Origin of the sequence: Pseudosporangium ferrugineum (genome assembly GCF_003002065.1) — a bacterium.
GTDB lineage: Bacteria > Actinomycetota > Actinomycetes > Mycobacteriales > Micromonosporaceae > Actinoplanes > Actinoplanes ferrugineus_A.
Genome location: NZ_PVZG01000007.1, coordinates 55791 through 111673, shown reverse-complemented (window position 1 = coordinate 111673; position 55883 = coordinate 55791). Strand labels below are relative to the sequence as shown.

Below are 55883 nucleotides of genomic sequence, written 5' to 3'. Positions count from 1 at the left end.
TGCGTGCCCAGGCGCAGGAGCTCACCGAGCTGCTCGACCTCGGCTTCCACCACGGCGAGGTGCTGGGCCGGCTGGGCACCACCGTGTCGCTCGGGGTGCTGATCTCCGGCCCGGCCGGGTCGGGCAAGTCGGCGCTGGTCCGCGCGGTCGCCGCGAGCGTCGGCGCCACCGTGCTGCCGGTGTGGGCGCCGGAGCTGGCGGCGCTGACCAACGACGCCGCCGCGACCCGGCTGCGCGGGCTGGCCCGGGACGTGCGCGCCGGTGCCCCGGCCGTGCTGCTGGTCGCCGACGTCGAGGCGCTGGCGCCGCGCGACGAGCCCGGCCCGCTGGCCACGGTGTTCCGGCAGGTGCTGGGCGAGCTGGTGCGGGCCGGCGCGGCGGTGGTCTGCACGACGAGCCGGCCGGAGTCCGTCGACCCGTCGCTGCGCTCCCCGGACCTGCTGGCGGTGCAGCTGGCGGTGCCGCTGCCGGACGCCGCCATGCGCCGCGACCAGCTGCGCGTGCTCACCCGCGGGATGCCGCTCGCCGAGGACGTGCGCCTGGACGACGTGGCCGGGCGTACCCCCGGCTTCGTCGCCGCCGACCTCGGCGCCCTGGCCCGCGAGGCCGGAGTACGGGCCGCGCTGCGGCAGAAGGAGGCGGAATCGCCGACGGTGACCATGGCCGACTTCGAGGCCGCGCTCGACGTGGTCCGCCCCACCTCGATGGCCGAGTCGACGCTGGAGGTCGCCCAGGTGACCCTGGACGAGGTCGGCGACATGGTCGAGGTGAAGCAGGTCCTCACCGAGTCGGTGCTGTGGCCGCTGACCTATCCGGACACGTTCGCCCGGCTCGGCGTGCAACCACCCCGCGGCGTGCTGCTCTACGGCCCGCCCGGGTGCGGCAAGACCTACCTGGTCAAGGCCATCGCGGGTACGGGTAAGGCCAACGTCCTGTCGGTCAAGGGCGCCGAGCTGCTGAGCAAGTGGGTCGGCGACAGCGAGCGCGCGGTCCGGGAGCTGTTCCGCCGTGCCCGGGAGGCCGCCCCGACGCTGGTGTTCCTCGACGAGGTGGACGCGCTCGCACCCACCCGCGGCCAGTCCACCGACGGCGGCACCACCGACCGCGTGGTCGCCGCCCTGCTGACCGAGCTGGACGGCGTGGAGGCGCTGCGCAACGTCGTGGTGATCGGGGCGACGAACCGGCCCGACCTGATCGACCCGGCCCTGCTGCGCTCCGGGCGCCTGGAACGCCTGGTCTTCGTGCCGCCGCCGGACGCCGACGCCCGCGCCGCGATCCTGCGCGCCTCGTCGAAGTCGGTGCCGCTGGACGACGCGGTGGACCTCGACGCGCTGGGTGCGGAGCTCGAGGGCTTCTCCGCCGCGGACTGCGCGGCGCTCATCCGGGAGGCGGCCCTGGCCGCGATGCGCGAGTCCCTGGACGCGTCGACGGTGACCGCCGGGCACGTGGCCACGGCCCGCAAGCGGGTGCGCGCGTCGCTGGATCCGGTGCAGGTGGCGTGGCTGGAGGCGTACGCGGCAACCCACGCTCCTGGCTGACGTGGCCGGGGCTCGGCGTCGCCGGGGCTCGGCGTGGCCGGGCTTTGGCGGGGCCGGGCTCAGCGTCGCCGGGTTCGGGCCCGGGTGGAGCGCAGGCGGCGCAGGCGGCCGATCAGCACCGGGTCGTGGGCGAGCGCGGCCGGGTTGTCGAGCAGCCCGTTGAGGAGCTGGTAGTAGCGCGTCGAGGAGAGCCCGAACGCGTCGCGGATGGCCTGCTCCTTGGAGCCGGCGTGCTTCCACCACTTCTGCTCGAAGGCGAGGATCTGCTGCTCGCGTTCGGTGAGGACGGGCTGCTCCGCCGTCTCGGCGTCCTCGCGGGGTGCCGGGATCTGCTGCTGCTCGTTGAGGGGTTGCATCGATACCTCGCCGGTGGTGGAAGTGCCCACGCGTAGGGGACCGCCACCATAGTGGCAGCCGGCGATCCCCGCCGCGCGTCTTCCGCCGAAGTTACCTCAGGTGATGTCTCGACTGCGGAGGGTCCACATTGCCAGCCCCACGACCAGGACCAGAACGGCGCCGAAGACGCCGCCGGCCATGGGCCAGGTGATGGTCAGCGTGTCCGGCACGCAGCCGTCCGGTGAGACGTTGCAGGCGTTCCAGTCCTCGAGCTTGACGGACTTGTCCACCCAGGCGGCAGCCCAGGTCGGGATCAGGTACGCCTCCAGGAACTTGACGCCGGCCAGCGACAGCACCGTACCCAGGCCGAACTGGAACAGCACGACGACGCCGATCGCCACACCCATCGCCACCGCCGTGTGCCGGCCGAGCGAGGCCAGGCCGAAGCCGACGGCCCCCGCGAACAGCACCAGCCCCAGACCCCGCAGCTCCATGAGCATCACGGACTGCCACGCGCCCGAGGTCATGCCCTCCATCGTGCCGCGGAGGTTGCCGATCACCGCGAAGATGCCGGTCCAGATCAGCGAGATCACCACCGTCACCACCGAGAGCGTGACCAGCAGCGCGCCGAGCTTGGTGCTCAGCACCTTGATCCGCTGAGGCCGCCACAGCAGCAGGTTCATCATGCCGCCGCTGGTCCACTCGGCGCCCACGAACGACGCGCCGATGACGAACGCCATCACCGCCAGGATCGCCGCCAGCGCCGTCTCCATCGCGCCGAACTGCTCACGGAAGTCGAAGGTGGACGGCATGTACCACTCGGCCTGGAAATCGTCCCGGGTCGGCGTCCACATGTTCGCGCAGTCCGAGCCGGGCTGCGCCGCGCACGCCTTCTTCTCCGCCTCCGACTGCACCACGGCCTGCTGGAACTCGCGGTCGGCCTTCGCCTGAGCGGCGGCCACGACCTCGGGCGTGTTCTTCTGGTTGCTGAAGAACATGCCGCCGGCGATCAGCGCCAGCACCACGACCACGCCGAGCAGGAAGAAGCGGCTGAAGCGGCGCTTCGTGAGCCGCCGGGTCTCTGCCGTATACAGGCTCACTGTCCCCACCCGCCGTGCGCCGGGCCCGCCTGGGCCATGACCGTCTGATCGACCTGCCGGTGCTCGCCCGCGACCGGCGCGGTGCCGGTCAGCTCCAGGAACACGCTCTCCAGGTCCACCGACACCGGAGCCAGCTCCGAGACGAAGACGTTGCGGAGGGCGAGCGTACGGGTGATGGCGCTGGGCTGGGCGATCCCGCTGACCATCAGGTGATCCTGCTCGAGGGAGACCTGCGCGCCCAGCTCGCGAAGGGCCGCCGCGGATGCGGGGAGGTCGACGGCCGACTCCAGGCGTACGCGTACCGAAGAAGTGGCGTGCTGGGCCAGAACCTCCGCCACGCTGCCGGCGGCGACCCGCCGCCCGGCGGCGATGATCGTGACCGAGTCGCAGATGAGCTGGATCTCGCCGAGGATGTGGCTGGAGAGCACCACGGTCATGCCGGACTCCGCGAGGTTGCGCATCAGCGTGCGCATCTCCCGGATGCCGCCCGGGTCGAGGCCGTTGGCGGGCTCGTCGAGGATCAGCAGCCGGGGGTTCTTCAGCAGGGCCGAGGCCACCGCCAGCCGCTGCTTCATGCCCAGTGAGTACGTCTTCACCCGGTCCTTGGCCCGGTCCCGCAGGCCGACCAGCTCCAGCACCTCGAAGACCCGGGCCCGCTCGACGCCGCCCGCGTCGGCGAGCAGCAGGAGGGTGTCCTGGGCGGAGAAGTTGCCGAAGAACTGCGGGCTCTCGACGATCGCGCCGACCGAACCGGCCACCTCGGGCAGGGCCGCCGGCACCTCACGCCCCAGGATCGCCATGCGGCCGGCGTTGGGGCGGATCAGGCCGAGCAGCGTACGCAGGGTGGTCGTCTTGCCCGATCCGTTGGGGCCGAGGAACCCGTGCACCTGACCCGCCTCGACGACCATGTCGAAGCCGTCGAGGGCCTTGCGCACCCCCTTCCGGCTGCGATAGGTCTTCTGCAGACCCTGGATCTCAAGGACGGCGCTCACGCCGCACCTCCTGGCCTAGTGATGAATGAACAATTTTCAACCGGGCTCGAGCCCGATGCCGCCGGGCCGTCGACCAGCGGCGGGCGCTGCCGGCCTCGCCACGTTGAAAGAGGTTCAATGACGTGCGTCACCCTATGCACACCGCGCCACCCCGCGTGACTCATACCTCGGGACAACTCCCTTGGCATCCGCGGTTCACCACGTAAGGTGTTCGTAACACAACTGAATACCTCATCCAGAGGGGCTGAGGGATACGGCCCGACGACGCCCCGGCAACCACCGCGCTTGACTCGATGACGAGGCCAGCGCGCGGCAGGTGCTAATTCCGTCCCGGATTCGCGGTGACCCCGCGCCCGGGGAAGATGAGAAGGAGCCTCGTATGACGTCGACGGTCGACGCCCCCCGCCAGTCCACCAGCCCCGCCCGCGCGCTCGTCTGCCGTGGCTGCGGCACCGAGTTCCCCCTCGCCGCGCAGCACGCGTGTTACGAGTGTTTCGGTCCGCTCGAGGTCGCGTACGACGCGGCCGCCCTCGCCGCCGTCACCCGCGAGCAGATCGAGGCCGGGCCGCAGAACATCTGGCGCTACGCCGCCCTGCTGCCCGCCGGCCAGGACCCGGACACCCGCGTCACCCTCGACCCCGGCCTGACCCCGCTGGTCAGCGCCCCCGCCCTGGCCGCCGAGATCGGCCTGCGGGCGCCCCTGTGGGTCAAGGACGACTCCGCCAACCCGACCCACTCCTTCAAGGACCGGGTCGTCTCCGTCGCCCTCACCGCCGCCCGCGAGCTCGGCTTCACCCGCTTCGCCTGCGCCTCCACCGGCAACCTGGCCAACTCGGTGGCCGCGCACGCCGCCCGCGCCGGGGTGCCGAGCATCGTGTTCATCCCCAGCGACCTCGAGCCGGGCAAAATCATCACCTCCGCGGTGTACGGCGGCGGCCTGGTCGCCATCGAGGGCTCGTACGACGACGTCAACCGCCTCTGCGGCGAACTGGTCGAGACCGACGAGTTCGAGGACACCGCGTTCGTGAACGTCAACGTCCGCCCGTTCTACGCCGAGGGCTCCAAGACGCTCGGCTACGAGGTGGCCGAGCAGCTCGGCTGGCGCATCCCGGCCCAGGTCGTCATCCCGATGGCCTCCGGCGAGCTGCTCACCAAGGTCGACAAGGCGTTCAGCGAGCTCGTCGAGATCGGCCTGGTCGAGGCGCCCGAGGAAGGCTGGACGGTGTACGGCGCCCAGTCGGCCGGCTGCAACCCCATCGCGGTGGCCCTGCACAACGGCACCGACCAGATCACCCCGGTGAAGCCCACCGGCATCGCCAAGTCCCTGAACATCGGCGACCCGGCGGCGGGCGCGTACGCGATCGAGGCCGTCCAGCGCACCGGCGGCTGGATGGACTACGCCGACGACGACGAGATCCGCGAGGGCATCCGCCTGCTCGCGAAGACCACCGGCATCTTCGCCGAGACGGCCGGCGGCACCACCGTCGCCGTCCTGAAGAAGCTCGTCGCCGGCGGCAAGCTCGACCCCACCAAGGAGACGGTCGTCTACAACACGGGCGAGGGCCTCAAGACCATCGACGCGGTCGCCGGCCTGGTCGGCCCGACGCACCACATCAAGCCCTCCCTCCGCGGCGCCCGCGAGGCCGGCCTCCTCGGATAACAACGCTGGGTAATCGATCCTCTGCCGACCGTCGAGAATTCCTACCCGCGAGGACTTGCGCCGGGATCTCGGGATCGGCAGGATGCTCTACGCGGGAGGACGCGACGCCGTACGAGGCCCCACCTTCGAGCTTGGTGACAATCTCTCCGGGGCCCAACGACCCAGTGCCGGAGGCGCTGTGCGCGCGTCCTCTCGACCAACTTCCGGGCCTGGCCCGGGCCGGTATCCCGGTCCGGGCCAGGCCCGCCTCTCGGTCCGCGCCGGGGCGGTCCCCGTAGGCCCGCGCCGCGGGGTTCGGCTTGGCCGGCGGCTCCGGCGGGATCCTCGGCGGACCGCGGTTCGGTCTGTGTGGCTCGGCGGCTCAGGGGTTGCGGTTGCGGCTGAGCTTGCGGGCCCAGGGGCGCAGGGGCGCGTCGGCGTAGCCGCCCCGTTCGAGGCCGGCGTGCCGCTCGAAGACGTTGCGGCTGCCGTAGGAGCCGGTCATGAGGTAGGAGTACCCGCAGGCGGCCCAGTAGGCGGGCCAGAACAGCGGGCCGAGGACGGCGTACTGGCCCGCGTGCCGGCTCTCGTGCGCCAGCAACTCGGCACGCCCCTCGTGCAGCAGCCAGTCCGCGCTCCGCCGGGTGATGATGACCGACCCGACCGTGAAGCACGTCGCCGGCGGCACCTTCCGCCGGTAACCCTCCGCGACCAGGATGCCGTGCCGCCCGCGACGGACCTTCGCCCCGGTGAGGACGGCGACCGCGAGCCCGGCCAGCGTGGTCCCGTTGACCGCCGTCAGCACCGACCGGGCCAACGGCCACCGCCGCAACGCCGGCCTCCCCCTCGGCCCGGCGGTGGGGTCCGGGGCGGGGTCGGGTGGGGGTGGGGTGGTCATGCGCGGCGGCGCATCTGGAGTTCCTGGAGTCCCGGCAGGACCGGGTGGGGGACCCGTACGCCGGTGTCCTCGAAGCCCAGCCGTTCGTAGGCGCGGACGGCCCGGTCGTTGCCCACCACGACCTCGAGCATCAGCTCCCGCCTCCCCACCGACAGCGACCATTCGGCGACCGCGTCGACCAGCGACGGGAGCACTCCCTGGCCGCGGTGGGACGGCGTGATGTAGACGGCGAAGACGACCGTGGCGGCCGGGTCCTCGGGCAGGACCGTGCCGCCCGCGTGGCCGATGAGGCGGCTGCCCGGGTCGGCGACGAACTGCGCCAGCTGGCCGCCCGCCGAGGCCTGCACGATCCGGCGCCGGAAGTCGGCGTGCGGGCGCGCCGCCGCTTGGGCCAGGGTCTCCAGGAACGCGAGCGGGCTGTCGGCCAGCATCTCGAGCCGCAGGGCCCGCATCCTCGCCGCGTCCTCGGGGGTCACCCGGTGCACGGTGCAGGGCGGCGCCAGGGTGCTGGTCATGCTGCCTGCCTACCCGCTGACGCCGGGGTAGGCAACCCGGATGCCGCTTTTGCGACGCACCCCGCCCCGCCCCGCGCATGCGGCGAGGCCGGCTCGGTGGGGATGGGCGCGGACGGACGGGGGAACTGGTCGTGCGGACGGTCGTGGTGTGGGCGCGCGAGCAGATCGTCCGGGTGGTTGCGCGGGAGGGCCGCGGTGAGGGCGCGCGAGCGGGTCACCCCGGGGGTTGCGCGGGAGAGGCCGTGGTGAGGGCGCGCGGGTAGGTCGCGTCCGGGCGGCTCGGAGCGGATGGGCGTGCAGCGGCTGGGTGGAGTTGCGCGGGAGAGGCCGCGGGGACCTCGGCCGGCAGGGTGGGCCGTCGCCGCACCCTGCCGGGGGTGGGTCAGGAGCCGAGCTCGAGCATCCGGTCGACGACCCGCTTGGTGGCGTTGCCGTCGTCCAGGTCGCAGAAGCGGGTCTGGAAGGCGCGGCGCGGCGCGGCGTACGCGTTCGGGTCGACGGCCAGTTCGGCCAGGGACTTGATGACGTCGTCCGAGGTCATCAGGAGCGGGCCCGGGGCTTCCTGTTCGAAGTCGAAGTAGAAGCCGCGGAGCTTGTCGCGGTAGTGCTCCAGGTCGTACGTGAAGAGCAGGATCGGGCGGCCGGTGTTGGCGAAGTCGAACATCACCGACGAGTAGTCGGTGATCAGGACGTCGGTGACCGAGAGGAGGTCCGCCATGTCCGGGTACGTCGACACGTCGCGGACGAAGCCCGAGCCGTCGTCCGGGATGGGGTCGACGACGTTGGGGTGGCGGCGTACCAGCAGGACGTGGTCGTCGCCGAGCATGCGGCGGGCGGCGGTCAGGTCGAGCTGCATCGACATCTTGTAGCGGCCCTGGCCGTAGAACTCGTCGTCGCGCCACGTGGGGGCGTACAGGACGACCCGCTTGCCGGTGGGCAGGTCGAGCCGGCGGCGGATCGCGGAGATCGTCACCGGGTCGGTCCGGAAGAGGATGTCGTTGCGGGGGTAGCCGGATTCCAGCATCTCGCCCTCGTAGCGGAACGCCCGCTGGAGGATCGGCGTGCTGAAGCGGTTGGGCGACACCAGGAACGTCCAGTTGGGCGTCTCCTGCTCGACCCGCTGCAGGTAGTTGCGGTCGGCGTGGCGGATGTCGGTGACGTCGAAGCCGATCCGCTTGAGCGGGGTGCCGTGCCACGTCTGCACCACGACCTGGCCGGGGCGGCGCTGGAACCAGTCCGGCAGGTGCGAGTTGGTGACGATGTAGCGGCACGTGGCCAGGGCGTCGTACCACTCGGTGCCGCCGAGCCGGGCGGTGGTCAGGGTCTCCGGCGTGTACGCCTGCCCGTCGCGGACGGTCAGGTACTGCGCCTCGAGCGGCAGGCCGCGGCGGATCAGCTCCTCGTGCATCGCCTTGGGGCTGTCCGAATACTGCCGGCCGCCGAAGCTCTCGAAGAGCACGGCCTCGCGCAGCGGGGTGCGGCGCAGGGCGGCGGTGCGCTTCTCGCGCAGCTGGGTGCGGGCGTACGCGCCGCGCTCGTCGACCTGGAGCACCGAGCCGGCCCGGAGCGCGACGAAATCGCCCTCGGCGAGTTCGAGGGTGAACTCCCGGTGCTGGTCGGGGGAGAGCGCCGGGCAGATCGCGCGGACGTTGTTGGCCACGACCAGGTTGGTGACCGAGTACGCCCCGCCCGCGCGGTGGCTGACCAGGAGGTCCCACAGGCCGGGGCGCAGCTCGATGAAGCCGCCCCACGAGTCGACCTTGCTGGGGTTGAGCAGCGCCGTCCAGCGGTCCCCGTCGGCGGTCACCGCGAGCTCCCGCTCCTCGGCCGCGCCGCGCATCCGCAGGCGGATCTCCGGTACGCCGTCGGCCGGCTCGAAGTCGCCGGTGAGCACCAGCGTGCCGTCGGGACGCCATTCGGCCGAGTCGGCCACCGGGCCGCGCGCGCGGGAGCACAGCCAGAGGAAGCCCGCGGCCGTACGGCGCACGAAGACGTGCCGGTCGTACATGCCCGAGCGGGCCGTGGGCAGGTCGTCGCTGAGCAGGTGCACCGACTGCTGCCCGCCGCTGAAGAACGCCATCTGGATGCGCCAGCGGTCCATCGCACCGCCGGGCGGCGGCATGACCGGCGGGCCGGCGTGCTCGAACAGCGGCTTGAGGGACACCACCGCGCGGAACGGGGTGCTGCCCTGGCGGGTCTCGCCGAACTCGACGGCCGCGTACGCCTCGGCCACGTCCGGGACCCGGCACAGGCGCAGCCGGCCGGCGTTGGGCCGGGGGCCGGACACCACGCCGTCGATGACGAGCTTGTCGTCCTCGAAGGCGATGGCGGTCGTCCTGGCGGTCACCTTGTCGATGCGGAAGAGGATGTACGTCCCGTCCGCCATCGGGGTGAGCTGCGTGGTGGCGTCGAGGTATTGCGGCGTGAGGCGCAGGCGGGTGGGGTGCGGGCCCACCTTCAGGCGGCCCTTGCGCAGCTTGGTGCCGGCGATGATGCCGACGGCGATCTGCCAGCGGCCCTCTTCCCAGGCGCCGCCGTTCTGCAGCGTCGCCGGGTCGATCGTGACCTCGAAGCCGGACCAGTCGTAGGACTTGTCGCCGTGGCTGGAGGTCGCGGTCGCCTCGGGCTCGCGGCGCGGGGTGGCCGGCAGGGTGATGGTGCGGCCCGTGGTGCGCTCGCGGAGGCGGACGATGCGGGCGGACGTCCAGCGGGAGTTGGCGGCGGTGCCGTCGATGTACGCGTACCCGCGGATCACGATCTTGCCGTCGTGCCAGCTCAGCTCGGTGATCTGGCTGCGCACCGCGGGCTTGCCCATGTTGTAGAACTCGCGCGGGACGCCCACCGCGGGGTCGTCGAGGAACGGCAGCTCGGCGTAGCGCTTGTTGCCCTCGTGCTTGGTGGCGATCGGCATGCCGGGGCGGCTGGCGAGCAGCACCTCGATGACCTCGGCGAGCTTGTTCTCGCGGACGAGGTGCCAGAGGACCGCGTATTTCGCCGGCAGGCTCTCGATGGTGCCGGGGCGTACGCGGGCGAGGAACAGGTTGACCTCGCGCATGAACGAGGCCTGGAACTCGGGGTCGGCGTCGGGCAGCGCGGCGAGCACGATGGCGAAGTCGTCGACCAGCACGTTGGCGTCGTACGCCTGCTTGACCTCGCCCTGGTGGTGCTCGCCGAGGAACCGGCTGACCCGGTCGACGGCGCGCAGCCGGTCGGCCGTCGTCTTCCAGTCGGTCTTGCGCTGGGTGATCGACTTCTCGCCGCTCTCGCGCTTGCGCCAGTAGTAGACCGGCACGTTCACCACGTCGACCGATTTGGCCATCGCGTGGGCGGTCAGCGCGACCGGGACGTCCTCGAACACGACGCCCTCGGGGAAGGCCAGCCCGTGCTCGTCCCAGAACCGGCGGCGGTAGATCTTGTTCCACACCGTACGGTCCTTGAGCAGGGTGAGCCGCTCGCTGACGTGGGTGCGCAGCACGGTCTTGGTGAAGATCGGCGCGTGCATCGGCGAGGCGGCGGCGCCCTTGGAGGTCAGCGACCGCACCGCGCCGCAGGCGAAGTCGGAACCCGTCTGCTCCAGGGTGGTCATGATCATTTCGTACGCGTACGGCGGGACGACGTCGTCGCCGTCGGCGAAGGTCAGGAAGGTGCCGCGGGCGACCGCGATGCCGGCGTTGCGGGCCTGACCCGGTCCGCCCTCGCTCTGGTGGAGGACCTGGAAGCGCTGATCCCGCCGGGCCCACCCGTCGGCGATCGCCGCGGTGCCGTCGACCGAGCCGTCGTCCACGACCACGATCTGGAGGTTGCTGTACGTCTGCCGGGCGAGCGACTCGAGGCACTCGTCGAGGTACGCCTCGATGTCGTGCGCCGGCACGACGACGCTGAGCAGAGGCTTGCTTCCGGTGCCGGGCGAGTGCGGTGAGTCGCCCCCGGTTTCGGTGACGCTGGGTGATCTCTGCGCCGGAATCCGCCTGGTGTCCGGCTCCCGTAGGTGGGCGCTCTCGGTCGCGCCGACGATACGGTTGTCCACTCCGCTCACTCCTCAATCCGGACATTGCCGGACCGCGCCGGATCGCCCGTTGTCACGCGGCACGCGAGCCGCCCCCGCACGTTACAGGCAGCGTCAATCGGAGTATGGCTCCCGGCCAACCTGCAGCAATGCGCAATTTAGCATTGATCTGTCCGGATCCAACAGTGCGAAAAGTGCAAACCGGGCGCGGCTGCCGAACATCGACCGGGTGTATTACGCGGGCACCCTCCCAACGGCCCATGGGCGGCCCCGGGTGATCGCTGTCACTGGCCGGATCGGGCCCCGGCGAGGTGGCGGGGATCGTTCACGCATCGTGATCAAGAAGGTGTTGCGCGGACCCCGTGGAGATGACCGTTGTCCTTGCACTCGCCCCATCAGAGTGCTAAACAAGTCATTGGCACTCGCGACACGTGAGTGCCAGACAGCTCTACAGGTCGGGGCGGTGGGGTCGCGGCCACGGTGCCGCCATCGGCGCCGGGGCACGGGACCGGTCGTCGCGGGCTATCCGGCTCGACCTGAGGACGTCACATCGCCAGGTGGTGACGTCCGCAGTGTTCCGCACCGTGCGGAGGGCGGGGCCGAGGAGGCCCGGCACCGCGAATGTCCAGGAGGACACAGCCGTATGGCCAAGATCATCGCATTCGACGAGGAAGCTCGTCGCGGCCTCGAGCGGGGCATGAACCAGCTCGCCGACGCCGTCAAGGTGACGCTCGGCCCCAAGGGCCGCAATGTCGTGCTCGAGAAGAAGTGGGGCGCGCCCACCATCACCAACGATGGTGTGTCGATCGCCAAGGAGATCGAGCTCGAGGACCCCTACGAGAAGATCGGCGCCGAGCTGGTCAAGGAGGTCGCGAAGAAGACCGACGACGTCGCCGGTGACGGCACGACGACGGCGACCGTCCTGGCCCAGGCGCTGGTCCGCGAGGGTCTGCGCAACGTCGCGGCCGGCGCGAACCCGATGGCCCTGAAGCGGGGCATCGAGGCCGCCGTGGCGAGCGTCTCCGAGGGCCTCTCGCAGCTCGCCAAGGACGTGGAGACCAAGGAGCAGATCGCCTCCACCGCCTCCATCTCGGCGGGTGACTCCACGGTCGGCGAGATCATCGCCGAGGCCATGGACAAGGTCGGCAAGGAAGGCGTCATCACCGTCGAGGAGAGCAACACCTTCGGCCTCGAGCTCGAGCTCACCGAAGGTATGCGCTTCGACAAGGGCTACATCTCGGCGTACTTCATGACCGACGCCGAGCGGATGGAGGCCGTCTTCGACGACCCGTACATCCTCATCGCGAACAGCAAGATCTCCGCGGTCAAGGACCTGCTGCCCGTCCTCGAGAAGGTCATGCAGGGCGGCAAGCCGCTGATCATCATCGCCGAGGACGTCGAGGGCGAGGCCCTGGCGACCCTGGTCGTCAACAAGGTCCGTGGCACCTTCAAGTCCGTCGCCGTCAAGGCCCCGGGCTTCGGTGACCGCCGCAAGGCCATGCTGGACGACATCGCCATCCTCACCGGCGGCACGGTCATCAGCGAGGAGGTCGGCCTCAAGCTCGACGCCGCCGACCTGAGCCTGCTGGGCCAGGCCCGCAAGGTCGTCATCACCAAGGACGAGACCACCATCGTCGACGGTGCCGGCAACGCCGAGCAGATCCAGGGCCGGGTCAACCAGATCCGCGCCGAGATCGAGAAGTCGGACTCCGACTACGACCGCGAGAAGCTGCAGGAGCGCCTGGCCAAGCTGGCCGGCGGTGTCGCGGTCATCAAGGTCGGCGCGGCCACCGAGGTCGAGCTCAAGGAGCGCAAGCACCGCATCGAGGACGCCGTGCGCAACGCGAAGGCGGCCGTCGAGGAGGGCATCGTGCCCGGCGGTGGCGTGGCGCTCGTGCAGGCCGGCAAGACCGCGTTCGACAAGCTCGACCTGGCGGGCGACGAGGCCACCGGCGCGAACATCGTCAAGGTCGCGCTCGACGCCCCGCTGCGTCAGATCGCCGTGAACGCCGGCCTCGAGGGCGGCGTCGTGGTCGAGAAGGTGCGCAACCTGGACGCCGGCCACGGCCTGAACGCCGCCAACGGCGAGTACGTGGACCTGCTGGCCGCGGGCATCATCGACCCGGCCAAGGTCACCCGCTCGGCGCTGCAGAACGCCGCGTCGATCGCCGCGCTGTTCCTCACGACCGAGGCGGTCGTGGCGGACAAGCCCGAGAAGACCCCGGCCCCGGCCGGCGCCCCGGGCGGCGGAGACATGGACTTCTGAGTCCAGCAACTGCACAGCGAGAACGGGCCGTCCCTCGGGGCGGCCCGTTTTCCTTGTCCTCAGAGCCTTTTGCGGTGCGGCAGGAAGACCCGTTCGACGCGGGCGCCGACCGCGTTCGCGTAGAACACCAGCGGGCCGACCCAGCCGATCTGCACCCGGTCGAAGCCGTTCGCGCGCTGGTCGGCGAGGCAGCGGCGGAGCAACAGGTTGCCGATGCCCCGCCCGCGCGCCGCCGCCGCGGTGCCCATCGGGCCGAACCAGCTCGGGCGCGAGCTTCCGTACGCGGCGAAGCCCAGCACGCCGCCGTCCCGGTCGAACGCCGCGTGGCAGCCCGCCCGCTCCCGCCCGACCGAGTGGGTGATCTCGCCGGCCCAGCTCGCGCCGAAGGTCTCCAGCGCGAAGGCGGCCAGGTGCGGCACGTCCTCCGCGGTCGCCCGGCGTACGGTGACGCCCTCGGCGGGCGGCGGCACCTCCGGCCCGGCGGCGAGGTCGACGGTCATGTTCCAGGCGGGCTGCTCCTGCTCGTAGCCCAGCGCCGTCGCGGCGCAGAGCGCGGGCGTGTAGCGCACGTCGATGCCGGGCCACGCGTAGTAGGGCGCGTTGCCGCCGAGGACGACCTCCCGCGCGCCCCGCTCGGCCAGGGCCGCCTCGACGCGGGCCAGCAGGGCCCGGCCGGCCCCGCGGCGGCGTACGGCCGGGTCGACGGCGAGCAGGTCGACGTGGCCGGCCGCCGGATCGCGATGCGACATCGACCCGAGCACCACCCCGGCGAGCCGCGGCGGGCGCAGGGCCAGGAACCCCACGACGCGGCGGGGAGCGGGCGACCAGCCTTCCGTGCCGGTGGTCTCGCGGAGCCGGAGGACGATCTCCTCGGCCTCGGCGGCGTCCTCCGGCAGGTCCAGCGCGGCCCGGCAGAGGCGCACGACCGCGGGCACGTCGTCGTCGGTCAGTTCGGAGATCCGGAACTCGCTGTCCACAGCCGCCGAACCTACCGAACCGCCGCCTCCCGCCCGGGCAGCGTCACGTCGGTGAGATCGCGCAGGCCGCGCACCGGGGAGAACAGCCAGACCAGGGGCGCGCAGACGGTCACCGCGCCGAGTGCCAGCAGCGTCGGCCGGGCGCCGAGCGGGCCGGCCAGCGCTCCCGCCGTGAGGCCGCCGACCGGGATCGCGCCCCAGGAGACGAACCGGACCGTGGCCATCACCCGGCTCAGCAGCTCGGGCGGGCTCGCGATCTGACGGTACGTCCGGGTCGTCACGCTCAGCACCACGACTCCCGCCGCGAAGGCCAGATTCCCGAGCACGAAGCAGGCGTACGCGGTGAGCCCGGCCCCCCACGGCACCAGCAACGCCCCGGCGGTCGCGACGAAGCCGCTGACGATCAGGCCGCGTGCCGTGCCGACCGCGTCGGTGAAACGGGTGGTCAGCGCCGCGCCGATGAGCGTGCCGGCGCCGTCCGCCGCGAGCAGCACGCCCACCAGCCCCGGCGCCGCGTGCAGCTCGCGGACGAGGTAGAGCGGGTAGAGGGCGAGCTGGGCGCCGCAGACGAAGTTCACCGCGGTGGCCGCCCACATGCCCGGTCCCATCGCCGGATGCCGGACGACGTAGCCGAAGCCCTCGCGGATCATCGCGCCCATCGGCGGCCACCGGTCGGGCCGGACGGCACGCCGGGCCGGCAGCGTTCTCAGCAGGACGGCCGACGCGACGTAGCTGACCGCGTCGACCAGCAGCGTCGGTACGGCACCGAGCACCTGCACGATGACGCCGCCGACGGACGGGCCGCCGAGTTCCGTGGCCGCGTGCGTACCCGAGGTCAGGCTGTTGCGGGACTGCAACTGGTCGCGGCCGGCGATCTCGGGCAGGAAGGTCGCGTTGGCCACGTCGAACAGGACGTTGGCGAAGCTGATCACCAGGGCGGTGGCCACGAGGTGCGCGACGGTGAGCTGTCCCGCCCACCAGGCGAGCGGGACGGAGCCGACCGCTGCCGCCCGGGCCAGGTCCGCGCCGATCTGGGTGCCCCGCAGCGGCAGGCGCTGGACGATCACCCCGGCGGGCAGGCCGATGACGAGCCAGGCGGCGTAACGGGCGGCGGCGATCAGGCCCATCTCGAAGGGGGTGGCGTCGAGGACCGCGAGCGCCGTCAGCGGCAGTGCCACGCCCCCGATGGCCGACCCCAGCCCGCTGGTCGTGCCGGCCGCCCACCACCGCCAGAAGACGCTCACGGTCCCCGCCCCCGCCCGTCGAGTAAGTTCCAATTTGGAACTGACTATAGTGGGTGGCGTGCGACGAGTCGAACCGGTGGATGCCGACTGCGGCATCGCGCAGGCGCTCGGCGTGCTCACCGACTGGTGGACCTTCCTGGTCGTGCGCGACATCGCCGGGGGCGTGACCCGCTTCGACGCCCTGCAGCGCGAGCTCGGCGTCAGCCGCCGCGCGTTGACCGAGCGCCTCGCCGCCCTCACGGACCACGGCGTGCTGCGCCGGGAGGCGTATTCGCAGCGTCCGCCGCGGTACGACTACCTGCTCACCCCGAAGGGCGAGGGCCTGCTGCCGGTGCTGATCGCGCTGCAGGACTGGGGCACCCGGCACGTCATGGGCGACGGCTCCCTGACCGCCACCTCCGCCCCCACGTCGGCCGAGGCGCGCCGTGCCCACGCGCTGACCGGCCACCGCATCCCGCGGTTCACGGTGGAGGCGCCCACGGTGCTGTACTTCTTCCCCGGCGCCTTCGCCCCCGGAACCCAGGGCCATCCGCCCGGCTGGGGCGACATCCCCGGGGCGGCCGGCTGCACCCTCGAGTCGACCACCTACGCGGCGCACGCCGAGGCCTTCGCCGCCCTCGGAGTCCGGATCACCGGGGTCAGCACCCAGCGCCCCGACCAGCTCGAGGCCTTCGCCGCGTACGCGAAACTGCCCTTTCCCCTGTTGTCGGACCAGGACGGCAAGCTGGCGGCGAGCCTGCGGCTGCCCACCTTCCGGGCCGGCGGCACCGACCGCTTCAAGCGGCTGAGCCTGCTGGTGGACGCGGACGCCACGATCCGGGCGGTGCAGTTCCCGGTGACCGATCCCGCGGGTTCGGTCACCGAGATGCTGGCTCTCGTCAAGGGGTCGGGCTGAGAAACATTCCTCTCCTTGGGTGACCGCCGACGGCGCTACGGTGGGATCGTGCGCTCTCCCACCGTGTCCCGGTATTCGGCCGGGCGGCTCTCACCGGTCCGCCGCGTCGCCGACCTCAAGCGGCTGCGTGACGAGCAGTTCGACGTGCTCGTCATCGGCGGCGGGGTCACCGGCGCCGGCGCCGCCCTGGACGCCGCCTCGCGCGGGCTGAACGTCGCCCTCGTGGAGGCGCGCGACTTCGCCGCCGGAACGTCCAGCCGGTCCAGCAAACTCATCCACGGCGGCCTGCGTTACCTGGAGCAGCTCGAACTGCACCTGGTGCACGAGGCCCTCACCGAGCGGGGGCTGCTGACCAGCCGGCTCGCGCCGCACCTGGTGCGCCCGGTGCCCATCCTCGTGCCGCTGGAGACCGCCGCCCCGCCCGCGCGGGTGTGGCACCGCCTCTACTACGGCCTCGGCGTCGCGGCGTACGACGCGTTCGCCGGGGTGTTCGGGCAGGGCCGGGGCATGCCGCTGCACCGGCACCTGTCCCGCGACGGCGCCCGGCACCTCTTCCCCAGCCTGCGCGCCGACAAGATCACCGGGGCGATCCGCTACTACGACGGGCAGGTCGACGACGCCCGGCTCGTGGTCAACCTGGCCCGCACGGCCGCCAGCCTCGGCGCCGCCGTCGTGACCAGCGCCCGCGTCACCGGCTTCGTGCGCGAGGCCCGCCAGGTGGTCGGCGTCAAGGTCCGCGACCTCGAGAGCCCCGGCGCGCCCGAGTTCGAGGTGCGGGCCCGCACGGTCGTCGCCGCCACCGGCGTGTGGAGCGACGACATGTCCCGGATGCTCAGCGACGTCGGTGTCCGGCCCGGCCTGCGCGTACGCGCCTCCAAGGGGGTCCACCTCGTGGTGCCGCGCTCGGCCATCACCGGCGACGCCGGCCTGATCCTGCGGACGCCCACCTCGGTGCTGTTCGTCATCCCGTGGGGCGGCCACTGGATCATCGGCACCACGGACACCGACTGGGAGCTCGACCGCTCGCACCCGGCCGCCTCCGCACGCGACATCAGCTACCTGCTCGACCAGGTCAACACGGTGCTGGAGCGCCCGCTGACCACCGACGACATCGAGGGCGTCTACGCGGGACTGCGCCCCCTGCTCTCCGGCGAGGCCGACTCGACGTCGAAGCTGTCCCGCGAGCACGCCGTCGTCGAGCCGATGCTGGGGCTGCTGCTCGTGGCCGGCGGCAAGTACACGACCTACCGGGTCATGGCGGCCGACGTCATCGACCGGGCCGTGCGCCGGCTCGGCCTCGACCGGCCGTCGCGCACCGACCAGCTCCCGCTGCTGGGCGCGGACGGGTTCGCGGCGGCGTGGCGCGACCGGCAGGACACGGCCCGGCGTCACGGGGTCACCGCGGGCGTCATCGAGCATCTGCTGGAGCGCTACGGCACCCTGACCGTGCACCTGCTCGCCATGATGACGGCCGAACCCGAGCTGGCCACGCCGCTCGCCGGGGCGCCGGAATACCTGGCGGCCGAGATCGCGTACGCGGCGACCGCCGAAGGTGCCCTGCACCTCGACGACGTGCTCACCCGGCGTACCCGGATCTCGATCGAGACCGCGCACCGGGGCGCCGAGACCGCGCGGCACGCGGCCGCCGTGATGGGGGCCGCGCTCGGCTGGGACGAGGCCGTGCGGGCCCGCGAGGTCGAGCACTACCTCGCGCGGGTCGAGGCGGAGCGGCAATCGCAGAAGATGCCGGACGACCTCACCGCGGACGCGGCCCGGCTCGGCGTCGCCGACGTGCGCGGGTACGCCGCCGACCGCGGGACGGACCTGCTCGAAGCCGACCTTTGATCCTCGTCGACGAGCCGCTCTGGCCGGCCCGCGGCCGGCTCTGGTCCCACCTGGTCAGCGACGTGTCGTACGACGAGCTGCACGTCTTCGCGGAGATGCTGGGCGCGCCCCGGCGCGGGTTCGACCGCGACCACTACGACATCCCGGATTCCCGGTTCGCGATGGCGCTGTGGCTCGGCGCGACCCTGCTGCCGTCCCGCGACATCTCCGCCCGCCTGCGCGCGGCGGGTCTGCGCCGCCCCAAGCACCTCAGCCGGCCAGGGCCCTGAGCTCCCTCTCCAGGTTGGCTCGGGCCGGTGCCTCCCACGCGTCGCGCAGCGGGGCGTGCCGGTAGATCGACGGCAACTCCAGCAGCGAGACCAGGACCTGGGCCCGGGCCGCCCGGAACGTGTCCTCGGGCACGTGGGCGTACTCGCGCCGGATCGCCTCGGTGTAGGCGGTGTACCGGTCCGGCCCGGCCGCCAGGATCGCGAGGTCGGCGTCGCACAGCAGCTCGCCGTCCGGGTCGGTGTCCTCGGTGGCGTGCCCGGCGGTCAGCCCCACCAGGCGAGCCACCTCCGCCGCCACCTCGGGCGGGGTGCCGAGCGTGGTGAGCAGCCCTTTGGCGAACTCGGCGCTGTCCCGCTCGTTCGCCTCACCGAGCGCGCGGGGGTCGTACACCGCGTCGTGCATCCAGGCGGCGAGGCGTACGCGGTCGGCGTGCGGGGCGAGGCCGGCGTACTCGTCCACGACGTCCAGCACGGCGGTGAGATGGCTCACGTCGTGGTACTGCCGCTGCGGCTCCGACCAGCGACCGAGCAGGTAACCGCCGGCGGCCTCGAGATCCGGGTCCGCGGCGGTCGCGCCGGCACCGCGGGCCGCGGCGACCCATCGGTCAAGAAGAGATGTCACGGCCGCCATCCTGGCACGTCCGCGGTTAGGGTCCTGAGGCATGACCGACCGCAGCATCCCCGCGGACGAAGCCGGCAGGACCGGCGGGGCCGATGCCGCGGAACCGGACGAGGGGGCGCAGCGCGGGCTGCCCGCCGTGCTGGCCGAGCTGCGCGGCCGCTCCCGCTCCGGGATCCGGGCCGGTTGGTCGCGGGTGCGCGCCGGCTCCGGCCTCGCGCTCCAGGCGGGCGTCGGCGCGGCGCTCGCCTGGTACGTCGCGCACGACCTGATCGGGCGGCAGAGCCCGTTCTTCGCCCCGATCGCGGCCGTGATCACCCTCGCGTCGTCGGTCGGGCAGCGGGCCCGGCGCACCGCCGAACTGGTCCTCGGCGTGGCCATCGGCATCGGCATCGGCGACGCGATCATCCTGCTCATCGGCTCCGGCCCGTGGCAGATCGGGCTGATCGTGGTGTTCGCCATCCTGGTCGCCGCGGCGGTCGGCGGCGGCACCCCGCTCGTCGTGCAGTCCGCCTCGTCCGCGGTGCTGGTCGCCACGCTGACCTCGGTGACCGGGTTGCCGTACACCCGCTTCTTCGACGCTCTGGTCGGCGGCGCGGTCGGGCTGGTGGTGATGACGGTGCTGCTGCCGCTCAACCCGCTCACCGTCGTCCGGCGGGCGGCCGATCCCGCGCTCGACGCCATGGCCGAGGGGCTGCGGGCGGTGGCGGCGGGCATGGCGGAGAACGACGCCGAAGGCGTACGGGAGGCGCTCGCCCAGCTCCGTGCCACCGAGGGCAACTTCGCGGCCTTCGCCGCCGCGGCGGCCGCGGCCAGCGAGAACGTCGCCTTCGCGCCGGCCCGGTGGCGCTCCCGCGGCGCCCTCGGCCAGTACGTCGAGGGCGCGCCGCACCTCACGTACGCCCTCCGCAACGTCCGCGTCCTGGCCCGCCGGGCGATCACGGCCATGGGTGACGAGGAGCACATACCGTCCTGCCTGCCCGCGTCCGTCGGGCTGCTCGGCGACGCCGTCGAGCTGTTGCGGCAGGAGTGGGCCCGCGGCGCCGAGCCGGAGGCCACCCGGGAACGCGCGCTGCGGGCCGCCGCGGAGTCGGGGCAGGCGTACGACGAGGGGGTCGGCTTCTCCGGCGGGGTGGTGGTGGCGCAGGTGCGTACCACGGTCACGGATCTGCTGCGGGCGACCGGCATCGAGTACGCGGAGGCGCCGCGGCTCGTGCGGCGGGCGGTCGGCTGGCACGGGCGGGGACGTACGGCGCGCCGCAGGTCTTGATCCTTTCCCCGGCTGCGGGGCCGCCGGGGCGCGCCGGGGTGGCTACGCTGGCGGCATGGCCGACGAAGCTCCGGGCGGACCGCCCGCCCCGGCACCGCCCCCGGCATCCGGGCCGCCCGCCTCCGGCCCCGCCGACCCGGGCGGGCCCTCGCCCGCCCCCGGCCCCGCCGCCTTCTCCGAGCCCGCGCCCGCCGGCTTCTCCGAGCCCGCGCCCGCCGGCTTCTCCGGCCCGCCGCCCGCCGGCCTCTCCGGTCCCGCGTCCGCCGGCTTCTCCGGCCCGGCGTCCGCCGGCTTCTCCGGCCCGGCGCCCGTAGGCCCGGCGCCCGCAGGCCCGCAGGTAGGTCCGGTGCCGGCCGGGGCGATGCCGTTCGACCGGGCGTATCCGATGCCGGACGCCGGCCAGGTGCCGCCGATGCCGGGGCGCCGGTCCGGGTGGCGGCGGTGGCTGCCGCTGGTCGGCATCATCGGCTTCATCGCCGTCTGCGCCGTCGCCATGCTGATCATTCTCGGCTTCAGCAACGGGCCGGTCGGCCTCGTCGTCGGCCTGACCGCGGCGATCCTGCCGGTGCCCGTACTCGTCAGCTGCTTCCTGTGGCTCGACCGGTACGAACCGGAACCGATCCGCTACCTGGTGTTCTGCTTCGCCTGGGGGTCCGCCGTCGCGACCCTGGTCGCCATCGGGGTCAACGGGTTGGCGGCGTGGGGTTTCGACAAGCTCGGCCTGCCCGAGGCCCTGGTCGCCGTGCTCGTGGCGCCGTTCATCGAGGAGTCGATGAAGGCCCTCGGCCCGATTCTGCTCTTCTGGCGCCGCCGCCGGGAATGGTCCGGCATCACCGACGGCATCGTCTACTGTGGCCTGTCCGCACTCGGCTTCGCCATGGTGGAGAACGTCCTCTACCTGGGCGGCCACGGCTACGCGGCGGGCGCCGATCAGTACGGCCCGGCCACCGGCATCCAGAACCTGTTCCTCATCTTCATCGTGCGGATCCTGTTCACCGGCTTCGCGCACCCGCTCTTCACCGCCATGACGGGGATCGGCCTCGGCGTCGCGGCGCGTTCGGCGGACCGCCGGGTGCGCTGGCTCGCCCCGATCGCCGGCCTGCTGCTCGCGATGATCCTGCACGGCACCTTCAACCTGCTGCCGACGCTGTCCGTGGCCACCGGCGAGACCCTGATCATGCTGTACGGGTACCTCGGCTTCATGGTCCCGTTCTTCTTCGCGGCGCTGGGCTTCGCGATCGCCCTGCGCGGCTACGAGGGGCGGCTCAGCGAGCGGATCCTGCCGCACTACGTGCGCGCCGGCTGGCTGTCCCCGCCGGAGGTGGCCACCCTGGGCAGCCTCGGCCGGCGGCACTCGGCCCGGCAGTGGGCGAAGCGGGTCGCGGGCGAGGCGGGCGTACGGGCGATGCGCGGCTTCCAGATGGCGTCCACCCAGCTGGCCCTGCTGCGCGACGGGATGCAGCGCGGCCTGCACGGTAAGCCGGAGGACCTCGTGCGGGCGCAGGAGGAGGAGCGCAAGCTGCTCACCGACATCTCGGGCTACCGCTCGGTCTTCGTCGGCCGCGACCCGCAGACGCCGCAGGCGTTCTGGGACGGCACGAGCTACCAGATCGCGTTCCCGGACGGGGTGACGCGCACGGTCAGCCCGCCGGACGAGCCGGTCGTTCCGGTCCCGGTGCGCGTCGCACCGCCGGTCCCCACGTACGCGTCCTACTATCCGCCGCCGCCCGGCTTCTACCCGCCGCCGCGTTACTAGAGGTAGAGGCCGGTCCCGTCGGACTCGACCCGGCTCGCCGCGACCGCGTGCACGTCCCGCTCGCGGAGCAGCACGTACTCCCTGCCGTGCAGTTCCACCTCGGCCCGGTCCTCGGGGTCGAACAGGACCCGGTCGCCGACGACGATGGATCGGACGTTCGGCCCCACGCCGACCGCCTTGGCCCAGGACAGGCGGCGGCCCATCGACGCGGTGGCGGGAATCACGATGCCGGCGCTCGAACGGCGTTCCCCTTCGCCGCCGTCGAGCCGGACGAGGACCCGGTCGTGCAGCATGCGAATCGGCAGCCCGGCCTCGGTCTGGGTGTCGGTGCTCACGCTAGGACGGTACGCCCGCGCCTGACGTGCACGTGTGCCGGTCTCGACTACGGTGTAACCCGCGTGTCGACGGCGAGGGGGTTGGGCGGTTGAGCCGCTTGCAGCGAGTCCGGGCGAATCTTCGCCGGGCGTACGAGTCGGGTCGCGAATCCGTGCGGTCGGCCCGGGCCGAGACGGAACGCCCGGCCGACGACGCCGAGGTCGAGTACGAGCTGCCGGAGCCCGTGCCGTCGTTCGAGCACCACTCGACGACCAGCCGGGACGACGCGGAGGTGCCGCACTCGCTGCGGATCGCCGCCGCCTGGTCGTGGCGCCTGATCGTGGTCGGGGTGGTCGGCTGGGTGCTGGTGCGCTTCATCGGCACGGTCAGCATCGTGGTGATCCCGCTGGCGATCGCCCTGCTGCTCTCGGCCCTGCTGGCCCCCGCGGTCGGCTGGCTGCTGAAGCTGCGGCTGCCGCCGTCGCTGGCCACCTTCCTGGTGCTGATCTGCGGGATCGCCGCCGTGGCCGGCACGCTCACGCTGGTGGTCAACCAGTTCGTCGACGGCCTGCCGCAGCTGACCGACAAGGCCAGCGCGGGCATCCGCCAGATCCAGGAGTGGGCCCGGACCGGTCCGCTGCACCTCTCCGACGACCAGGTCAACCAGGCCATCGACTCGGCGCAGGACTGGATCAACCTGAACACCTCCCAGCTCACCGCGACCGGCTTCGCGACCGCCGCCACCCTGTTCGAGGTCCTCACCGGCGCGCTGCTGGTGCTCTTCGCGACCTTCTTCTTCCTCCGCGACGGCCGCAAGATCTGGCGCTTCCTGGTACGCCTGTTCCCGGTCAATGCCCGCTGGAGCCTGTCCGACGCGGGCGACGCCTCGTGGGCGACGCTCGGCTCGTACGTGCGGGCGACGGTGCTGGTGGCCTTCATCGACGCCACCGGCATCGGCCTCGCCCTGGTGATCCTTGACGTGCCGTTCGCGTTCCCGCTGGCGGCCCTGGTGTTCCTGGGCGCGTTCATCCCGATCGTCGGCGCGAGCGTCTCCGGCGCGGTGGCGGTGCTGGTCGCGCTCGTCGACCAGGGCTGGATCGTGGCGCTGATCGTGCTGGGCGCCGTGATCCTGGTCCAGCAGGTCGAGGGCCACGTCCTCCAGCCGCTCATCATGGGCCGCGCGGTGGCGATCCATCCGCTGGTCGTGATCATCGGCATCGCCTGCGGGGTGGTGCTGGCCGGCATCATCGGCGCCCTGGTGGCGGTTCCGCTGATCGCCGTCCTGAACACGGGCGTCCGCCGCCTCGCCCGCCGCCGCCCGGAGGTCCCGCCGGACGCGGTCGTCGTCACCGCGGCCGGTCTGCGCCCGGAATAACGCCCTACTGCTTGGCGAGCCGCTGCAGCGCCCCCAGCGCCACCTCGGGACGGGTCGTGTACCAGAACGGGGGCAGGGACTTGCGGAGGAAGGCGCCGTATCCCCGGGCCGTCTCGAGGCGGGAGTCGAGGACCGCCACCACGCCCCTGTCGCCGGTGGACCGGATCAGCCGTCCCACGCCCTGTGCCAGGCGGATCGCGGCGATGGGCACGCTCACCGAGGCGAACCCCGAGCCGCCGGTGGCGTCGACCGCGGCCGCCCGGGCCGCGGCGAGCGGCTCGTCGGGGCGGGGGAAGGGCAGGCGGTCGATCACCACGAGCTGGCAGGCGTCGCCGGGGACGTCGACGCCCTGCCAGAGCGACATGACGCCGAAGAGGCAGCTTTCCCGCTGCTCCTTGAACTTGCGCACCAGGATCGGCAGCGTCTCCTCGCCCTGGAGCAGGATCGGCAGATCGGTCCGGGCCCGGAGCAGCTCCGCGGCCTGGGTGGCCGCGCGGCGGGACGAGAACAGGCCGAGGGTACGGCCGCCCAGCGCCTCCACCATCCTCAGGAGCTCCTCGCCCGCGGCGTCCGGCAGACCGGAGGCGGCGGGCCGGGGGAGGTGCGCGGCGACGTACAGGATGCCCTGCTTGGGGTAGTCGAACGGGGAGCCGACATCGAGGGAGGTCCAGCCCTCGCCGGAGACCGGGGGCGCGTCGGCGGTGAGCCCGGACCCGGACCGCGCCGTCGGAACGGAGCCGGCCGCGGTGGCGGGCAGGCCCAGCGACCGCGCCACCGTGTCGAACCGGCCGCCCAGGGTCAGCGTCGCGGACGTCGCCACCACCGTGCGGTCGTCGTACAGGTTGGTGGCGAGGGTGCCGGCGACCGAGAGCGGGGCGACCACCACCGCCCGGCGGCCGTTGCCGAGGTCGCTCTTCTCGATCCAGGCCACGTCGAAGTCCGACTCCTCGAGGAGCCGCTGGGTGGTCGTGGACAGCTCGTCGAGGGTCGCCTTGGCCTGTTGCTTGCGGACCGGGTCGGGGTCGTCCGCCTTGATGTCGCCGATCGCGTCGAGGCCGGCGCGGGTCGACGCGTCCACCAGCAGCAGCGCCTGGTGCAGGTGCGGCGGCAGGCCGGTGGTCAGCCGGCCCGCCGGGAGGTCCGCCAGGCCGACCGTGAGCGAGTCGGCCGCCTCCGCCAGCGCCTCCGCCACGGCGGCGGGCAGCAGGGGGCGGGCCCGCTTCGAGGCGCGCTCGACCGCCTCCGGGGTGAGCTCCGCCTGGGCGGCCGAGGAGACCCGGTCGGCCAGCTCGTGGGCCTCGTCGACGATCAGGAGCTTGTGCGGCGGCACGATGTTGCGCTCGGCCAGCATGTCCACCGCGAGCAGGCTGTGGTTGGTCACCACGATGTCCGCCTCGCGGGCCCGGACCCGGGACGCCTCGGCGAAGCACTCCGCGCCGTACGGGCAGCGGGCGGCGCCCACGCAGTCGCGGGCGGGCATGGAGACCTGCCGCCACGCCGTCTCGTCGACGCCGGGGTCGAGCTCGTCACGGTCGCCGGTCTGCGTCTTCTCCGCCCACGCCTGGACGCGGAGGATCTGCTTGCCCAGCCGTCCCGCCTCGCCGAGCCACTGGGTGGCGCGGGCCGGCGCGTCGTCGAAGAGGGTGTCGGTCGGCGCCTCCTCGTCGGCGTGCTCGAGCTTGGCCACGCAGAGGTAGTGGTGCCGCCCCTTGAGGACGGCGAAGGTCGGGCGGCGGCCCAGGACCGGCTCGACCGCGTCGGCGAGGCGGGGGAGGTCGTGCTCCACGAGCTGGTTCTGCAGCGCCAGCGTGGCGGTGGAGACGACGACCGGGCCGTCGACCAGCAGGGCCGGCGTCAGGTAGGCGAGGCTCTTGCCGGTGCCCGTGCCCGCCTGGACGAGCAGGTGCTCGCGCTCCTTGATGGCCCGCTCGATCGCCGTCGCCATCTGCTCCTGACCCGGGCGGGAGGACCCTCCGGGCACCGCGCCGACCGCGGCGGCGAGCAGGTCCTTGGCGGCGGCGGTCTTGCGGCGGGACTTGGCGGGGGCAGTCACGACGAAGACCGTACCCGCCACCACCGACGAAACGGTCGCACCGCTAGGGTCTTGTCATGCCGAGCGAGATGGTCCGGGTCGTCTACACCAAGTACGACGGATCCGCCCACCGCGACTACCCCGCCCGCCGGCTCAACGAGGACGACCTGGGCGTCTGGGTGGGCGTGACCCGCGGCACGGCGTCCGTCTACCACGGCCAGCCCTCCGTCGAGCAGATCCCGTTCGTGCTGCTCATCCCGCACCACGCGTGGTGGACGGGGATGTTCAACCCGCCGCCGCGCACGAGCGAGGTCTACTGCGACATCACCACCCCGGCGCGCTGGGAGGGTGACACGGTCCACATCGTCGACCTGGATCTCGACGTGTCGCGCCGGCGCGATTCGGGCCTGATCGAGCTCCGCGACGAGGACGAGTTCGAGGAGCACCGGGTCCGGTTCGGCTATCCCGGCGACGTCGTGCGCGAGGCGCGTGCGGCGGCGGGGCGGCTCGTGGTCGCCCTCGGTGACGGTTCGGAGCCGTTCGCCTCGGCGTACCGGAAATGGTTGTCAACGGTCGGTGACTGAGCCGAGCTTGGCCGGGTTGAGCTGGTTGTAGAGGGCCGTGATCCGGCCGTCCGCGACGGCCACCGAGAGCACGCTCAGCAGCTCCCGCCCGTCCGCGTAGCGGCCGGTGACGAGGACCCCGGCGTCGCCGTTGACCAGCACCGGCTCGGTGACGACGCCGTCGGTCTCGCGTGCCAGCCGGGCCAGCACCCCGGCCCAGAAGCGTGCCACCTTCGCCGCGCCGACGATCGCGTTGCGGCCCGCGTTGACCACGCCGCCGCCGTCACCGACCGTGACGACGTCCGGGGCGAGCACGGCCGCCAGCGCGTGCAGGTCGCCGCTGGTGGCCGCGGCGAGAAAGGCTTCCAGGACCTTGCGCTGTTCCGTACGGCCGGCGGTGTTGCGCGCCTGCCCGTCCGCGATCGCCTTCCGGCCCCGGGACGCGTGCTGCCGGGCCGCCGTCACGCTGGTGTGCAGCACGTCCGCCACCTCCTCGAACGGCACCGCGAAGGCGTCGTGCAGCACCACGGCGACGCGCTGCTCGGGGGTGAGCTTCTCGAGCACCACGAGCAGGGCGAGGCTCACCTCCTGCCGCTGCGCCACCCGCTCGGCGGGATCGTCGAAGGACACCACCGGCTCGGGGAGCCACTGACCGGGGTACGCCTCCCGGCGTACCCGGGCGGACTTGAGCACGTCCAGGCAGATCCGCCCGGTGATCGTGGTCAGCCACCCGCGCAGGTCCCGGATCTCCTCGGTGTCGCGGGACCGGTGGTAGCGCAGCCACGCCTCCTGCACGGCGTCCTCGGCCTCGGCGCGGCTGCCGAGCATGCGGTACGCGACCGACAGCAGGTGCGGGCGCTCGACCTCGAACTCGTCGGGAGACGGCATGGAGGAATTCTGCGCGACATTGCCCGGTCCCCGGTGTCACATGTGACACAGTGGTGAACACTATCGGGGTATTTGGCCTGATTTGTGGCGGCTGGATAGGCGTCCGGCGAAACGGGGGTAGGCGGTGGCGGACGACATGGCGACGCTCCTGGGCGGGCTGGCCGGGCTTGCCGGAGTCACCGGTGTGACGACCCTCGGGATCGCGGCGAGTCGGCGGCCGCGCCCGTACCTGCCGGCCGGGCACGCGCTCGCCGGCGAGGAGGCCACCGACCCGCTGCCCGACGTGCTGCGGCGCGGGCTGGCCGGCCTCACCGTCCCGGTCCGGCCGGGGCCGCACGGCGAGTTGTATCTGGGCCCGGGGGCACCGCGGCCCGGGCGTACGCTGCGCCGGCTGGTGCTCAACCCGCTGCTCGGGCGGGCGCAGGCGCGGGGCGGCCGGCTCTGCCGCGACCAGCGCGTGCCGTTCCGGCTCGTCGTCGAGTTCACCGGGCCGGTACGCGACGCCGACGCGCTGCTGCGGGCGTACCGGATGCTCGACCAGCAGTTGCGCGACCACGCGCCGCTGCTGAGCCGGTGCGTCGGCGGCGAGCTGCAGCCCGGGGCCGTCACCGTGTCCATCGCGGGCATCGTCGACGTCCGCGACCTGCTGTCCGCCCAGGGCGAGCGGTACGCCTTCGCCGACGGCTCCTTCGACGACATCGGCAACGCGGCCGCCCCGCCGGACCTGGTGCCGATGATCAGTGAACAGTGGAACCGGCGCTTCGGCTGGGACGGGTGCGAGCCCATCCCCGCGGAGGAGCGCCACCTGCTGCACGCGCTCGTCCGCTCCGCCCACGAGGACGGGCGCACGCTGCGGATCTCGGGGCTCCCGGCCGGTACGCGCCGCGCCCGTCAGGCGGTCTGGACGGAGCTCGGCGAGGCGGGCGTCGACGTCATCGCCGACACGGACCACGCCGGACTCGCCCGCCATCTGCGCCGCAACCCGGTGCGCCGGACCCTCCCGCCGCCCGTGGTGCGGCGCCCGTCCCCGAGCCCGCGGCGACCCGATGTGGCGCAGACGGTCTGAAAGATCCCTATTGGCCCGGCTCCAGGTTAACAGCGGGTAAACGCACCCTGAACTGCTGCTGAGCAGGGGTAGGCGGGCTCTGCCATCGGAGACGTGTTACTTAGCATTCCCCGGGAATCCGCCAGACCCGTCCACCGTCTCCACCCCGTCGAACGAGGTTCGCGCCGTGAAGTTCTCCTTCCGCCCCACCGAGGGCGCCTTCTACGAGCTGTTCAGCCGGGCTGCTCAGAACCTCGTCCGGGGCACGGAGTTGCTCAACGAACTCGCCCTGCCCGGCGTGGACGTGCAGTCGGTGAGCGATCGTTTGACCGACGTCGAGCACGACAGCGACCAGATCACCCACGATCTCTACAAGAAGATCAACTCCACCTTCATCACGCCGTTCGACCGCGAGGACATCTACTCGCTGGGCTCGCAGCTCGACGACGTCATGGACCACCTGGAGGCGGTCGGCAACCTGCTCTACCTGTACGGCCTGACCGAGCTCCCGTCGCTGCCCCGCGAGATGCACGAGCTGGTCAACGTCCTCGACCAGCAGGCGAAGATCACCGCCGACGCGATGCCGAAGCTGCGCTCGATGAAGGGTCTCGAGGAGTACTGGATCGAGATCAACAGGCTGGAGAACGACGGCGACCGGGCGTACCGGATGCTGCTCGTGCGCCTGTTCTCGGGCGAGTACGACGCGCTGACGGTGCTGAAGATGAAGGAGGTCGCGGACGAGCTCGAAGCCGCCTGCGACGCCTTCGAGCACGTGGCGAACACGGTCGAGACCATCACGGTCAAGGAGTCCTAGACCTTGTCCCCCGAGCTCATAGCGGTCCTCGCGGTGATCATCGCCGCGATGGCCTTCGACTACACCAACGGCTTCCACGACGCGGCGAACGCCATCGCCACCAGCGTCAGCACCCGCGCCCTCACGCCGCGCATCGCGCTGGCGATGGCCGCGGTCGGCAACTTCATCGGCGCGCACTTCGGCGCGGGGGTCGCCAAGACCGTCGGCGACGGCCTGGTGAAGCTGCCGACCGGCATCCCCAGCCTCGGCGTGGTCTTCGCCGGCGTCGTGGCGGCCATCTGCTGGAACCTGCTGACCTGGTACTTCGGCCTGCCGTCGTCCTCGTCGCACGCGCTCTTCGGCGGCCTGGTCGGCGCCACGTTCTTCGCCGCCGACGCCACCATCGAGTGGGGCACTATCGTCGAGAAGGTCCTCATCCCGATGGTGGCCTCGCCGTTCGTCGGCTTCCTGCTCGGCTTCATCGTCATGGTGGCGCTCATGTGGGCGTTCCGCCGCGGCCAGCCGGGCAAGCTCAACCGTGGTTTCCGGGTCGCCCAGACCATCTCGGCGGCGTTCATGTCGGTCGGGCACGGCATGCAGGACGCCGCCAAGACCATGGGCATCATCGTGCTGGCCCTCTACACCGGCGGATTCCAGAGCAGCGCCACGCACATCCCGTGGTGGGTCTTCTGGACCTCGGCGGCCGTCCTGGCGGCGGGCACGTACGCCGGCGGCTGGCGGATCATCCGTACCCTGGGCCGCAAGATCATCGACCTCGGCCCGGCGGAGGGCTTCGCGGCCGAGATGGTGGCCAGCTCGGTGCTGTTCTTCAACGCCCTCGTGCTGAAGGCCCCCATCTCCACCACCCACACGATCACCTCGGCGATCATGGGCGTGGGCGCCACCAAGCGCCTCTCGGCGGTCCGCTGGAACGTGGCCGGCAACATCGTCATCGCCTGGGTGACCACGTTTCCGGCGGCGGCGGGCATCGCCTGCATCGTCTACTTCTGCGTACGCCCGCTCTTCAACTGAGCTGCGTAGCGTTGCCGGCGCGCCGTCGCGCACGCCCGCTCTTCAACTGAGCTGCGCAGCGTCGCCGGCGCGCCGTCGCGCTCCGAGCGGGACAGCGCAGGCACGGCCGGGCATCGGCTGACCCGGGCGAACCCCGGGTCAGCCGTGGAAGTCCGACGCCAGCGACACGTTCTCGAACCGGCGAGCGGCCAGGTCGGCACGGGTGATCATGAAGTAGAGGGTGGCGAGATCGGTCTCGAAGTCGTCGCCGACCTCGTCCGGCCCCAGATAGAACTGGGCCAGCAGGACGTCGGTCTCCGGCGGCCCGACGGGAACGCCCAGCCCGCCGGTGTTCGACGTGCCGTACCCGCCGAGCAGAACGACCCGCTCGCCGCTGCGATCCTCATACCCGAGATCCCACACGATCTCCGAGTAGGCGTCCTCCTCGGCGGCCGGTGCCTGCTCGTAGGCGAGGCTGTCGGAGGGCTCCTCGGGCAGGCTCCAATCCGCCGCCGCGTACAGCGGGAAGCGCTCGTAGCCGCCGTCGGACGGTTCGGCCTCGGCGACCGCCGCGCCGGCCGGCACGTGGATCACGCGGCCGACCATGGTGACCGGGCCGGGCACCGCGAGGAACACGAGCGTGCCGTCGCGGGGCAGATCGAGGTCGACCCCTTCGCGGGGAAGCGCGGCCAGCTCGATCGAGGCCAGGTGGACGTGGCGCTCGGGCCACCCGGCCGAGGATGGCAGCGCCGGCCTGCCGCCGAAGTAACCGGCCACCGGCCCGCCGCCGTCCCTGTTGAGCGACAGGCAGGGGCGCGCGAGCCGCAGCCACCGCTCGATGGTGCCGTCCGGCATGCCCTTCTTGCGCGCCGCGGCGCGAAACGCTTCCAGCTCATTCACGCGCCGCAGTGTGGCAGAACGGCTCCACTATGGATCAGGCGCGCTCCCCGTAGGCGACGCCGATCTGGGAGCGGATGGTGTCGGTCAGCGCCATGATCTCCAGGGTGGCCCGGTGGGGCATGAGCGGGCTCTCCGTGAGGCCCTCGGCGAGGCAGCGCTGCACCTCGATCGCCTCGAACTGGTAGCCGGTGCCGTCGAACGGGACGTCGAAGGTTTCCGGGTCGGCGCCCGCGCGGGTCAGGGTGAAGGAGCGGGGGACGAAGAAGCCCGGCGGCAGGTCGATCCGGCCGCGGGTGCCGGTGATCGCGGCGGCGTTGCGGGACTGGCCCGAGATGCTGCAGGTCAGGGCCGCCACCGCGCCCGCCTCGTAGCCGAGCAGGATGCCGGTGGTCTCGTCGACGCCCTCCGGGGTCAGGTGGGCCCAGCCGTGCGTTGTGGCCGGGTCGCCCAGGATGAGGTGGGCCAGGTTGAGCGGGTAGACGCCCAGGTCGAGCAGGGCACCGCCGCCGAGGCGCGGGTCACGCAGCCGGTGCGTCGCCTCGAACGGGCCCTGGATGCCGAAGTCGGCGTGCACGGTGACGACGTCGCCGATCGCGCCCTCGGCGATCAGGGCCTGGATGCGGCGGACCGCCGGGTTGCAGCGCATCCACATGGCCTCCATGAGGAACAGGCCGCGCGTGCTCGCCTCGCTGATCAGCCGCGCCGAGGAGGGCCGGTCCAGGGTCATCGGCTTCTCGCACAGGACCGCCTTGCCGCCCTCGAGGCAGGCCATCGCGGCGGCGTGGTGGAACGCGTGCGGGGTCGCCACGTAGATCACGTCCACGTCGGGGTCCGCGGCGAGTTCCGCCCAGGAGCCGTGGGACCGGGCGAAGCCGTGGCGCTGCGCGAAGGCCGCGGCCGCCTCGGGGGTGCGCGAGCCCACCGCGGCCAGTTCGGCGCCGGGCACGAGCGGAAGATCGGATGCGAAGGTCGCGGCGATGCCGCCGGTCCCCAGGATGCCCCAGCGCGTGGTCGTCATGATCGCCACCGTATCCCCGGAAGGCCGCCGGCGGGAGGACGGGCGGCTGCCGGATCGCGGTGGGCCGCTCGGCGGGAGGACGGCTACCGGATCGCCGCGGGGCCGGTGGTGGGAGGATCGCGGGGTGAGCCGTGTGATGCCGTTGCCCCCCGCCCTCGTCCAGCCGGCCCGCGAGTTCCGCGGCAGCCCGGCTCCGGCCCGCGCCGCGGCCACCGTCGTGCTCCTCGACCCCGGAACCCTCGACGTGTACGTCCTGAGGCGTGCCACCACGATGGTCTTCGGCGGCATGCACGCGTTCCCCGGCGGCCGCGTCGACCCCGGCGACCGCCCCGAGACGATCCGGCCGGACTGGGCCGAGCGGCTCGGCGTGCCGGACGAGCAGGCCCGGGCGGTCGTCGGCGCGGCGGCGCGGGAGCTGTTCGAGGAGGCCGGCGTGCTGCTGGCCGGGCCGGTGGAGCAGCCGGACCGCACGGTCGGTGACGTCGGCGGCGAGGAGTGGGAGGCCGATCGCCGGGCCGTGGCCGCCCGCGAGCTCACCATGGCCGAGCTGCTGGGCCGGCGCGGGCTGCGGCTGCGCGACGACCTGCTGCTGCCGTGGTCGCGCTGGATCACGCCCGAGTTCGAGCCGAGACGCTTCGACACGTGGTTCTTCGTGGCCCTGCTCCCCGACGGGCAGACCGCACGGGACGTGTCCGGGGAGGCCGACGCGACCACCTGGATCAGCCCGGCGGCCGCCGACGGCCTGGCCATGCTGCCGCCGACGCGGGTGACACTGGACGAGCTGTGCCCGTACCGTCGCATCGAGGATCTCGTGGCAGCGAGCGGGCAGCGAGACGCCGCCGTGCCGATCCTCCCCGAGGTGGAGCTGACCGGCGACGGCGGCGCCGTCGTGCGGATTCCCTAGCCGAACCGACCGGTGATGTAGTCCTCGGTCTTCTTCTGGGCCGGGTTGCTGAAGATCTTCTGGGTGTCGTCGTACTCGATGAGCCGGCCGGGCTCGCCGGTCTTGTCGATCGAGAAGAAGCCGGTCTTGTCGCTGACCCGGGCGGCCTGCTGCATGTTGTGCGTGACGATGATGATCGTGAAGCGGTCCTTCAGCTTGAACATCAGGTCCTCGATCGCCAGCGTCGAGATCGGGTCGAGCGCCGAGCAGGGCTCGTCCATCAGCACGACCTGCGGCTCGACCGCGATCGTACGGGCGATGCAGAGCCGCTGCTGCTGGCCGCCGGAGAGGCCGGCGCCGGGCCGGTTGAGCCGGTCCTTGACCTCGTCCCACAGGTTCGCCGACCGCAGGGACTTCTCGGCGGCGTCATCCAGGAGCGACTTCTTCCGTACGCCGTTGAGCTTCAGGCCCGCGACCGCGTTCTCGTAGATCGACATCGTCGGGAACGGGTTGGGCCGCTGGAAGACCATGCCGATCATCCGGCGTACGGCGGTGACGTCGACGTCGGAGTCGTAGATGTTCTGGTCGTCGATGGTCAGCCGGCCCTCGATGCGGGCGCCGGGCAGCACCTCGTGCATGCGGTTGACGGACCGCAGGAACGTGGACTTGCCGCAGCCGGACGGGCCGATCAGGGCGGTGATCGTCTTCGGCTCGACGGTCATCGAGATGTTGTCGATCGCCTTGAACGAGCCGTAGTAGGACGAGACGTTGCTCGCCTCGATGCGCTTGGCCATGGGGGACACCTCTTACCTCAGGACAGCCGGTTGCGGCGGGCGAGCAGCTTTGCTGCGATGGTCAGGAGCAGGACCAGGGCGACCAGCGTCAGCGCTGCCGTCCAGGCGCGGTCCGGCGCGTACTTCGAGGCGTCGCCGGCCTGCTGGTAGACGAAGAGCGACAGCGACGACTGGTTGCCGGCGAACGGGTCCATGTTGATGGCCGCGGCGCCGCCCGCCACGAGCAGCACGGGCGCCGTCTCGCCGGCCGCGCGGGCCACGGCGAGCATGATGCCGGTGACGATGCCGGGCAGGGCGGTGGGCAGGACGACCTTCAGGATCGTCTTCCACTGCGGTACGCCCAGCGCGTACGCCCCCTCGCGCAGCGGGCCCGGCACGAGCCGCAGCATCTCCTCGGTGGACCGCACGATCGTCGGCAGCATCAGTACGGTCAGCGCCAGCGAGGCCGCGAAACCGGAGAAGCGCGGCGTGCCGTCGTTGAACCACGGGCTGACGATCAGCACCCAGAACGCCAGCACGAACAGGCCGGCCACGATGGACGGGATGCCGGTCATGACGTCGACGAAGAAGCGGACCGTGAGGGCGAACCGGCCGCGGCCGTACTCGACGAGGTAGATCGCGCCGAGGACGCCCAGCGGCACCGCCATCAGGGTGGCGAGGCCGACCTGCTCCAGCGTGCCGACGATGGCGTGGTACGCGCCGCCGTTCGGGTCCCGGGCGCCGATGTTGTTCATCGACGAGCCGAAGAAGTCGCCGTCGAGGCGGGCGGCGCCCTTGGAGACGAGCGTCCACACCACCGAGGCCAGCGGCAGGACCGCGAGCAGGCAGGCGGCGTAGATGAGCGAGCGCCAGGCCCGGTTGCGCGCCGAGCGCTTGCCCTCGATCCGGCTCGCCCCGAAGTAGAGGCCGGCCAGGTACAGGACGACGCCGAAGGCGATGACGAGCACCCAGTTGCCGAGGCCGAGGCCGTAGACGACCGCGGCCGAGAGCAGCAGCGCCAGGACGGCGATGCCGAGGTCGGCGACGACGGGCAGCTTGCGGGCCCGCAGGTGGTCCGGCGTCATCACGACGCCCGGGGATTCTCTCTCGAGCAGACTCATTCCGTGTCCACCTTTGGCATGTCCTCCTGGCCCTCCACTCGCAGGCTCGCTCCGGTGCAGTCGGTCATGCTGGTCCTGATGGGCATGTCCTCCTGGCCCTCCACTCGCAGGCTCGCTCCGGTGCAGTCGGTCATGCCGCACTGTCCCGGAACTCGCGGCGGCGGTAGATGATCGCCCGCGCGGCCATGTTGACCACCAGGGTGATGGCGAAAAGCACCAGGCCGGAGGCGATCAGCGCGCCGCGGCCGGTGGCGTTGGCCTCGCCGAACGTGTTGGCGATGTTCGCGGCGATCGAGTTGCCGCCGCTCTGGATGATGTTGAACGAGATCGTGAACGTGGTGCCCAGGGTGAGCGCCAGGGCGATGGTCTCGCCGAGCGCGCGGCCGAGGCCGAGCATGACCGCCGCGATGACGCCGGGCTTGCCGTACGGCAGCACCGCGGTGCGGATCATCTCCCACTTGGTGGCGCCGAGCGCGAGGGCGGCCTCCTCGTTCATGCCCGGGGTCTGCTGGAAGACCTCCCGGGACAGCGAGGTGACGATCGGCAGCACCATGATGGCCAGCACCAGGCTGCCCAGCAGGATCGAGCGGCCGAACGGACCGTCCCCGCCGAAGACCGGCAGCCAGCCGAAATACTTGTTCAGCCACACCGAGAAGTCCTGCACCGGCTGGGAGAAGACGTCGCGCCCCCAGAGGCCGAACACCACGCTCGGTACGGCCGCGAGCAGGTCGATGACGAAGCCGAGCGGGGTGGCCAGCCGCTTCGGCGCGTAGTGCGACAGGAAGAGCGCGATGGCCAGGGCGATCGGCACCGCGACGAGCAGCGCGATGACGGAGCTGAGCAGGGTGCCGAAGGCCAGCGCGGCGATGCCGAACCGGGGTTCCGCCTCGTTGGGGAACCAGGCCTTGTAGGTCAGGAAGTTCTCGGTGTTCGCGCTGAGCGCCGGCACCGCCTTGCTGACCAGGAAGATCGCGATGGCGACGATGATGACCAGCACCATCGCGCCGGCGGCCGTGCTGAGGCCCCGGAAGCCGGACTCCATGGAGAAGCGGGCCTTCGTGGGCAGCGCACCCCCGCCACCCAGCGGCGGCCGGTTGCCGAGGCGGTCATCGGGAGGGATCGGCGGTACGCCGGGGCCGGCGGACCCGGCGTGACGTGATGTCACACCCGGTCCGCCGGCGTTGGCGTTCGCCGAGCGGGAGGGGAAGTCACCCATTCGCTCGCTCGCTGTCGTCTAGGAGGGGGTTCCGGGGGTGATTCAGGCGATCTTCGCGACCGAGGCCTCGACCTTGCTGCGGACCGACTCCGGCAGCGGGGCGTAGCCGAGCTCGGCGAGCGCGGACTGGCCGCCGGTGCTCGCGGTGTAGCTCAGGAAGCCCTTGATCGCGGCGGCCTTCGGGCTGCCCTTGCTGCACGCGATCTCGTACGTGACCAGGACGATCGGGTACGCGCCCGCCTCCTTGGTGGCGTAGTCGATCTCGAGCTTCAGGTCGTCGCCGGTGCCGGCGATCTTCGCGCCCGCGATGGTCTTGCCGGCGCTCTCGCCGGTCAGCTCGGTGTACTCACCCGCGCCGTTCTTGATCTTCGCCTTCTTCAGGTCGCTGTTCTCGGCGAAGGAGAGCTCGACGTAGGAGATGGTGCCGGCGGTGCTCTTCACCAGGGAGGCGACGCCGTCCGACTTGTTGCCGCCGGTGCCGCCCGGTGCCTTCCACGCCTTGGCGTTGCCGAAGGTCCAGTCCGCCTCGGCGGTCTTGCTCAGGTACTTGGTGAAGTTGTCGGTGGTGCCCGACTCGTCCGAGCGGTGCACGGCCTGGATCGCGGTGGCCGGCAGCTTCGCGCCCTGGTTCTCGGCGGCGATGGCCGGGTCGTTCCACTTGGTGATCTTGCTGCTGAAGATCTTGGCGAGAGTGGACGCCGAGAGCTGGAGGTTGTCCACGCCGTCGACGTTGTAGACGACCGCGATCGGGCCGGTCACCATCGGCAGGTTGAGCGCCTGGCCGCCGGGGCACTTGGCGTCCGCCTGCGGCTGCTCGTCCGGCTTGAGGGCGGAGTCGGAGCCGACGAAGTCGGCGGTGCCCGCGATGAACGCCTGGATGCCGGCGCCGGAGCCGGTGCTCTCGTAGCCGATCTTCGCGTCGGCGCACTGACCCTGGTAGGTCTTGATCCACTCGTCCATCGCGTTCTTCTGCGCGGACGAACCCTGCGCCGTCAGCTGTCCACCGGCGCAGTTGCTCGAGGCCGCCGAGGCGCCCCCGGCCGCCGGGCTGTCGGTGTTGTCGGAACCGCACGCGGCCAGAGCGAGCGCGGTCGTCAAGGCAATGCCGGCAACGTAGTACCGCTGGAGCTTCACGGTTTTCCCTTCGCATGAAAGTGCATCTCCGGGCTCCCGTGTCCCGGCCGGCCGAGGTCTCATCGGCACACCCGGAAAGCTAAGAGGGCGAGGTGACCGGCTTCCCGGGGCTAAATGAACGAAGGGTGAACGGTTCGGCGCCGGTTCGTAGCCTTTGGCTGAGGAGGGGTTGTCCGTTACGTGAACCGCGGGGCTCCTGGCCGGAATGTCCAATCATTTCCGTTAACCTGGCGGGTTCCGCGTGGCGCGCGCCACTGGCCGCTCCGGCCGAAATGGCGGCGGTCGGATCGGGCGGTTCAGCGGTGGTGATGGGCTCGAGCGGTCAGGCCGTGGTGGGCTCGGGGCGGGCCGGGCTCGGGCGGGGCTCGGACTGGGCTCGGACTGGGCTCAGGCCGGGCGGTGGTACTGGACGTCGGTCGAATGGATCTCGAAGCCGAGGCGGCGGTAGAGGGCCACCGCGGCCGTGTTCGACTCGTCCACATAGAGCAGGGCGTGGCTCAGCCCCTGGGCCGCGAGGTGGCGCAGGCCGGCCACGCTCAGGGCGGCGCCGAGGCCTCTGCGGTGGCCGCCCGGGTCGACGCCGAGGACGTAGATCTCGCCGATCGCCGGGTCGGCGCCCTCGGCCGGGTGGATCTTGGTCCAGTGGAAGCCGAGGAGGTGGCCGTCGGCGGGGTCGACCGCGAGCAGGAAGCCGGCCGGGTCGAACCAGGGCTCGGCGAAGCGCAGGCGGAGGTCTTCCCTCGTCCAGCGGCCCTGCTCCGGGTGGTGTGCGAAGGCGCGGGAGTTGACCCCCAGCCACGCCTCGTCGTCGGCGCCGGGCTCGAAGGCGCGCACCCGGACGCCGTCCGGGAGGGGCACGTCGGGCAGGTCGGCGAGCGGGCGGCGCATCTGCCACAGCACGCGGGTACGGGCGAAGCCCAGCTTCTCGGCGAAGGCGCGGGCGGACGGCTCGTCGCCGTGCGCCCAGAACAGGCGTTCGCCGGGGCCGGTGGCGGCGATCAGCGCCGTGCCGTGGCCGCGGAGCCGATGCTTGGGGTGCACGACGAGCTCGCCCGCCGTGCCGGAGAGGTAGGCGTAGCCGGCCAGCTCGCCGGTGTCGGCGTACGAGAGCAGGTGCCGGTGCGTCGTGCCGCGGAGGCCGAGGAGACCGTCCTCCGACAGCGGGCTGACGCCGTCGGCCTCGTCCGCCGCGACGGCTAGCGCTTGCACGCCGGCCGCCTCGGCGGGGGTGAGCCAGTCCGTGGACCGGACGTCCGTCATGGAGGGCGGGCTCAGACCGGCAGCGAGACGGGCTCGTTGTCCGGCAGCTGGCGGCCGGTCGGCGGCACCACGAACTTGTAGCCGACCTGGCGCACGGTGCCGATCATCGATTCGTACTCGGAGCCGAGCTTGGCGCGCAGGCGGCGCACGTGCACGTCGACCGTGCGGGTGCCGCCGAAGTAGTCGTAGCCCCAGACCTCGCGCAGCAGCTGGTCACGGGTGAAGACCCGGCCGGGGTGCTGCGCCAGGAACTTGAGCAGCTCGAACTCCTTGTAGGTGAGGTCGAGCGGCCGGCCCTTGAGCTTGGCGGCGTACGTGTCGGGGTCGATGTTGAGCTCGCCGGCCCGGATCGAGCCGCCGGCGCCCGCGGTGGCGTTGGTCAGGCGTCCCACGGCCAGCCGCAGTCGGGCCTCGACCTCGGCCGGTCCGGCGCTGGCCAGGATGACGTCGTCGACACCCCAGTCGGCGTTCAGGGCGATCAGGCCGGCCTCGGTGACGACGGCCATCAGCGGCACGCCGATGCCGGTCGCGTGCAGCATCCGGCAGGTGGCCCGGGCCTCGGAGAGCTCCGAGCGGGCGTCGACGAGCACGGCGTCGGGGCTCGGCCCGGACACCAGCGTGCGCACGTCGCGAGGCGCGGTACGCACGGAGTGGGGCAGGAGGTCCAGAGCAGGAAGCACAGCGGAGGTTTCACCCGCGCGCGCTGTCACCAACAGGAGGATTTCCACACTCACCTCGATCCTCGCGGCAGAGCCGCTTCGGGTGACCCGGTCTGCGCGGCTCAGGGCTCGCGCAACCGGAGGGTCTCGTCCCGGCGTCACCGACGGGTGGGCTGGGGATACCTTAACCGATCCAGCTCCCGGATCACCCTGTCCGTCACGCCGAGAGATGTGATGAACGCCCCCGAGGTGACCGAACGGCCGATCCGTAACCGGCCGTTCACCCGAACAACGCTCACGCAGCGCCGCCGCGCGACCGCGGGGAGCCCTGCGCCGCCGCGTGACCGCGGGGAGCGCGATGAGGACGAAAGCGGCTTGGTCTGGCACCATCGCAGGCGTGTTCCCCTCCACCCCGCGCGACAGCGAAGCCTGGGACGACGACGTCTCCCGGGAGATCGCGCGCTCCGCGCCGGGCCGATCGTCGTCCGGCTTCTACGCGGGGGCCCCGAAGAAGGATCCGAGCATCGGGCGCCGGGAGGAGCACGACGACGAGGAGGAGTTCGAGGAAGAGGTCCCGGTCGCGCCCGTGCGGCGGGAGCTGTCGCTGGCCATCGCCGGCTTCGCGGCCCTGCTGGGCGTGGGCCTGATCCTCGGCGCGCAGACCGCCGGCCCGGACGCGCGGCTGCCGTACGCGATCGTGATCTTCGGGGTGCAGCTCCTCTACGTGCTGGCCTTCACCATGGCGATCCGGCCTCCGGCCTCCGGGATCGTCGCGGGCGTCTCGGTGGTGGCCGGCCTGCTGGCGGACCGGGTGGCGGTGACCACGGAGCCGGCGGGCATCCTGCCGCTGGTGTACGTGACCGCGGGCGCGTTCGCGGCGGCCGTGATCGGGCAGGCCGTCCGGGGGGCCGCCTCCCGCACCCAGTTGCGCGACGCGCTGGGCGGCACCTTCCTGATCGTGCTGGGCGTGGTGTCGTTCCCGCTGCTGATCGTGCTGACCCGCCGGCCCGTCGGGACCCAGGCGGTGCTGGTCTGCCTGATCGCGGTGGCGCTGTCGCTGCTGATCGCGCACCTCACCGACGCGGTCTGGCCCAAGCCGCGGATCGCCGCGCAGGTGCCGCGGGGCGCGACCGGCGTCGTGCTCGGCGCGATGCTGGGCACGCTCGCCGCCGCCGTGCTGGGCAGCGTGATGGTGCTGCCGTTCACCCCGGCCAAGGGCGCGCTGCTCGGCTTCGTGGTGGCGGGCATCGCCGCGCTGGTCGACCTGGCGGTGAACTACTCCGAGGCGGGCCGCAACATGGCCGGCGACGCGCCGACGTTCTGGGTGGCGCGGCACATGCAGGGGCCGCTGGGCGCGTTCGCGTTCACGCTGCCGGCGACGTACGCGATGACGGTCTTCGTCCTGTCCTGACCGCCCGTCCCGCGGCGAGGTGTCCGGCGCGGCGGCATTGGGCATATACGTTTCCGCAACGCCGAGGGTCGAACGAGGAGGACCGGTGTCCGAGGTGTACGGGTCGGCACGTCCCCGCAGGCGCTGGGGCCGGCGTCTGCTGGTCACCTTCCTGGTCCTGCTGATCATCGTGGCCGTGGTGCTGGCCGTGGCGGACCGGTTCGCGGCGTCGTACGCGGAACGCGAGATCTCGGACCGGGTCGCCCAGCAGGTCGCCGACCAGAAGGCGACGGCCGAGCAGCCGGACGTGACGGTCGAGGGCATCCCGTTCCTGACCCAGGTGGCCGCCGGCAAGTACCGGGAGATCAAGATCGTGGTCCGGAACTTCTCCGGCCCGGTGGAGAAGAACCAGACCATCAAGATGCCGGAGCTCGACATCCGGGCGAAGGACGTGACCGCACCGCTGGACACGCTGCGCACCGGCAACGGCGACATCGTGGCCGGCTCGGTGACCGGCGCCGGCACGATCGACTACGCGAACCTGGCGGACCTGATCCCCCAGCAGGGCCTGAAGCTCAGCGAGCGGGACGGCAAGCTGATCGCCGAGGCGCCGATCAAGGCGCTGAACCAGACCTGGGACGTCTCCGGCGCGGCGACGATCGAGGTCAAGGGCGGCGTGGTGCGCGTACGTTTCGCCGAGGTCACCGCCGACGGCCTCCCGAACGTTCCCGTCGTCAATGCCCTCGTCGACAGCTACGTGCGGAACCTGGCGCTGGATCTGAAGGTACCGGCGCTGCCCCTGGGACTGCAGGTCACGAAGGTGGAGGCCCGTCCCGAGGGGCTCGTGGTGACCACGGCGGCCCGCAACGTGCCGCTCAACTCCGGCGGCCTGTGACGGCTGACTCGTTCCCGGATGCTGGTCGGTGGTGTTCCGGGCTGTGGAACCGCTGGTAGGGTCCATTCCCATGAGCCTGTTGCTCACCAAGAGGCGCGCGGTCGACCTGTGCCGCGTGGCCGCCTGCCTGTGTCGCCCTGTCTCCTGACGGGGCCATCCGGCTTTTCCTTCGCCCGGCAGTGGCGCCGTACGCAAACCGTGATCCGTTCCACCGGGTCCGCGCGCGTGCGACCTCTTTTCCTCATCATCCGCGCGCGCTGACTCACCCCATCTCTCACCTGACAAGGGAGTATCTCGATGAGTCGCGACACCGCACTCGTCTCTGCCGACTGGGCCGAGAAGAACCTGGACACCCCGGGACTGGTCTTCGTCGAGGTCGACGAGGACACCACCGCCTACGACGGCGGTCACATCCCCGGCGCCATCAAGCTCGACTGGAAGAAGGACCTGCAGGACCCGGTGCGCCGGGACTTCGTGAACCAGGAGCAGTTCTCCGCGCTGCTGTCCGAGCGGGGCATCAGCAACGACGACACCGTGATCCTGTACGGCGGCAACAACAACTGGTTCGCCGCGTACGCCTACTGGTACTTCAAGCTGTACGGCCACCGCGACGTGAAGCTGATCGACGGCGGCCGCAAGAAGTGGGAGCTCGACGCCCGCCCGTACTCGAAGGACGTGCCGCAGCGCGCCGCCACCGAGTACCAGGCGTCGGCGCCGGACCTGTCCATCCGGGCGTTCCGCGACGAGGTCGTCCAGGCCATCGGCGTGAAGAACCTGGTCGACGTGCGCAGCCCCGACGAGTTCGCCGGCCGCCTGCTCGCCCCGGCGCACCTGCCGCAGGAGCAGTCCCAGCGCGGCGGCCACATCCCCACGGCGATCAGCGTGCCGTGGAGCAAGGCCGCGAACGAGGACGGCACGTTCAAGTCGGACGAGGAGCTCGCCAAGATCTACGGCGAGGCCGGCCTCGACGGCAGCCGGGACACGATCGCGTACTGCCGCATCGGCGAGCGCTCCTCGCACACGTGGTTCGTGCTCAAGGAGCTGCTCGGCCAGGAGAACGTGAAGAACTACGACGGTTCGTGGACCGAGTACGGCTCGCTCATCGGCGTGCCGATCGCGCTCGGCGACGAGCCCGGAAAGGCGTGACCGCCATGACCGCCTCCTCCAACATCGCGGACGGCTGCGCCGCGCCCGACCAGTCGGCTCCCATCCCGGCCAGCGTCGATCTCGAGAAGGAAACCGTCATCACGGGCATCGTGACCAACGCCGACGGCGAGGCGGTGGGCGGCGCGTACGTCCGCCTCCTCGACGGCACCGGCGAGTTCACCGCGGAGGTGGTGACGTCCCCCGAGGGCGTCTTCCGCTTCTTCGCCGCCCCGGGCTCGTGGACCCTGCGCGCCCTCTCCCGCCACGGCAACGGTGACCTCACCGTGGACGCCACCCGCGGGGTGAACGAGGTCGGCCTCAGCGTCGCCGCCTGACCCACGCTCTGTCGCACGAGGGCGGGATCCCGTACGGGGTCCCGCCCTCGCTGCGTGCGAGCATGGCTGCCGTGAACTCGCCCGGTTACCCCGCCCCCGCGCCGCCGCCCGCCCCGGAGCGGCGGAAGCCGCGGTGGGTTCTCGTCGCCGTGGTGGCGGCCTGGGCGCTGGTGCTCGCCGCCGTGGCGGTCTGGTCGGTGCGCCACGATCCGCCGACCGTGCCGGAGCAGCGGGACATCGCCGACGCCCTGCCCGTGCTGCGGGAGGCCGCCGGGGCGGTCGTCCTGGCGGCGGACGGGCCGGACCGGGTCATCGAGATCGGCGCGCCGGCCTTCGACCGGGAGTGTGGCCTCACGCCGGTGCGGGGTGGTGTCGAGGCGACCCAGGAGGTGACCGTCCGGGTCCGGGCCGATCAGGCGCCCGCGGTGCTCGACTCGATCGCGCGCGGGCTGCCGAAGGCGTACGCGCCGGCGATCCGGCACAACGCCGGCAACACCCGGCACGCGTTGCGCGCGGACGCCGGTGACTTCGTCGGGGTGGACGCCACCGTCTCCGACGACTCGACCTCGTTCGCGCTGCGGGTGTCGACCGGTTGCCGGCCGTTCGCCTCCGGCCTGGACCTGGATCCGGCGCCCCGGCCGGCGGGCGAGCCGCCTGCCGCGTTCTCGGCGGCGTTGCGGGCGATCGGCGCGCAGGCGGCACCCACCGTCGTGGAGGTGGCATGCCCGAACGGCCGGACCGCGGCGACGGTGACGGCGGCCGATCTGAAGGCTCCGGCGGATCTGGGGCGTTCGCTGCGGGACGTGGTGGCCGGCGCGCTGGTCGTGCAGGCCGAGCCGCACGCGTGGGCGTACCGGGCCGGCGAGGTTTCCGTGGTGGTCGGTGACGGCGGCGGCAGCGCGCGCCTGAGCGCCACGACATCCTGCCGATAGATTGACGGATGCCGATACCTGGCCGACGATGAGCGCACGCCGTGGCGTACTCCGGAGGCTGCCGTGGATCGTCGTACCTTTCTGGCCGTGCCCGCCGTCGCGGCCGTCGCCAACCTGCTGACCGCCACCTCGGCCGCCGCCGCCGCGCCGGGCTACGTGGTGAACCGCGCGCCGCTGCGCCCCGACGCGTTCCTGCGGCTGGCGCCCGGCCGCACCCGGGCCGCGGGCTGGCTCGCCACCCAGCTGCGGTACCAGCTCGGCGGGATCAACGGCCGGATGACCGAGATCTCGCACTTCCTCCGCTACGACGCCACCGGCTGGACCAATCCCGAGCTCGGCGGCTGGGAGGAGGTGCCGTACTGGTTGAAGGGCTTCAGCAGCCTCGGCTACACCACCGGCGACGCCCGGGTGATCGCCGAGACGAAGCGCTGGATCGACGGGGTGCTCGCGACCCAGGCGTCCGACGGCTTCTTCGGCCCGCGGTCGCTGCGCACGAGCCTCGGCAACGGCCCCGACTTCTGGCCGCACATGCCGATGCTGCACGCCGTCCGCACCTACCAGGAGTACACCGGCGACAGCCGGATCGTGCCGTTCCTGACGCGCTTCTTCCGCTTCGTCGCCGCGCAGAGCACCAGCGTCTTCGCGCAGAGCTGGGGCAGTTTCCGGTGGGCGGACACGCTCGAGGTGGTGTTCTGGACCTACAACCGTACGGGCGAGGCGTTCCTGCTCGACCTCGCGCGCAAGATCCATGCGAACTCCGCGAACTACGTGAACAACCTGCCGAGCCCGCACAACGTCAACCTCGCGCAGGGCTTCCGGGAACCCGCGGTCTACTCGGTCCTGTCCGGCGACGCCGCGCACCGGCAGGCCAGCTATCAGGACTACGACACGATCATGAACGCGTACGGGCAGTTCCCGGGCGGCGGGTTCGCCGGCGACGAGAACGCCCGCCCCGGCTTCGGCGACCCCCGCCAGGGCTTCGAGACGTGCGGGATCGTCGAGTTCATGGCGAGCCACGAGATGCTCGGCCGGATCACCGGCGACCCGGTCTGGGCGGATCGCGTCGAGGACCTCGCGTTCAACTCGCTGCCCGCCGCGCTGGACCAGCGGCACACCGGCATCCACTACATCACCAGCGCGAACAGCATCGCGCTGCTGGACCGCGCCGGCGGCCAGGGGCAGTTCCAGAACGGGTTCCCGATGCAGGCGTACATGCTGGGCATCGACAACTATCGGTGCTGCCCGCACAACTACGGGATGGGGTGGCCGTACTACGTCGAGGAGATGTGGGCCGCGACCCCCGACGCGGGCCTGGTCGCCAACCTGCACGGTCCGTCGCGGGTCACCGCCGAGGTCGCCGACGGTACGGCCGTCAGCATCGTCGCCGACACGGCGTACCCGTTCTCGGACACGATCACGTACACGCTGACCGCGCCGAAGTCGCTGAGCTTCCCGCTGTACCTGCGCATACCCGGGTGGTGCGCGGCGCCGACGGTGGCGGTGAACGGGAGTGCGGTGGCGGTCACCGGCGGTCCCGCGTACGCGAGGATCAGCCGGACCTGGGCGAACGGCGACCGGATCGTCCTGCGGCTGCCCATGCAGGCGCGGACCCGGTCCTGGCCGGCGAACCACAACGCGGTCTCGGTGCACCTCGGGCCGCTGACCTTCGCCCTCGCCATCACCGAGAACTGGTCCCGCAGCGGCGGCACCGACGCGTGGCCCACCCAGGAGGTGCGTCCCGGCTCCGCGTGGAACTACGGCCTGGACGGCGCGACCAGCTTCGCCGTGACGACCGGGCTGGGCAACGCCGACGATCCGTTCACGCCGGCCGGGGCGCCGGTCCGGATCACCACCCCGGCCCGGCGCATCCCGGCGTGGACGGCCGACTCCGACCAGATCGTCACCCCGCTGCAGGACAGCCCGACCCCGTCGAGCGAGCCGGTCGAGACCGTGACGCTGATCCCGATGGGCGCCGCCCGGCTGCGGATCACCGCCTTCCCCCGGATCGGCGCGGGCCGCCCGTGGGTGGCGCCCGGCCCGGCCTTCCGCATCCAGAACCAGAACAGCGGCAAGGTGCTCGGCGTCGACGGGATGTCGCAGGCGGACAGCGCCCGGGTCGTGCAGTTCGCGGACAACGGCACCGCGGATCACCTGTGGCAGCTGGTCGACAACGGCGACGGCTACGTCCGCGTCCGCTGCGTGAACTCCGGCAAGGTCCTGGGCGTGGCCGGCATGTCCACCGCCGACTCCGCCCAGGTCGTCCAGTACGCCGACAACGGCACCGCCGACCACCTGTGGGAGGTCCTCGACAACGGCACCGGCTACGCCCGGCTCCGGAACCGCAACTCCGGCAAGGTGCTCGGCGTGGCCGGCATGTCCACCGCCGACTCCGCGGCCGTGGTGCAGTACGCCGACAACGGCACGGCCGACCACAACTGGCGCCTGATCCCCGACGGCGTCGTCCGGCTCCAGGCCGCACACACCGGCAAGGTGCTGGCCATCCAGGACATGTCGGCGGCGAACGGCGCCCAGCTGACCCAGTGGCCCCCCACCGGTACGCCCGATCACCGCTGGCGGTTCGCGGACGCGGGCGGCGGCCACTTCCGGATCGTCAGCGACCTCACCGGCAAGTGCGTCGACGTGAGCGGCGCCTCGACGGCCGACGGCGCCCGCGTCGACCAGTGGGACTACCTCGGCGGCACGAACCAGCAGTGGCGGCTGGCCTGGGCCGGCACCGGCCTGTTCAAGGTGATCGCGCGGCACAGCGGCAAGCTGCTCGAGGTCTCCGGTCAGTCCACCGCCGACGGCGCGGCCGTCACCCAGTGGGCCGACCTCGGCCTCGCCAACCAGCGCTGGCGGATCATCACCTAATAGACCAGCGCCTGGGCGCCCTCGGACGTGATCTCCTCGACGAACACCGCGGCACCGGCGATCCGGATCCTCGGCAGCACGTCCTCCGGGCCGATCTCCCGGCGCGCCGCGCACTGCGTGCAGAGCGTCACCGTGCCCGCCTCGAGCAGCAGCTCCAGCAGGTCGGGCAGGGGCGCGGCGTGCGGCAGCTCGAACTCCGCCGCGCGGCCGGGCAGCGCGAACCAGGCCGACTCGCCGGTGAGCCAGAACGACACCGGCACGCCGGCCGACGCCGCGGTGCTCGCCACCGTGAAGGCCTGCGAGCAGCGCTCGGGGGCGTCCGCGCCGGCGGTGGTCTTGACGACGAGAAGGCGGGCCATGCGGGTCAGCATAGGATGACTCCGTCATGGTTACGGAGATCGGGTACGTGAGCCTGCTGGTCGCCGGCCTCGGCGGGCTGGCCGGCGGTTTGGGCTATCTGGCGATGCGCATTGCAAGGGGACGCTGGTGAGCAGTGAGACGGAGAACCCGCTGGGCCCGCCGCCCTGGCTGAACGCCCCGCCGGTCGAGGACTACCCCTACGAGGACACCCACGACCTGCGGCAGGGGCCGGACCTGCACCCCTCGCTGCTGGGGCTGCTGCCGTTCATCGGCCTGTGGCGGGGGCGCGGGCAGGGCGGATTCCCGGAGCCGGAGGACTTCAACTTCGCGCAGGAGATCCGGATCAGCCACGACGGCCGGCCGTTCCTGGCGTACGAGTCGCGCATCTGGGTGCTCGACGACGACTCGAAGCCGCTCGGCATGGCCGATCGGGAGGTGGGCTTCTGGCGTCCCGTGCTCAACGCGGACGGCCGCCCCACCGACGAGATGGAGGCGACGCTGACCACCCAGCACGGCGTCATCGAGCTGTACGAGGGCGAGGCCACCGGCACCCGCCTGGAGATGGCGACCGCCGGCGTCGGGCACACCGGTTCCGGCCTCGCGGTCACCGGCGGGCACCGGCTCTTCGGCATCGTCGACGGCGCCCTGCTGTACGCCCACGAGATGTCCGCGAACGGCGAGAAGCTCAAGCCCCACCTGTCGGCCCGGCTCCTGCGCGTCGGCGGCTGAAGCAGGCGGCTCAAGCCGCATCCACCGGCCCGGCTTGCGCGCGGCCGTCGCCGTCCTCGCCGGCCTTGGGTTGCGGGCCGGCGGGTGGGCGGCTGAAGCCGAGCAGGTCGAGCAGGCGCGGCGTCCACGGGGACGCCGCGCGGGGCACCCCGTCGAGGGTCCGCGCCTCCGCCAGCCCGCGCAGGGAGCTGGCCAGCCAGATCGCCTCGACCGCGGGCAGCTCCGCCGCGCCGAGCATCCGTTCCTCGGCGCGCAGGCCCACCTCGCCGGCCCGGTCGAGCAGGTGCGCGGCCGTCGTGCCGGGCAGGATGCCGGTCGCGTCCGGCGGCACGGTGCAGAGCGTGCCGCCGTCGAGCCACACCAGGCTGGCCGTCGGCGCCTCCAGGGCGTGGCCGTCGCCGAGCCACAGCAGGTCGTCCGCGCCGCGGGCGACCGCCCAGCGCTTCGCCGCCAGGTTCTCCGCGTAGGACAGCGTCTTCGCCGCCGCCAGCGACCACGGCACCCGGGCGGCCCCGCCCAGGTCGTACGTGATCAGCCGGATCCCGTCCCGGCGCTCCCGGCGGATCTCCTCCGGCACCGGCGACACCGTGGCGAACGAGGTCGACGGGGTGACCACCAGCCGCAGCGCGCCGTCGGAGTGGGTGAGCCCGTCCGCCAGCCCGGCGACCTGCGGCGGCACGTCGAGGCCCAGCGCCGCGGCCGACCGTTGCAGGCGGGCCAGATGGGCCTCGAGCAGCCAGGGGCCGGTGGGGCGCAGGTGCACGGTCTCGAAGGCGCCCTCGCCGTAGAGCAGGCCGCGGTCCAGCGGGGTCAGCTCGCCTGAGCCCGGAATCACCATGATGGGGGCGGTCACGACGCGGAGGGTATCGCCGCGCGAACTATGCTCGTAACGTGTCCGCCACATCCCTCGCCGAGATGCTCCGGGAGCGCGGCCTGCGACTGACCCCGCAGCGCCAGCTGATCCTGGAGGCGGTCCACGAGCTCGGCCACGCCACGCCGGAGCAGATCCACCAGACGGTGCGCGAGCGTGCCGCCGGGGTCAACATCACCACCGTCTACCGCACCCTCGAGCTGCTCGAGGATCTCAGCCTGGTCAGCCACACCCACCTCTCGCACGGTTCGCCGACCTACCACCGCGCCGGCGAGGACCAGCACGTGCACCTCGTCTGCCGGACCTGCGGCTCGATCGACGAGGTCGACCCGGCGATCATGCAGCCGGTCACCGACCGGCTGCGCGACGACCGCGACTTCCGGGTCGACGTCGGCCACGTGTCGCTCTTCGGCGTCTGCGGCGACTGCAAGGAGCCCTCATGACCACGGTCCTGATCGAGGATCTCGAGCCGGGATCGGCCGACGCCGGCGTGCCGGCACACTACGGCGACCCGATGCGCGAGCAGCGCACCCTGGAGACCTCCGCGGGCCTCGTCGACCGGTCGCACCGCGACGTCATCGCCGTCCCGGGCGACGAGCGGGCGAGCTGGCTGCACACCCTGACCACCCAGCACCTCAGCGACCTGCGCGCGGGCCAGGGCACCGAGCTGCTCGTGCTCTCCCCGCACGGGCACGTCGAGCAGCACGCCCTGGTCGCCGAGGACGGCACCACGGCCTGGCTCGACACCGAGCCGGGCGCGGGGGAGGGCCTGCTCAAATATCTCGAGATGATGCGGTTCTTCACCCGCGTCGAGCCGCGCGACGCCACCGCCGAGATCGCCGTGTTCTCGCTGGTCGGTCCGGAGGCGCCCGCGGTCACCGCCCGCCTGCTCGACCTCGACCTGGCGGAGCCCCGGGTGTACGACGTGCCGGGGCCGAAGTTCGCCGCCGGTTCGGTGCCGCCCGCGCCCACCGCGCTCTACGACGTGCGCCGGTTCGAGGGCGGCCTGGCCCGGCGGGTGCCGCTCGGCGTGGATCTGCTCGTGCCCCGGGGCAACCTCGACGCGGTGCTCGCGCGGCTGGCCGACGTACCCAGGGCGGGGTTGTGGGCCTATGAGGCCGTGCGGGTCGCGCATCGGATCCCGCGGCTCGGCTGGGAGACCGACCACCGGACCATCCCGGCCGAGGCGGCGCTGGTCGGCCCGGCCGTGCACCTCGACAAGGGCTGCTACCGGGGGCAGGAGACCGTCGCGCGGGTGCACCACCTGGGCCGTCCCCCGCGCCGGCTGGTGCTGCTGCACCTCGACGGGGTGGCGACCGACCAGCCGCCGGCCAAGGGCACTGCGGTCACGCTGGACGGGCGGGAGGTCGGCTTCGTCGGCACCGCGGTCCGGCACCACGAGCTGGGCATGATCGCGCTCGCCGTGCTCAAGCGCAACGTGCCGGACGACGCGCGGCTCACCGTCGCCGAGTCGGCCGCCGCCATCGACGCGGGCTGATCCGCCCCGGGGCCGCGCCGGCTTCGCCGCCTCCTGAACGATTCCTCATGGCAGGATCACGGCATGACCGGGACCCTGATCACCGTCGCGCCCACCGGCGCGGAGAGCAGCAAGGCCGCCGTGCCGGCGCTGCCCGTGACGATCGACGAACTCGTGGCCACCGCCAAGGAGTGCGAGGCGCTCGGCGCCGCGATCATCCACGTCCACATCCGCGACGACGCGGCCGAGCCGACCCTCGACCCGGGGCGGCTGCGCGACACCGTGGCAGCGCTGCGCCAGTCGACCGACCTGATCATCCAGCTGTCCTCGGGCGGGGCGGTGACGGACCCGGAGGCGGCCCGGCTCGCCGTGCTCGACGCCGGGCCGGAGATGGCGTCCTGCACGATGGGTACGGTCAACTTCGGCGACGCGGTGTTCCTCAACCGCTGGGATTTCATCGTCGACCTGCACACCCGGATGGCGGAGCGCGGGATCGTCCCCGAGTACGAGATCTTCGACCTGGGTCAGCTCACCACGCTTCAGCGGCTGCTGGACAGGCACGGGTTGCCGTACGGCGGCCACGTCCACGTCGACCTGGTGATGGGCGTGCCGGGTGGGATGCCGGGCACCGCCGAGGCGCTCGTCGCGTGCCACCGGGCGATCCGCGACCTGCCCGAGGGCACCACCTTCTCGGCGACCGGCATCGGGCGTACCACCCTGCCGGTCATGCTCGCGTCGCTGTCCGCGGGCGGGCACCTGCGGGTCGGCATGGAGGACACGGTCACGTACGCGAAGGGCCGTCCCGTCGAGTCGAACATGCAGCTGGTGGCCCGCGCGGTCGGGTTCGCCCAGCTCGCCCAGCGGCCGCCGCTGACCACCACCGAGGCGCGCGAGCTGCTCGGCGTGCCGGCCCGATGATCCTCGCGGAGGTCGTGCGCTCGGGCTTCGTGGAGTGCGTCCATCACGGCTCGGTGGTGGTGCTGGACGCGTCCGGGGCCGTGTTGGCATCGGCCGGGGATGTGACCGGCCCGTTCTTCCCCCGCTCGTCGAACAAGCCGTTGCAGGCGGTCGGCATGCTGCGCGCCGGGCTGCGGGTGGCCGAGCCGGCGGATCTCGCCCAGATCAGCAGCAGCCACTTCGGCGAGCCGTTCCACATCGAGCGGGTCCGGTCGATCCTGCGGTCCGCCGGCCTCGGCGAGGAGCGGCTGCTCTGCCCGGTGGCCCTCCCGCTGTCGGAGACCGCCCGTGACGCCGTCGTACGCGCCGGCGGCGGCCCCGAACGCGTCTACATGAACTGTTCCGGCAAGCACGCCGGGATGCTGGCCACCTGTGCCGCGAACGGCTGGCCGCTGGACGACTACCGCGACGTCAAGCACCCGCTGCAGGTCGCGGTCGCCGAGGCGGTGTCCGAGCTGGTCGGTGAGCCGATCGCCGCGACCGGGGTGGACGGCTGCGGCGCGCCCGTCCTCGCGTTCTCGCTGACCGCCCTGGCCCGCGGCTTCCAGCGGCTCGTCTCGGCCCCGCCGGGCAGCCACGAGGCGCGGGTCGCCGACGCCGTCCGCGCCGACCCCGAGCTGGTGGCCGGCACCGGGCAGGACGACACGCTGTTGATGCGCGGCGTGCCGGGACTGCTGGCCAAGGGCGGCGCGGAGGGGGTCGTCGCGGTGGCCGTGCCGGAGGTGGGCGCGGTGGCGATCAAGGTGGCCGACGGCGCGATGCGGGCCCGGATGCCGGTGCTGGTGTCGGCCCTGCGCCGGCTCGGTATCGACGCCCCGGTGCTGGACGAGCTGGCCACCGTGCCCCTCCTCGGCGGCGGCGTACGGGTCGGCGAGGTCCGTACGGCCTGGTGACGGGGTTCACGCTAACTCCTGCTAGCGTTTGCTTGCAGGAGTTAGCACGCCGGGCTACCGTCGAGTCATGGCCACCGGCAAGGATCTACCTCAGGACATCGGTACGTTCATCCGTGACCTGCGGCAGACCGCCAAGATCTCGCTCCGGCAGCTCGCCGACCGGGCGGGCGTGAGCAACCCGTACCTGAGCCAGATCGAGCGGGGCCTGCGCAAGCCCAGCGCCGAGGTGCTCCAGCAGATCGCCAGCGCGCTGCGGGTGTCGACGCCCGCGATGTATCTGCGTGCCGGCCTGCTCGACGGCGAGGGCCAGCAGGGCGTGCTGGCCGCCATCGCAGTGGATCCCGACCTGACCATCGCCCAGAAGCAGTCGCTGTCGCAGATCTACGAGACGTTCCGCAACGAGAACGCGCGGCACGCCTCCGACGCCGGCACGCCCCCGGCAGCCGGCGGCGCCGAGGATTCCCCGGCCTCCGTCGTCCCGGACGAGGACGACGCGCTCCGGGCCGCCATGCACGACGTCGCCGTCGTCGAGAGCGGCGCGGCGCCTCCGCCCGGCACCCAGTCCACCCCAGCCCCGCCCCAGCCCGAGGAGAAATGACATGACCGAGCAGACCAAGACCCGCATCCCGGCCCCGCTCTACGCCGCCGCCGGCGCCGGCGACCTCGCCTGGCAGGAGCTGCGCAAGCTGCCCGCCGTGGTGAGCGAGCTCAGCGACCGCGCCGCCGCCTCGCTGAAGACCGCCAACGAGACGGCCGGCACCACCGCCACGTCGCTGCGTGACAAGGCCAGCACCACCGACTTCGACAAGCTCCGCGAGACCGCCACCACGGGCGCCCGCGCGTTCGCCCAGGTCGCGCAGGAGCGCGCGGTCGCCGTCTACACCGCGCTGGTCGCCCGCGGCGAGCGGGTCGTCGGCACCGGCGTCGTCGAGGCCGCCGAGGTCGTCAACGCCGACATGGTCACCACCGAAGAGCCGAAGGCCGTCGAGGCCGCCGCCGCGGCGACCCCGACCCCGAAGCCGCGCAAGCGCGCCGCCCGCCCGGCCGCCGAGTGACGACGCGATAATCCACGCTGTGCCGCAGGCCCCGGTGAACGCCGGGGCCTGCGGCATAGACTGGTCGTCATGGCCTACAGCGCGACCCCCATCTTCTACGACGACGTCGCCACCCTGATCTCGATCGTCGTCTCGATCGTGTCGCTGGTCGTGCAGGCCGTCGCCCTGATCCACTGCGTCACCCAGCGCGGTGACGGCTTCCAGGCGATCGGCACCCTGCCCAAGGGGGCGTGGCTGGCCATCCTCGCCGTCTGCATCATCCTCACGCTGCTCGGCGTGGGCGGCGGCGCCACCGGCCTGTTCGGGCTGATCGGCATCGCGGCCGCCCTGATCTACCTGCTCGACGTCCGGCCCGGCCTGCGCGACCTGTCGGACGGCAAGGGCTTCTGGTGAGGTTCCGCCGTCCGCTACCCCCGGACGGCGGCCCGCGTACCTCGCGACCCGGCCCCAGCGCGCCCCGGACCGGCCGGCCCACCCTGCCGTCCGCGCCCACCGAGCTGATCGGCACGCCGCACGGCGTACGCCTCGAGCAGCTCGTCACCGGCGTCGGCGACCCGGTCACGGTCTTCGCGCACGGGCTGGCCGGCGACCTCGCCGGCACCCGGCCGCTGGGCAGCGCGGTGGCCGGCCGCAGGGTGTTCTTCCACTTCCGGGGCCACGGCCGCTCCGACGCCCCGCCCGGGCCCTGGAGCTTCGCCGACCTCGCCCTCGACCTGCGCGCCGTCGCCGACCACGCCGGGGCGACCCGGGCGCTTGGGGTCAGCATGGGGGCCGCGGCCCTGTGCCGGCTGCTCGCCGACGATCCCGCCCGCTTCGACCGGGTGGTGTGCTACCTGCCGGCGCCGCTGGACGGCGTACGGCCCCGGGCGGCGGAGGCGCGCCTGGACCGGCTGCTCGCCGCCGTCGAGTCGGGGGAGGCGGCGGCCGTGGCGGAGGCGGTGGAGCCCGAGCTGCCCCCGTCGGTGCGCAACACTCCGGCCGGCTGGAGCTTCCTGCGGCAGCGGGTCGAGCAGCTGCTGCGCGACGGGCTCGCGCCCGAGCTGGCGACGTTGTGGCGGGCGCCCGCCGTCGCGGAGGTGGAGGCGCTGCGGGCGTACCGGGGAAGGGCGCTGGTGATCGGCTGCCAGGGTGACGACCTGCACCCGGTGGCCTGGGCGGAGCGCCTGGCCGGGCTGCTGCCCGGCGCGCTGCTGCACGTCTACGACCGGCCGGCGGTGCTCTGGACCCGGCGCGGCGAGCTGCGCGAGCGGATCTCCTCGTTCCTCAACGAGAAATAGCCCGGACCGCGAGGGTCCGGGCTATTTCGTCACGCTTCGTCAGCTGGTGAGCTTCTGCACCCGGTACTTCAGGCCGCTGTCGTTACCGGCCTTGTCCACCGCGACGTAGTCGACCTCGAGGTAGTAGTTCTTCGAGAGGCCGGCCACGTTGACCTTCCAGACGCCGCTGGAGCTCACGCCGACCCACTTGAGCGCGGCCGACGGGATGTTCGTGCTGCCCGGGGTGTACTTGACCCACTTGGACGTGGAGAAGTTGTAGTAGTAGTCCGTCGAACCGGTCCACTTCCAGAGCTGCACGCCGACCGCGTCCATGCCGATCTGCGCGTCCGAGGCGGTGCCCTGGATCGTCTTCCACGAGGAGGCCTTCGACGGGCTGCTCGGCACCTTCAGCGAGGCGGTCGGCGCGTAGGTGTCGGCCTTCAGCGTGTACGTGCCGGCCGACTTCTCGACCTTGCCCTGCGGGCTCTCCAGCGTGACCTTCGCGGTGAAGGTGCCGAAGCCGTAGTAGTGCTTGACCGACGTGTTCGCCTTGTTGACCAGGCTGGTCTCGCCGTCGCCCCACGCCACCCAGACCCGGGTGGTGTTGCTCGGGATGGTGCCCAGCTGGAGGTTGGCCTCGTGACCGCCGTCCGGCCAGGTCCAGTTCCAGGTCGGGTTGAACTTGAAGGTGCCCGACGAGACCGTGACGGTGGCGTTGGTCACGGTGACTGGCTCCGCGCCGTCGTCGGCGATCTTCACGGTGACGGGGAAGGATCCGGCACTCGCGTACGTGTGCTTCACCGACGTGGTTGTGGACTCGAGGCTGGTCGTGCCGCCGTCACCCCAGGCGACCGTGATGGTCGGGACGGTGTCCGGAGTGTCGTCCTGGAACGCCGTCTGGGTCAGCGTGACCTGCTGACCTGGCGAGAGGGCCGTCGTGTCGAGGCTGTAGCTGCCCGTGCTCGCGGCGAGGGCCGGCGAGGCGAACAGGCCGGCGCCGGCCACCGTGCCGGCGCCGAGAACGAGGGTCAGCATCGCGGCGAGACCGCGCGGTCGTCCGGTGTACATCTCTCTCCCCGTGGAAATGGCCGCAGTGAATGCGAGCCGGTGGACAGTACCGGGTTCCGCGGCGGCTGATCAAGCGGGAAGACATGGATCCGTCGATGAATTCGCGATGTGCCGTAACCTTTTGCGCGCTCGACCGGTGTTCAGGGCGTGCGGCTCTCCCCCAAATCAATCTTTTTCGGCATCGTCCTCGCCGGCCTGCCGTTCGCCGTCGCCGCGGGGTGGGCGCTCGGCACGCCCGGCACCACCCCGCCCGCGGTGAGCGCCCCCGCCGGCGCGGGCGGCTTCGGCACCGCCCCGGTGGCGACCCCGGCGACGTCGGCGTCCGGCTCGGCCACGGGCTGGACGCCGCGTGCCCCGAAGCCGGTGTCCGTGGTGGAGTCCGTGCCGCCGAGCCGGCCCGCGGGGGTCGCGCCGAGTTCCGGCGTACCGTCCGCGTCGGGCAGCGGATCGCCGGAGCCGACCCTGACGATGCCGCCGGTGCCGACCCCCACGTCGAT

The 55883-nt window shown here is 72.4% G+C and carries 55 protein-coding genes and 1 riboswitch (2 of these 56 cut by a window edge); of the genes, 31 read left to right on the top strand and 24 right to left on the bottom strand.

From position 1 onward, the window contains the following. Positions 1-1538, top strand: the 3' portion of a protein-coding gene (locus CLV70_RS16605) for an AAA family ATPase (protein ID WP_106127416.1). Its footprint begins 673 nt before the window's first position; only the last 1538 of its 2211 coding nucleotides appear in the window; the start codon falls outside the window, past its left edge; it ends in the stop codon at positions 1536-1538. Positions 1539-1597: 59 nt separating this feature from the next. Here the strand turns inward: CLV70_RS16605 and CLV70_RS16600 are convergent, their stop codons facing one another. From CLV70_RS16600 to CLV70_RS16590, 3 genes are all read right to left on the bottom strand, one after another. After that, positions 1598-1924 carry a DUF3263 domain-containing protein gene (locus CLV70_RS16600; RefSeq protein ID WP_245908279.1) on the bottom strand — a complete coding sequence of 109 codons (327 nt, stop codon included), beginning with the start codon at positions 1922-1924 and terminating at the stop codon, positions 1598-1600. Positions 1925-1990: 66 nt separating this feature from the next. Continuing rightward, positions 1991-2974 (bottom strand): ABC transporter permease subunit, encoded by a 984-nt coding sequence (locus CLV70_RS16595; protein WP_106127415.1) that lies wholly within the window; start codon positions 2972-2974, stop codon positions 1991-1993. Next, the gene (locus CLV70_RS16590; protein WP_106127414.1) at positions 2971-3966 is read right to left on the bottom strand and encodes an ATP-binding cassette domain-containing protein; all 996 of its coding nucleotides are present in this window, start codon (positions 3964-3966) and stop codon (positions 2971-2973) included. The genes CLV70_RS16595 and CLV70_RS16590 overlap by 4 nt, the downstream gene beginning before the upstream one ends. Positions 3967-4194: 228 nt before the next feature. Continuing rightward, positions 4195-4335: riboswitch (SAM riboswitch) on the top strand. A 10-nt stretch (positions 4336-4345) separates the two neighbouring features. Between CLV70_RS16590 and thrC the strand changes: the two genes are divergently transcribed. After that, positions 4346-5626 carry a threonine synthase gene (gene thrC, locus CLV70_RS16585; RefSeq protein WP_106127413.1) on the top strand — a complete coding sequence of 427 codons (1281 nt, stop codon included), beginning with the start codon at positions 4346-4348 and terminating at the stop codon, positions 5624-5626. Positions 5627-5987: 361 nt separating this feature from the next. On the opposite strand, the gene CLV70_RS16580 is transcribed toward thrC, so the two are convergent. The 3 genes from CLV70_RS16580 to CLV70_RS16570 all read right to left on the bottom strand — a co-directional run bounded on the left by CLV70_RS16580 (position 5988) and on the right by CLV70_RS16570 (position 11045). Further along, entirely contained in the window at positions 5988-6503 is a 516-nt protein-coding gene (locus CLV70_RS16580) for a hypothetical protein (protein WP_245908278.1), read from the bottom strand. Then, positions 6500-7018 carry a GNAT family N-acetyltransferase gene (locus CLV70_RS16575; protein ID WP_106127411.1) on the bottom strand — a complete coding sequence of 173 codons (519 nt, stop codon included), beginning with the start codon at positions 7016-7018 and terminating at the stop codon, positions 6500-6502. Before CLV70_RS16575 ends, CLV70_RS16580 begins: the two co-directional genes overlap by 4 nt. A 382-nt stretch (positions 7019-7400) precedes the next feature. Continuing rightward, positions 7401-11045 carry a bifunctional glycosyltransferase/CDP-glycerol:glycerophosphate glycerophosphotransferase gene (locus CLV70_RS16570; protein ID WP_106127410.1) on the bottom strand — a complete coding sequence of 1215 codons (3645 nt, stop codon included), beginning with the start codon at positions 11043-11045 and terminating at the stop codon, positions 7401-7403. Positions 11046-11667: 622 nt separating this feature from the next. On the opposite strand from CLV70_RS16570, the gene groL reads away from it, so the two are divergent. Further along, positions 11668-13290, top strand: coding sequence for a chaperonin GroEL (groL, locus tag CLV70_RS16565; RefSeq protein ID WP_106127409.1), 1623 nt, complete (start codon positions 11668-11670; stop codon positions 13288-13290). Between the two features lie 59 nt (positions 13291-13349). Here groL and CLV70_RS16560 read toward each other — a convergent pair whose 3' ends face one another. Then, the gene (locus CLV70_RS16560; protein ID WP_106127408.1) at positions 13350-14267 is read right to left on the bottom strand and encodes a GNAT family N-acetyltransferase; all 918 of its coding nucleotides are present in this window, start codon (positions 14265-14267) and stop codon (positions 13350-13352) included. An 11-nt stretch (positions 14268-14278) separates the two neighbouring features. Further along, entirely contained in the window at positions 14279-15511 is a 1233-nt protein-coding gene (locus tag CLV70_RS16555; protein WP_170148622.1) for an MFS transporter, read from the bottom strand. Between the two features lie 58 nt (positions 15512-15569). Here CLV70_RS16555 and CLV70_RS16550 point away from each other — a divergent pair, with 58 nt between their 5' ends. The 3 genes from CLV70_RS16550 to CLV70_RS16540 all read left to right on the top strand — a co-directional run bounded on the left by CLV70_RS16550 (position 15570) and on the right by CLV70_RS16540 (position 18520). Further along, complete coding sequence (locus CLV70_RS16550) at positions 15570-16406, top strand: winged helix-turn-helix transcriptional regulator (RefSeq protein ID WP_106127643.1); 837 nt, start codon at positions 15570-15572, stop codon at positions 16404-16406. A gap of 63 nt (positions 16407-16469) precedes the next feature. After that, entirely contained in the window at positions 16470-18251 is a 1782-nt protein-coding gene (locus CLV70_RS16545) for a glycerol-3-phosphate dehydrogenase/oxidase (protein WP_170148630.1), read from the top strand. Beyond that, entirely contained in the window at positions 18248-18520 is a 273-nt protein-coding gene (locus tag CLV70_RS16540; RefSeq protein ID WP_106127406.1) for a DUF4031 domain-containing protein, read from the top strand. Before CLV70_RS16545 ends, CLV70_RS16540 begins: the two co-directional genes overlap by 4 nt. Here the strand turns inward: CLV70_RS16540 and CLV70_RS16535 are convergent. Beyond that, positions 18501-19142 carry an HD domain-containing protein gene (locus CLV70_RS16535; protein WP_425440169.1) on the bottom strand — a complete coding sequence of 214 codons (642 nt, stop codon included), beginning with the start codon at positions 19140-19142 and terminating at the stop codon, positions 18501-18503. The genes CLV70_RS16540 and CLV70_RS16535 overlap by 20 nt on opposite strands. A 40-nt stretch (positions 19143-19182) precedes the next feature. On the opposite strand from CLV70_RS16535, the gene CLV70_RS16530 reads away from it, so the two are divergent. Both CLV70_RS16530 and CLV70_RS16525 read left to right on the top strand, forming a co-directional pair. Then, entirely contained in the window at positions 19183-20409 is a 1227-nt protein-coding gene (locus tag CLV70_RS16530) for an FUSC family protein (protein ID WP_106127404.1), read from the top strand. 55 nt (positions 20410-20464) lie between these two features. After that, complete coding sequence (locus CLV70_RS16525; RefSeq protein WP_106127403.1) at positions 20465-22165, top strand: PrsW family intramembrane metalloprotease; 1701 nt, start codon at positions 20465-20467, stop codon at positions 22163-22165. Here the strand turns inward: CLV70_RS16525 and CLV70_RS16520 are convergent. After that, entirely contained in the window at positions 22162-22458 is a 297-nt protein-coding gene (locus CLV70_RS16520; RefSeq protein ID WP_106127642.1) for a GroES family chaperonin, read from the bottom strand. The genes CLV70_RS16525 and CLV70_RS16520 overlap by 4 nt on opposite strands. A gap of 140 nt (positions 22459-22598) precedes the next feature. Between CLV70_RS16520 and CLV70_RS16515 the strand changes: the two genes are divergently transcribed. Then, the gene (locus CLV70_RS16515; RefSeq protein WP_106127402.1) at positions 22599-23855 is read left to right on the top strand and encodes an AI-2E family transporter; all 1257 of its coding nucleotides are present in this window, start codon (positions 22599-22601) and stop codon (positions 23853-23855) included. Positions 23856-23859: 4 nt separating this feature from the next. On the opposite strand, the gene CLV70_RS16510 is transcribed toward CLV70_RS16515, so the two are convergent. Next, on the bottom strand, positions 23860-25908 hold the full coding sequence (locus tag CLV70_RS16510; RefSeq protein ID WP_170148625.1) for an ATP-dependent DNA helicase: 2049 nt from the start codon (positions 25906-25908) through the stop codon (positions 23860-23862). A 56-nt stretch (positions 25909-25964) separates the two neighbouring features. Here CLV70_RS16510 and CLV70_RS16505 point away from each other — a divergent pair, with 56 nt between their 5' ends. Next, on the top strand, positions 25965-26471 hold the full coding sequence (locus tag CLV70_RS16505; protein WP_106127401.1) for a DUF402 domain-containing protein: 507 nt from the start codon (positions 25965-25967) through the stop codon (positions 26469-26471). Here the strand turns inward: CLV70_RS16505 and sigJ are convergent. Continuing rightward, a complete protein-coding gene (gene sigJ, locus CLV70_RS16500; RefSeq protein WP_106127400.1) occupies positions 26454-27338 on the bottom strand; it encodes an RNA polymerase sigma factor SigJ in 885 nt (294 codons plus the stop codon). The genes CLV70_RS16505 and sigJ overlap by 18 nt on opposite strands. Positions 27339-27474: 136 nt before the next feature. Here sigJ and CLV70_RS16495 point away from each other — a divergent pair, with 136 nt between their 5' ends. The 3 genes from CLV70_RS16495 to CLV70_RS16485 all read left to right on the top strand — a co-directional run bounded on the left by CLV70_RS16495 (position 27475) and on the right by CLV70_RS16485 (position 30208). Further along, positions 27475-28404: a PI-PLC domain-containing protein gene (locus tag CLV70_RS16495; protein ID WP_106127640.1), complete on the top strand. Its 930-nt coding sequence runs from the start codon at positions 27475-27477 to the stop codon at positions 28402-28404. Between the two features lie 166 nt (positions 28405-28570). Further along, complete coding sequence (locus CLV70_RS16490) at positions 28571-29197, top strand: DUF47 domain-containing protein (RefSeq protein WP_106127399.1); 627 nt, start codon at positions 28571-28573, stop codon at positions 29195-29197. A gap of 3 nt (positions 29198-29200) precedes the next feature. Then, complete coding sequence (locus CLV70_RS16485; protein ID WP_106127398.1) at positions 29201-30208, top strand: inorganic phosphate transporter; 1008 nt, start codon at positions 29201-29203, stop codon at positions 30206-30208. Positions 30209-30346: 138 nt separating this feature from the next. Here CLV70_RS16485 and CLV70_RS16480 read toward each other — a convergent pair whose 3' ends face one another. Both CLV70_RS16480 and CLV70_RS16475 read right to left on the bottom strand, forming a co-directional pair. Beyond that, complete coding sequence (locus CLV70_RS16480; protein WP_106127397.1) at positions 30347-31087, bottom strand: DUF1963 domain-containing protein; 741 nt, start codon at positions 31085-31087, stop codon at positions 30347-30349. Between the two features lie 34 nt (positions 31088-31121). Beyond that, a complete protein-coding gene (locus CLV70_RS16475; RefSeq protein ID WP_106127639.1) occupies positions 31122-32105 on the bottom strand; it encodes a Gfo/Idh/MocA family protein in 984 nt (327 codons plus the stop codon). 136 nt (positions 32106-32241) lie between these two features. On the opposite strand from CLV70_RS16475, the gene CLV70_RS16470 reads away from it, so the two are divergent. After that, the gene (locus CLV70_RS16470; protein WP_106127396.1) at positions 32242-33009 is read left to right on the top strand and encodes an NUDIX hydrolase; all 768 of its coding nucleotides are present in this window, start codon (positions 32242-32244) and stop codon (positions 33007-33009) included. Here CLV70_RS16470 and pstB read toward each other — a convergent pair. The 6 genes from pstB to CLV70_RS16440 form a co-directional block, all read right to left on the bottom strand. Next, positions 33006-33782 carry a phosphate ABC transporter ATP-binding protein PstB gene (gene pstB, locus CLV70_RS16465; protein ID WP_106127395.1) on the bottom strand — a complete coding sequence of 259 codons (777 nt, stop codon included), beginning with the start codon at positions 33780-33782 and terminating at the stop codon, positions 33006-33008. The two genes, CLV70_RS16470 and pstB, sit on opposite strands and share 4 nt — an antisense overlap. A 17-nt stretch (positions 33783-33799) precedes the next feature. Then, on the bottom strand, positions 33800-34882 hold the full coding sequence (gene pstA / locus CLV70_RS16460) for a phosphate ABC transporter permease PstA (protein ID WP_106127394.1): 1083 nt from the start codon (positions 34880-34882) through the stop codon (positions 33800-33802). A gap of 130 nt (positions 34883-35012) precedes the next feature. Then, positions 35013-36098 carry a phosphate ABC transporter permease subunit PstC gene (pstC, locus tag CLV70_RS16455; RefSeq protein ID WP_106127393.1) on the bottom strand — a complete coding sequence of 362 codons (1086 nt, stop codon included), beginning with the start codon at positions 36096-36098 and terminating at the stop codon, positions 35013-35015. Positions 36099-36140: 42 nt separating this feature from the next. Next, positions 36141-37232 (bottom strand): phosphate ABC transporter substrate-binding protein PstS, encoded by a 1092-nt coding sequence (gene pstS, locus CLV70_RS16450; protein ID WP_106127392.1) that lies wholly within the window; start codon positions 37230-37232, stop codon positions 36141-36143. Between the two features lie 387 nt (positions 37233-37619). Next, complete coding sequence (gene mshD / locus CLV70_RS16445; RefSeq protein WP_106127391.1) at positions 37620-38492, bottom strand: mycothiol synthase; 873 nt, start codon at positions 38490-38492, stop codon at positions 37620-37622. An 11-nt stretch (positions 38493-38503) separates the two neighbouring features. Continuing rightward, entirely contained in the window at positions 38504-39226 is a 723-nt protein-coding gene (locus CLV70_RS16440; RefSeq protein ID WP_211303791.1) for a winged helix-turn-helix transcriptional regulator, read from the bottom strand. Between the two features lie 322 nt (positions 39227-39548). Here CLV70_RS16440 and CLV70_RS16435 point away from each other — a divergent pair, with 322 nt between their 5' ends. The 7 genes from CLV70_RS16435 to CLV70_RS16410 all read left to right on the top strand — a co-directional run bounded on the left by CLV70_RS16435 (position 39549) and on the right by CLV70_RS16410 (position 46720). After that, positions 39549-40562 carry a hypothetical protein gene (locus tag CLV70_RS16435; RefSeq protein ID WP_106127389.1) on the top strand — a complete coding sequence of 338 codons (1014 nt, stop codon included), beginning with the start codon at positions 39549-39551 and terminating at the stop codon, positions 40560-40562. A gap of 85 nt (positions 40563-40647) precedes the next feature. Further along, the gene (locus CLV70_RS16430; protein ID WP_245908277.1) at positions 40648-41436 is read left to right on the top strand and encodes an LmeA family phospholipid-binding protein; all 789 of its coding nucleotides are present in this window, start codon (positions 40648-40650) and stop codon (positions 41434-41436) included. Between the two features lie 70 nt (positions 41437-41506). Next, positions 41507-41584: an Ms5788A family Cys-rich leader peptide gene (locus CLV70_RS42115; protein ID WP_425440176.1), complete on the top strand. Its 78-nt coding sequence runs from the start codon at positions 41507-41509 to the stop codon at positions 41582-41584. A 149-nt stretch (positions 41585-41733) separates the two neighbouring features. After that, the gene (locus CLV70_RS16425) at positions 41734-42582 is read left to right on the top strand and encodes a sulfurtransferase (RefSeq protein WP_106127388.1); all 849 of its coding nucleotides are present in this window, start codon (positions 41734-41736) and stop codon (positions 42580-42582) included. Further along, a complete protein-coding gene (locus tag CLV70_RS16420) occupies positions 42579-42917 on the top strand; it encodes a DUF1416 domain-containing protein (protein WP_106127387.1) in 339 nt (112 codons plus the stop codon). Before CLV70_RS16425 ends, CLV70_RS16420 begins: the two co-directional genes overlap by 4 nt. Positions 42918-42988: 71 nt before the next feature. Then, positions 42989-43849 (top strand): hypothetical protein, encoded by an 861-nt coding sequence (locus CLV70_RS16415; RefSeq protein ID WP_146164080.1) that lies wholly within the window; start codon positions 42989-42991, stop codon positions 43847-43849. 63 nt (positions 43850-43912) lie between these two features. After that, entirely contained in the window at positions 43913-46720 is a 2808-nt protein-coding gene (locus tag CLV70_RS16410; RefSeq protein WP_106127385.1) for an RICIN domain-containing protein, read from the top strand. Here CLV70_RS16410 and CLV70_RS16405 read toward each other — a convergent pair. After that, positions 46717-47091: a DsrE family protein gene (locus CLV70_RS16405; RefSeq protein WP_106127384.1), complete on the bottom strand. Its 375-nt coding sequence runs from the start codon at positions 47089-47091 to the stop codon at positions 46717-46719. The two genes, CLV70_RS16410 and CLV70_RS16405, sit on opposite strands and share 4 nt — an antisense overlap. Positions 47092-47105: 14 nt before the next feature. On the opposite strand from CLV70_RS16405, the gene mtfM reads away from it, so the two are divergent. Together mtfM and CLV70_RS16400 are read left to right on the top strand one after the other, a co-directional pair. Then, entirely contained in the window at positions 47106-47210 is a 105-nt protein-coding gene (mtfM, locus tag CLV70_RS41725; RefSeq protein WP_267909931.1) for a small membrane protein MtfM, read from the top strand. Beyond that, complete coding sequence (locus CLV70_RS16400; protein ID WP_170148623.1) at positions 47207-47809, top strand: heme-binding beta-barrel domain-containing protein; 603 nt, start codon at positions 47207-47209, stop codon at positions 47807-47809. Before mtfM ends, CLV70_RS16400 begins: the two co-directional genes overlap by 4 nt. A 10-nt stretch (positions 47810-47819) precedes the next feature. Here the strand turns inward: CLV70_RS16400 and CLV70_RS16395 are convergent, their stop codons facing one another. After that, positions 47820-48662, bottom strand: coding sequence for an aminotransferase class IV (locus CLV70_RS16395; RefSeq protein ID WP_425440168.1), 843 nt, complete (start codon positions 48660-48662; stop codon positions 47820-47822). A 62-nt stretch (positions 48663-48724) separates the two neighbouring features. Here CLV70_RS16395 and CLV70_RS16390 point away from each other — a divergent pair, with 62 nt between their 5' ends. From CLV70_RS16390 to CLV70_RS16355, 8 genes are all read left to right on the top strand, one after another. Continuing rightward, on the top strand, positions 48725-49123 hold the full coding sequence (locus CLV70_RS16390) for a Fur family transcriptional regulator (RefSeq protein ID WP_106127381.1): 399 nt from the start codon (positions 48725-48727) through the stop codon (positions 49121-49123). Beyond that, positions 49120-50178 carry a CAF17-like 4Fe-4S cluster assembly/insertion protein YgfZ gene (ygfZ, locus tag CLV70_RS16385; protein WP_106127380.1) on the top strand — a complete coding sequence of 353 codons (1059 nt, stop codon included), beginning with the start codon at positions 49120-49122 and terminating at the stop codon, positions 50176-50178. Before CLV70_RS16390 ends, ygfZ begins: the two co-directional genes overlap by 4 nt. Before the next feature lie 63 nt (positions 50179-50241). Continuing rightward, positions 50242-51075 carry a beta-keto acid cleavage family enzyme gene (locus tag CLV70_RS16380; protein ID WP_106127379.1) on the top strand — a complete coding sequence of 278 codons (834 nt, stop codon included), beginning with the start codon at positions 50242-50244 and terminating at the stop codon, positions 51073-51075. After that, positions 51072-52007 carry an asparaginase gene (locus tag CLV70_RS16375; protein WP_106127378.1) on the top strand — a complete coding sequence of 312 codons (936 nt, stop codon included), beginning with the start codon at positions 51072-51074 and terminating at the stop codon, positions 52005-52007. The genes CLV70_RS16380 and CLV70_RS16375 overlap by 4 nt, the downstream gene beginning before the upstream one ends. A gap of 67 nt (positions 52008-52074) precedes the next feature. Next, positions 52075-52605 (top strand): helix-turn-helix domain-containing protein, encoded by a 531-nt coding sequence (locus tag CLV70_RS16370; protein ID WP_106127377.1) that lies wholly within the window; start codon positions 52075-52077, stop codon positions 52603-52605. A 1-nt stretch (position 52606) separates the two neighbouring features. Next, complete coding sequence (locus tag CLV70_RS16365) at positions 52607-53062, top strand: hypothetical protein (protein ID WP_106127376.1); 456 nt, start codon at positions 52607-52609, stop codon at positions 53060-53062. Positions 53063-53131: 69 nt separating this feature from the next. After that, on the top strand, positions 53132-53455 hold the full coding sequence (locus CLV70_RS16360) for a DUF2516 family protein (protein ID WP_106127375.1): 324 nt from the start codon (positions 53132-53134) through the stop codon (positions 53453-53455). Beyond that, positions 53452-54339 (top strand): alpha/beta fold hydrolase, encoded by an 888-nt coding sequence (locus tag CLV70_RS16355; RefSeq protein ID WP_425440167.1) that lies wholly within the window; start codon positions 53452-53454, stop codon positions 54337-54339. Before CLV70_RS16360 ends, CLV70_RS16355 begins: the two co-directional genes overlap by 4 nt. A gap of 39 nt (positions 54340-54378) precedes the next feature. Here CLV70_RS16355 and CLV70_RS16350 read toward each other — a convergent pair whose 3' ends face one another. Then, positions 54379-55386, bottom strand: a complete 1008-nt coding sequence (locus CLV70_RS16350; protein ID WP_146164079.1) for a PKD domain-containing protein — start codon at positions 55384-55386, stop codon at positions 54379-54381. A gap of 140 nt (positions 55387-55526) precedes the next feature. After that, positions 55527-55883, bottom strand: the 3' portion of a protein-coding gene (locus CLV70_RS41050; RefSeq protein WP_158277771.1) for a hypothetical protein. 36 nt of this gene lie beyond the right edge of the window; 357 of the gene's 393 nt are visible here — the last part of the coding sequence; the start codon falls outside the window, past its right edge; the stop codon is at positions 55527-55529.

Excerpts from the sequence above, each read along its gene's own strand:
- CLV70_RS16470 (WP_106127396.1), top strand. The coding sequence starts at position 32,242 with ATGCCGTTGCCCCCCGCCCTCGTCCAGCCGGCCCGCGAGTTCCGCGGC.
- ygfZ (WP_106127380.1), top strand. The coding sequence starts at position 49,120 with ATGACCACGGTCCTGATCGAGGATCTCGAGCCGGGATCGGCCGACGCC.
- CLV70_RS16530 (WP_106127404.1), top strand. The coding sequence starts at position 19,183 with ATGACCGACCGCAGCATCCCCGCGGACGAAGCCGGCAGGACCGGCGGG.
- CLV70_RS16520 (WP_106127642.1), bottom strand. The coding sequence starts at position 22,458 with ATGCTGCACGACCGGGTCCTCGTCCGGCTCGACGGCGGCGAAGGGGAA.
- CLV70_RS16370 (WP_106127377.1), top strand. The coding sequence starts at position 52,075 with ATGGCCACCGGCAAGGATCTACCTCAGGACATCGGTACGTTCATCCGT.
- CLV70_RS16405 (WP_106127384.1), bottom strand. The coding sequence starts at position 47,091 with ATGCTGACCCGCATGGCCCGCCTTCTCGTCGTCAAGACCACCGCCGGC.
- CLV70_RS42115 (WP_425440176.1), top strand. The coding sequence starts at position 41,507 with ATGAGCCTGTTGCTCACCAAGAGGCGCGCGGTCGACCTGTGCCGCGTG.
- CLV70_RS16350 (WP_146164079.1), bottom strand. The coding sequence starts at position 55,386 with ATGTACACCGGACGACCGCGCGGTCTCGCCGCGATGCTGACCCTCGTT.
- CLV70_RS16360 (WP_106127375.1), top strand. The coding sequence starts at position 53,132 with ATGGCCTACAGCGCGACCCCCATCTTCTACGACGACGTCGCCACCCTG.
- CLV70_RS16495 (WP_106127640.1), top strand. The coding sequence starts at position 27,475 with ATGGCGACGCTCCTGGGCGGGCTGGCCGGGCTTGCCGGAGTCACCGGT.
- CLV70_RS16580 (WP_245908278.1), bottom strand. The coding sequence starts at position 6,503 with ATGACCACCCCACCCCCACCCGACCCCGCCCCGGACCCCACCGCCGGG.
- pstB (WP_106127395.1), bottom strand. The coding sequence starts at position 33,782 with ATGGCCAAGCGCATCGAGGCGAGCAACGTCTCGTCCTACTACGGCTCG.
- CLV70_RS16525 (WP_106127403.1), top strand. The coding sequence starts at position 20,465 with ATGGCCGACGAAGCTCCGGGCGGACCGCCCGCCCCGGCACCGCCCCCG.
- CLV70_RS16425 (WP_106127388.1), top strand. The coding sequence starts at position 41,734 with ATGAGTCGCGACACCGCACTCGTCTCTGCCGACTGGGCCGAGAAGAAC.
- pstC (WP_106127393.1), bottom strand. The coding sequence starts at position 36,098 with ATGGGTGACTTCCCCTCCCGCTCGGCGAACGCCAACGCCGGCGGACCG.
- CLV70_RS16575 (WP_106127411.1), bottom strand. The coding sequence starts at position 7,018 with ATGACCAGCACCCTGGCGCCGCCCTGCACCGTGCACCGGGTGACCCCC.
- CLV70_RS16475 (WP_106127639.1), bottom strand. The coding sequence starts at position 32,105 with ATGACGACCACGCGCTGGGGCATCCTGGGGACCGGCGGCATCGCCGCG.
- CLV70_RS16365 (WP_106127376.1), top strand. The coding sequence starts at position 52,607 with ATGACCGAGCAGACCAAGACCCGCATCCCGGCCCCGCTCTACGCCGCC.
- mshD (WP_106127391.1), bottom strand. The coding sequence starts at position 38,492 with ATGACGGACGTCCGGTCCACGGACTGGCTCACCCCCGCCGAGGCGGCC.
- mtfM (WP_267909931.1), top strand. The coding sequence starts at position 47,106 with ATGGTTACGGAGATCGGGTACGTGAGCCTGCTGGTCGCCGGCCTCGGC.
- CLV70_RS16505 (WP_106127401.1), top strand. The coding sequence starts at position 25,965 with ATGCCGAGCGAGATGGTCCGGGTCGTCTACACCAAGTACGACGGATCC.
- thrC (WP_106127413.1), top strand. The coding sequence starts at position 4,346 with ATGACGTCGACGGTCGACGCCCCCCGCCAGTCCACCAGCCCCGCCCGC.
- CLV70_RS16380 (WP_106127379.1), top strand. The coding sequence starts at position 50,242 with ATGACCGGGACCCTGATCACCGTCGCGCCCACCGGCGCGGAGAGCAGC.
- groL (WP_106127409.1), top strand. The coding sequence starts at position 11,668 with ATGGCCAAGATCATCGCATTCGACGAGGAAGCTCGTCGCGGCCTCGAG.
- CLV70_RS16390 (WP_106127381.1), top strand. The coding sequence starts at position 48,725 with ATGCTCCGGGAGCGCGGCCTGCGACTGACCCCGCAGCGCCAGCTGATC.
- CLV70_RS16375 (WP_106127378.1), top strand. The coding sequence starts at position 51,072 with ATGATCCTCGCGGAGGTCGTGCGCTCGGGCTTCGTGGAGTGCGTCCAT.
- sigJ (WP_106127400.1), bottom strand. The coding sequence starts at position 27,338 with ATGCCGTCTCCCGACGAGTTCGAGGTCGAGCGCCCGCACCTGCTGTCG.
- pstA (WP_106127394.1), bottom strand. The coding sequence starts at position 34,882 with ATGAGTCTGCTCGAGAGAGAATCCCCGGGCGTCGTGATGACGCCGGAC.